Genomic DNA, 57671 nt, shown 5'->3' with positions numbered 1-57671 from the left:
CTCCATGCCGCAGTATCTGGTGGGACACAGGGAACGTGTGACCGGGTTAAAGGAGCATCTTAACTCCAGCTGGCCCGGCGTTTACGTAGCCGGCGCCTCCTTTGAAGGAATCGGCCTCCCCGACTGTATCGATCAGGGAACCAGGGCAGCAGAAGAAGCCCTGTCTGTCATAGATGCTGAATAATAAGTAAACGGAAGCCTCTCCGGTCATTGCCGGAGAGGCTGCGTTGTTTTAATGGGGGAGCGAGTGCCATCGTAATCAGGTGGAGGGAGGGGAATTTATACGAGCCGCGTAGAGTCGTATCATAACGCGGGAATGAGAAGTTGAAATAATACGATTCGGGCGAAATCGTATCAAAACGCGGGAATGAGAAGTTGAAATAATACGATTCGGGCGAAATCGCATCAAAACGCGGGAATGAGAAGTTGAAATAATACGATTCGGGCGAAATCGCATCAAAACGCGGGAATGAGAAGTTGAAATAATACGATTCGGGCGAAATCGCATCAAAACGCGGGAATGAGAAGTTGAAATAATACGATTCGGGCGAAATCGCATCAAAACGCGGGAATGAGAAGTTGAAATAATACGATTCGGGCGAAATCGCATCAAAACGCGGGAATGAGAAGTTGAAATAATACGATTCGGGCGAAATCGCATCAAACCGCGTGAATAAAAAGTTGAAATTATACGATTCGGGCGAAATCGCATCAAACCGCGTGAATAAAAAGTTGAAATAATACGATTCAGGCGAAATCGCATCAAAACGCGTGAATAAAAAGTTGAAATAATACGATTCAGGCGAAATCGTATCAAAACGCGGGAATGAGAAGTTGAAATAATACGATTCGGGCGAAATCGCATCAAAACGCGGGAATAAAAAGTTGAAATAATACGATTCGGGCGAAATCGCATCAAACCGCGTGAATAAAAAGTTGAAATAATACGATTCGGGCGAAATCGCATCATAACGCAGAAAAGAAAAGTTGAAATAATACGATATAGGCGAAGTCAGCTGATAACACCGGAAAAAGAAGGTGGAAATATGACTTACGCACGCGCAACACAGCATAACCCGGAAAAAAACAAAAAAAATACCGCGCGCGATCACTATGTATCACGCACGGCTCCTTACAGGGAGAGGAAATATGAGAAAGTGGGGGAGTTATATTTATTTAGTACCCGGCACGGACAATCCTAAACCACTTTATAAAAACTTTTTTAATTTTTTTTTACAGGTAAGCCGGCAACCCCAGAATCAGCCCGCTTTCCAGGAAAAAGAGCGGAAGGACGCCCTCCCGCTCTGTATAACAGGCCTGTTATTTTCCCCTTCTGACCGCTTCACCAGCGAGTCCATAGAGAATCACCCAGGAAGCAAAATGTGAGCTGAAGTCAGTCTGATCCTGCTGCGGATAAACTTCAACAAAATCCATTCCGCATACTCCGCGTTTGGCAGCTTCATGAACAATGGTGAGAAGTTCATACGAAGTCAGTCCGTTTCCATCTGCCGGTCCACCCGGATTGTAGGCGTGATCGAGTACGTCGGAACAGATACTCAGATAAACGGCATCCGTCTCCTTTGCGGCTATATCATAGACTTCATTGGCAAACTTCCGGAGATCCTCAGCTTCACGGACGTCATTGACTGTAAGGGTGGTGGCACCAACCTTTTTCGCAAGCCGCCCATTTTCCGGTTTGTTTCTCGGGCCATGAATACCGAGGTGAACGAGGCTTTCGTTTCTTACTCCCTCGGTTTCATACAGTCTTGCAAACGGAGATCCCCGCCCGTACGGGTCACCGCCGGAATGCTCGTTATTGTCGTAATGGGCGTCAAGATGAATAATTCCCACCCTTTTCCCGGTCTTTTTGGTGAAGGATTCAATAATCGGGTATGTGATCCCGTGATCGCCTCCGAGAGCGATTGGGAATTTACCGCTTTCCCATACCTTTCCCGCAAACTCGGAGATTTTCTGTTTCGTGTCCTCGGGTTCTGCCGGTGTAACCGCGACGTCTCCCATATCACCGAGCTTCAGATGCTCAAACACGTCAATATGATCAAGCTCCGGGATATAACCGCTGTAGCGGCCGGATGATAACCGCATTACTTTTGGACCAAGTTCGCATCCCGTGTAATCTCCCCAGGTAACAGCTCCTTCCCAGGGTACGCCGTAGATGATGGCGTCCACTTTGTCTGCTGCCTCAGGTGACTTTACAAGGTTTTCTGCACCGAGAAAGCAGGGGGTGTTCCCGTAAATCATATCATTTGCCATATGTAAAACCTCCTTCTTATACTCTGATTTTTACATATTCCCGAAGGTATGTGTTAAAAAACCATTAGTTCTCCGTACGTAATATTATGTTTTGGTAACATCATTCTCATCCCAGGCCTTCAAAAAGGCGTATTTTGTCGAGAGGGAACGAACTGTGTGTGGACAGCTTGGAATTTATCGAAGGTGTTCTTCATTTGTCGGGAAATTAGTCAGGACAAGGATGGTATTATCACTTATACTAAGTGAAGGTAAAAAAAATAAGGGGAATAGCGATGAACACAAACTGCAAAAAAACGAAAACGATTGTTTTGCTGCTTGCTCGTAAAAAGAGAGAAATAATAAATGCTGTGTTAACAAAATTACCCTATTACCGAAAAGAAACATCAAAATTACTGTCCGTGAATTTATCAGAACTTTTCGACTCCATGCTCGGGTACATGGATAATGGGGAAACAGCCAGCCTTCCTGCATTTGGGAAAGCGGTTGCCCGGTTCAGGGAGGAAGAAAATCTGAATCTGGAAGTACTCCTTGAATCTTTCGATGAGACCAGGCAGACTGTAGCAGGCTATATTAGTGAACTGCCGCAATCAGCGGAGGAAATAAACGAATCGCTGGCCAGTCTGAATGAATTTTTTCTTGAGATTCAGCGTTATACATGGATCCATGCTGCACGTTTCAGGGATATTGAAATTGAACGGAAAGATGAGCTTCTTCATTCCCTTGAGGAAAACAGAATGGAGATTCTCGGACGGATTTCCACAAGTTTTGCCCATGAATTCCGTAATCCCCTTACTTCCATAAAAGGGTTTGTCCAGCTGCTGGAACGGAGGATTCCGGAAAATATTCAGGAAAAAGCTTATATTGATTTTATCCATCAGGAAATTCAGGGTCTTGAGGAAAATGTAGACCAGTTCCTGATGCTTTCCAATACGAAAAATCATCAGGATGAATCTGCCGGGCCGATTATGCTTCATCACCTTCTTTTATCCGTAACCGAAGCGTTCAGGCCGATTTGCTCTGAAAATGATATTCACCTTACTCTGGAAATACGGGATACCCTCGTGACGAAAGGGGCCGAGGATCAGCTCCGGCTTGCTCTGATGAAGATCGTACATAATGCAGTCGATGCTCTTATGTATGTCTCTTACGAACGGAATATTTTCATTCAGGCAAAAAGTGAGGACGATCATAACAGAATTATTGTAGAAAATAACGGGCCGAGAATTCCGGAGTATCTTCTGGAAACGATTTTTGAACCTTTTGTCAGTACAAAGGAACTGGGAAAAGGACTTGGCCTTAGTGTATGCAAGCAGGTAATTGAAAAGCATGATGGACGGCTGAACTGCACCTCAAAAGACGGAATGACTGTTTTTGAAGTATGCCTTCCGGACTACTCCGGATCGACGGTATGTTAAAAAAATGTGCGTTTCATTTTCCTCTTATGCTATGATGGAATATAGTCTGCCTCGAGAACGGAAAAATGGGTAGCACGTGTATACTGGAGTGTTGTTTTCGTGACAAAAGAATGGGAGCCGGTCGACCTGCTGCGGCATTACCGTCATGACTGGCTGAATCAAATGCAGCTGATTAAAGGAAACCTTGCACTGGGGAAAACGGAAAGAGTGGAAGCTCTTCTGGATGATATTATTCTTCAGGCAAAAAACGAAGCGAAACTTTCGAACTTAAATGGAAACAGACTGGCAGAGAAGCTGCTTACATTTAACTGGGAACCACATAATTTCCGTCTTAATTTCGAAGTGATCTCGGAGCCGGAAGGTGTGCAGGCGAAAGAAAATGAGATTCTGACCGTTTCCGGACGTTTATTCGCGTGGTTTGACCGCCAGTGCCAATCTGGTGCGGACAACCACCTTCTTTATGTTATAAACTCAGATAACGGGAATCCTGTGATTGAGTTTGACTTTCAGGGTAAACTGAACATGGATGCTTTGGAGATTGAAGAGATCGAGCAGCTGGCAGAAGGACTGCCAGGTGTGAAAATGAATGAGATCGAGCTTAGACAGCAGGAGTGCTTTATCAGAATGCACTTTTCAGACTGAGCAGGTACAGGTAAAAACAGAGGTGAAGGAAAAATGTTTGTAGATAAAGTTAATATCTATGTAAAAGCCGGAGACGGCGGAAATGGGCTTGTGGCCTACCGGCGTGAAAAATATGTACCTGACGGAGGACCAGCCGGCGGCGATGGAGGCCGTGGTGCCGACGTAATTTTTGTTGTGGACGAGGGTTTGAGAACGCTGATGGATTTTCGCTACCAGCGTCACTTTAAAGCTGAACGCGGTGAAAACGGCCGTCCTAAAAATCAGCACGGCCGCGGTGGAAAGGAAATGGTTGTACGGGTTCCGCCGGGTACCACCATCGTGGATCAGGATACAGGTAAAGTTGTAGCCGATCTGACTGATGAAGGACAGCGCCACGTTGTTGTTAAAGGCGGACGAGGCGGGCGCGGAAATTCGCGTTTTGCCACCCCTTCCAATCCTGCTCCGGAACACGCTGAAAACGGTCAGCCCGGTGAAGAGAGAAATCTGACTCTGGAGCTGAAGGTGCTTGCTGACGCAGGGCTTGTAGGTTTCCCGAGTGTGGGTAAAAGCACGCTTCTGAGCGTCGTATCTGCGGCGAGACCAAAGATCGCTGATTACCACTTTACAACCCTTGCGCCTAACCTTGGTGTGGTGGAAACGGAAGACAGCCGAAGTTTTGTTATGGCGGATCTGCCGGGGCTTATTGAGGGGGCGCACGAGGGCGTTGGTCTTGGTCATCAGTTCCTGCGCCACATTGAACGTACAAAGGTAATCGTACATGTAATTGACATGAGCGGTCTCGAAGGCCGGGATCCTGTCGAGGATTACCAGACAATCAATGAAGAGCTAAAGCAGTACAAAATGCGCCTGACCGAGCGGCCGCAGCTTGTGGTAGCCAACAAAATGGACATTCCCGAAGCGGAGGAAAACCTGAAGTTGTTCCGTGAAAAAGTCGGGGATGAAGTGGAGATCTTCCCGATTTCAGCCGTGACAAAGCAGGGTCTCCGTGACCTTCTTCATGCTGTAGCAGATAAAGTGGAGACAACTGATGAGTTTCCTCTTTACGATGAAGAAGAGAAGGAACAGCGTGTACTCTATAAGTTTGAAAAAGAGGAAGTTCCGTTTACCATTTCCCGTGATGATGACGGTGCATGGATTATTGAAGGTGCCGATATTGAGATGGCCTTTAAGATGACGGACTTCAACCGTGATGATTCGGTTCGCCGATTCGCCCGAAAAATGCGTCACATGGGTATTGATGAGGCACTTCGGGAGCGCGGAGCCGAGCATGGTGACACAGTGCGGATTATGCGTTATGAATTTGAATTTGTGGAATAAAACAGGACGAGGGCCGCTATGCTGCTGGCCCTTTTCTGTATATTTCAGGGAATTACAAAGGGCGGTGTAATATAATGAAGCGCAGAACCGATCAGTTTTATCTGGTAAGAGAGGATATGCTTCCTGAAGCGATGCTGAAGACGGTGGAAGCTAAGAAGCTTCTTGAGAGTGGCCGGGTGGAGAAGGTAAGCGAAGCGGCAAGTGAAGTAGACATGAGCCGGAGCGCTTTTTATAAATACAAGGACGGTATATTTCCTTTTCATACAATGGTGAAGGAAAAAATCATTACCCTGTCGATTCACCTTGAAGATCAGTCGGGAGCACTGTCGCGTCTTCTTGCCATCATAGCGGAAGAAGGAGGCAATGTGCTTACAATTAATCAGACGATTCCCCTACAGGGGCGTGCCACACTGACGATATCGATTGAAACAGCAGCTATGACAACAAACATTAACCGTCTCGTTCAGAAAGTGGAAGCACTTGATCCTGTGGAACGGGTGGAAGTTATCGGCTCAGGAACATAACGTAAACAAGAGGAATAGCAAAAAGGTGGCGTTTATAATCATGAAGGCTGGTTACCTCGGGCCTGCAGGCTCATTTACTCATACTGCGGTACGCTCACTCTATCCGGATGCGGCTCTGGAAGCGTACAAAACCATTCCGGATACGATTGACGGCGTGGGAAATATGAAGGTGGACGCAGCAGTCGTACCACTGGAAAATACAATTGAAGGATCGGTAAATCTGACGCTCGATTATCTGATCCATCACGAAAAGCTGCCGATTCTGAAGGAACTTACAATCCCGATCAGACAGCATCTGCTTGTACATCCTGATTCAGCTGATACCTGGCATGAGAAAGTGACAACAGTCTATTCCCATCCCCATGCCATTGCACAGTGTCATCTTTTTATCAGAAAAAATCTCCCGAACGTCCGGATTGAATATGCTCCGTCCACAGCTGCCGCTGCCGAATATGCGTCTGCCAATCCTGAAGTGGCCGCTATTGCCAATGAAGGAGCAGCCCGTCTTTACAGGCTGAGTACAGTGAGAACGGATATTAATGATTATGAAAATAACCATACACGGTTTGTTGCACTGGGTAAAAATGAAGATGTAGAAAAAATGTCCCTGCAACCAGGGGGAGAACTTAAAGTAACCGGGGCAAAGACTACCCTGGTCGTCAAACTTCCGGAAGATCACTCCGGTGCCCTTCACCAGGTACTTTCCGCATTTGCCTGGAGACGTCTGAACTTAACCAAAATAGAATCACGCCCGATGAAAACCGGGCTGGGCAATTATCTGTTTATTATCGATATCAGCAGGGAGATGGATGACATCCTGATCCCCGGTGCCATAAAAGAAATCGAAGCCCTCGGGTGCGGTGTTTCCGTGCTGGGGAGCTATCCATGTTTTTTACTTCATAGGTCCGAAGCCGCTCCCGAATAAGGAGGGGCTTTTTTGTTTACGTTCTTTTCGTAAAAATTGTTGCTATTGGTATTACTAATTTCGGAGCGGAAGGGCGCGACTCCGGCGGGGAAAGCAACAGCCGAAGACCCCGCAGGGTGTTTTTCCCGAGGAGGCTGAGGTGTTGCCCGCGGAAAGCGTCGGTCTGTAGCGTAGAAAAATAACAATCTTTCCTAAAACAGCCTTTGTTTAAAAGAAAAGCTCTGTTAAAGCTTAACGTTGATTTTTAAACTGATGGGAGCGAACGTGCGACACTCCTGCGGAAAGGGAGCGCAGTGAGCGAGAATCAACAACGAACTTTAACAGAGCCTAAAAAAGGACTGTTATAGGGTAGGGGGGAGCTGCCTTGCGTGAACGGGCAGCAATCCTGTTTATTTCCTGTAGACGCAGGAGTGGATAAAGATTGAACTCGTCCCTGTTTTAAACAATAGTCTACAATCCGTCCCCAAAACATAAAATCAGATGAAAGGGTCTGTTCGGTTTTCCGCGGTGACCATTCGCCCATGGGTGCATAGGATGGTAAAGAATATGTTTGGGAGGGATCCGGGAAGTGAAAATACACATTGTACAGAAAGGCGACACGCTCTGGAATCTGGCTCAGAAATACGGAGTGAATTTCGAAGAGCTGAAAAAAGCCAACGGCCATTTGAGCAATCCTGATCTGATCATGCCGGGAATGAAGATCAAGGTACCTTCAAATGGCGTTCAGGCAAAAAAAGAACAGCCGGTGGCGGGAGCAGCAAAAGAGCAGCCTGTAGCAGGCGCGGTAAAAGAGCAGCCTGTGGCCAAGGAAATGCCTAAGGAAAAGCCAAAAGAGGAACCGGTGCAGCCTCTGGTGGAGGAACCAGCACCGGCACCGGTTAAAGAGCCTGCAAAACCGCCTGTTAAACTCCAGCAGAAACTTAATTTTAACTTTTATAAGCAGAAAGAGGAACCGAAAAAGGAACCTGCTAAAGCAGCCGCACCTCCAAAGATGCCAAAGCCGAAGCAGGAACCAAAAGCGGCTCCAAAACAGGAACCGAAAGCACCACCAAAGCAGCAGCCGAAACAGGAACCGAAAGCCGCACCAAAACAACAGCCTAAAATGCCGGCACAAGCTATGCAGCAGCCGAAAGCTGCACCAAAGCAGCAGATGCCGAAACAGCAGCCGAAAGCCGCACCCAAACAGCAAATGCCGAAACAGCAGCCCAAACAGCAGATGCCGAAACAGCAGCCCAAATCACAGGTTGCTGGTCAGCAGGCCAAACCGAACCAAATGATGGGTGCCCAGGCTCAGCCGAACCAGATGGGTGGCCAGGTAATGGGTGCTCAGGCAAACCAGATGATGGGTGCTGGTGCCGGAGCTGTTATGGGAGCGCAGATGCAGCCGAACCAGATGATGCCGCACCAGATAATGGGAGCGCAGATGCAGCCGAATCAGATGATGCCGCACCAGGTAATGGGAGCGCAGATGCAGCCGAACCAGATGATGCCACAGCAGGTAATGGGGACGCAGATGCAGCCGAATCAGATGATGCCGCAGCAGGTAATGGGGGCGCAGATGCAGCCGAACCAGATGATGCCGCAGCAGGTAATGGGTACGCAGATGCAGCCGAACCAGATGATGCCTCAGCAGCAGGTGATGGGTCAGCAGATGCACCATGGATATTATCCAATCAGTCCTGTTATGCCGGGCTGTGCCTGTCAGCAGCCGTACTACGGAATGAATGGGCAGGTAATGGGAGCACAAATGCAGCCGAACCAGATGATGCCACAGCAGGTAATGGGAGCACAGATGGATCCGAACATGATGATGCCGCAGGTGATGGGCGCGCAGATGGATCCGAACATGATGATGCCTAATGTCATGGGTGCACAGATGCAGCCGAATATGATGATGGATGAAAGTATGCTTACTAATCACGACGAACTGATGATGGATGATGATTTCGATAACGATTTTGACGTGGAACAGCTGCAAGGCATGTATCAGCCGGGTGATATGGCTCACATGTATGGAGACCTTACCGATCACCAGTTTCAGCCTGGACAGATGGAGCAGTTTATGCATACACCGGCAGGGTTTGGTTCCTATGGCCAGGGCATGATGCGCGGAGGACACCCGGCATGGCCGATGTACTATCCTTACCAGACGCCTCAGACCAACGGAGAAAATGAAGAAAACTGATAAATACCGGAACCGGGTGCAAAGGTGCATCCGGTTTTCGGGTTACATAAAGAACTGTTGATTGCCGGTGACGGTATGTTTTTAGTCGTAAAAAAGGATGAGCTTCCTTTAAGTAACAGTCATCATTTTCCCTTCCTAACCGCATCCTAAAGGGTGAAAGGAGGGAAAAACAAATGAAAAAATGGCTATTGGGTATTTCAGCTGCTATGATGCTTACTGCAGGTCTTGCAGGGTGCGGTGGTCAAGCGGACGACCAGGAAGGCGCTCAGGGTGGTTTCTTCGCAAACCAGTCCCGTAATTATGATAATTACGGACGGGAAGATGCCGGATTCCTGAATCGCCGTCCTGGAGCCGGAGCTACCGGAAGTTTCTATGGTCAGGGTTATGGACAAAACCGTGGTCGTGAGACAGAAATGTACGGTGCAAGAGGAGCCAACTACGGCAATCCGATGACTGGATACCAGACCCGTGCCCGCGGTGGACACAAAGGAGCTGAATTCCGCAGAAAGACAACTGGATTCGGCGACCGTGCCCGCATGCTGGAACCGAATGCACAGAGACAAAACCGTGCAATGGGAACAAACGGATTTGGTGCCGGACGTGGAATTACCGGGGACAACCGTCCTGGAATGGTTGACGACAATGGTATTCTTAACCGTTTTGATCCACGGGGAAGCCGTCCTATGGGGTATGATAACCAGCAGCGCTACAACATGCGTGACAAGTCAGGCAGAATGTCCGGCCAGAACTATACCGGTTATTACAACGGAGAAGACGGACACCGTGCCCGCCGACTGTCCAACCGCATTGAGCGTATGGACGGTGTTGAAGAATGCCGTGTAATCATGAACGGCAATGATGTTATTGTTGGTCTTGAAGCAACCGGTGACAGTAAACGCACAGAGCATAACGTCAAAAAGATGATTCATCAGATGAACGATGATTATGATGTTTATGTAGCAACAGACCGTCAACACCTTGATCAGCTTCGTGCCATGGACGGCCGTCTGCGTGCAGGCGAACCGTTCGAGGAAATCGGTGCCACCTTTAACGATATGGCCCAGGACCTTGGACGTGCTGTTCAGCGCCCGTTCACACGATCCCGTTAATCACTGAATATTATGGATTGAGGCAGGTTACTCCGGTAATCTGCCTCAGCTGTTTTCCTGAAGTCCTGTAATTACGGTATGTTATAGTAAACGTAAAAAGACAGGAGGGATTAATGTGGCCGGACATTCCAAGTGGTCCAACATTAAACACCGGAAAGGGAGACAGGACGCAAAAAAAGGGAAAGTTTTTACACGCATCTCCAAGGAGATTTTTTCAGCAGTCAGGGAAGGGGGAGAGGACCCGAAAACGAATGCCAGACTGAAAGCGGCACTTATAAAAGCGAAAGAAGCGAACATGCCGAGTGAAAATGTAGACCGGACAATAAAAAAAGCAACAGGAAACCTCGAAGGAGTTACCTACGAAACAGTTACATACGAAGGCTACGGTCCACATGGTACGGCGGTATTCATTGAGGCACTGACGGATAACAGAAACCGGACTGCAGCCGAAATCAGACTGGCATTTAATAAAAACGGGGGAAACCTTGGAGAAAACGGGTGTGTCGCTTATATGTTCAAACGCATGGGCATTCTCGTTTTCGAAGATGTAAACGAACAGGCTGAGGAGCTCACTTTTGCTGCAATAGAAGCAGGCGCCGAAGACGTACACGAAACAGAAGCATCTGTTGAAGTATTCACTTCACCTGGCGAGTTTGAGAATGTCAGGCAGTTTCTTGCGGATCAGGGATTTAAGACAGATGATGCGGAAGTGGGTATGGTGCCTGACATTAAAACAGATCTCACTGAGGACCAGTCAGAAGAGGTCCTGGAACTTATTGATGTGCTGGAGGAGAATGAGGACATTCAGTCGGTATACCACAATCTATCCTGATGAACAGATCGGCGGTTAAAATTGTCCTGAATTGGCAACAATGAGTTTGACCGGACGATACCGGGGTCCGGCAGCTGACTGCATCCCGCAGCCGGCGCTCATTTTGGTTTACAGGGGGGCATTAAGATGTCTGCAACCTCAATTTATTTATTAAGACGAAAAAAACCGGGTATTCTTCCGGTCATTCTTATCGTTTTGCTGTTTGTAACTGCCGGCGTTTCTTATGCAGAAGCGGAGGAAGAAAGAACACAGAGAACGGATAACGGAGCATGGGAGGTTAACGGTCCGCAGACGGTTGATGTCGTACTGCAGAGGGTTTACCTCGATGGTGAAGTGAGCGAAGAGATCGTGGAGGAAGTCATCTGGTCCATGGAGGATTTCTGGTCTTATTACGATGAATGGCAGCTCATCGACCATGATTACGATCAGGTGATTTTCAGACAGGATGTAAATGATATTTCGCCACTTTTAAAGCTGAACGGTTATTTTGGCCTGTCACCCGACGGGATGCTGAATATCTATAACGGTAAACCGGAGGATAATGAAGTTATTCAGTCTTTCTGGCAGATTAATACAAAAGAACTCAAAAGTCACGCCCATACGGAATTAAAAAAAGGAATTCCCGTTTTTTCGAGAGACCAGTATCTGGATGTCCTTCAGATTTATGAAAAGTATGCGCTGGAGTTATGATTATAATACGAATGGGAGGGTCCCTCCAAAGGCTGATTAATACTGCCTTTCCGGGGACCTCTTTTTTCTTTGTTTCACTTTGCGGGCATACCCCAAACCGGCTGAATATGCTAAGATAGAAATATATGTTCGCATAACAGCAGGGGAGAGATACAGTGATTGAATTTGTTACCGGTAAATTAAATGATATCGATACAGAATATATTGTCATTGATGTGAACGGAATTGGCTACCTCGTTTTCTGTGCCAATCCGTTCAGTTTTCAAAAGCAGCAGGGGGAAACACTGACTGTTTATACATACCAGCACGTGAGAGAGGATGCGATCAAACTATTTGGGTTCCATAACCGGAGTGAACGCCGACTTTTTGAAAAGCTGCTCCAGGTATCCGGGATTGGGCCGAAAGGGGCACTTGCGATTCTGGCATCCGGTGCACCTGAGCGGGTTGTGCAGGCAATTGAAGAAGAAGACGAGCGTTTCCTAGTCCAGTTTCCGGGCGTGGGGAAAAAAACAGCCCGTCAGATTATTCTCGATCTGAAAGGAAAACTGCCTGAGTGGATGCCATCCCTACTGGATAAAAACGGCGATCCGGTGCCTGAGTCCGCCTATCAGAAGGAAGACAGCAGTAAAGAGCTTGATGAAGCGGTGGAAGCGCTCAAAGCTCTCGGCTATGTGGACCGTGAGATCAAGAGGGCACTGCCTAAGCTTCAGGAAAAGGATCTTACTACCGATGGATATATCAAAGAAGCGCTAAGACTGATGCTTAAAGTTTAGGATACGACCACCTTATTAAAAGGCTTCAGCAAGCTTTGTAAAGCTTACATTCAGAAAAGCAGGAGCCCTGTAAAAGAAGGGAGGAACGATTAATGGAAGAACGAATCGTCAGCGGGGAAACGCAGCGTGAAGAAGAGTGGCAGGAACTGTCCCTTCGTCCCCAGCGTCTTTCCCAGTACATCGGTCAGCAGACTGTAAAAGAAAACCTTAAAGTCTTTATCGAGGCTGCAAAAATGCGGGAAGAGTGCCTTGACCACGTCCTTCTTTACGGACCGCCGGGTCTCGGTAAAACAACGCTTGCTTCCATTATCGCCAATGAAATGGGTGTTAATCTAAGAACCACAGCTGGTCCCGCCATTGAACGCCCCGGAGACCTTGCAGCGATCCTGACAGCACTTGAACCCGGTGACGTCCTGTTTATTGATGAAATTCACCGGCTGAACCGGTCGGTTGAGGAAGTGCTCTATCCTGCAATGGAGGATTTCTGTCTCGACATTGTAATCGGAAAAGGACCATCAGCACGTTCGGTGCGGCTGGACCTGCCTCCGTTCACCCTTGTCGGGGCAACCACACGGGCCGGGATGCTGTCTGCGCCTCTGAGAGACCGGTTCGGTGTGATGAGCAGGCTTGAGTTCTATACTCAAGGGGAATTGTCCGAAATTGTTACCCGTACAGCAGATGTAATGAATGTGTCTATCGAACGCTCAGCAGGCGGTGAAATTGCCCGCAGATCACGCGGTACACCGAGAATTGCCAATCGCCTTCTCAGAAGGGTGAGGGATTTTGCCCAGGTAAGAGCCGAGGGTGAAGTGACAAAGGCCATTACTGATGAAGCACTCGAGCTGCTGCAGGTTGATCAGGAAGGGCTCGATCATATTGATCATAAACTTCTAAAAGGGATGATTGAAAAATTTAAAGGCGGCCCGGTTGGTCTTGATACGATCGCAGCAACGATTGGAGAGGAATCACATACAATCGAGGATGTGTACGAACCTTACCTGCTTCAAATCGGCTTTCTTCAGAGAACACCAAGGGGCAGGATGGTAACCCATCGTGTTTACGATCACTTTAATCTGGAGGTGCCGGGCACGTGAGCACCATACCGAAGCTTCTGATTACACTGGGTGTGATTCTGGTTATTGCAGGACTTGTATGGCAGGTAGGCGGACGGTATATTAACCTCGGCAGGCTGCCCGGAGATTTTCTGTTCAAAAACGGAAATACGACGGTTTATTTTCCTCTCATGACGTCGATTATCATCAGTATTGTCCTTTCACTTATTCTGTTTTTGTTCGGTCGTTTCAGATAGGAGAACTGAATCCGGCTGCTGCCGGGTTCAGTTTTTCCATTTCCATTGGCGCTTTGCAGCATTTTTTACTATACTGGACAGGTATGTATTTCAGCAGGTAACCAGCCTGTGCTTAACGAAAGAAAGAGGGACATAAGCGATGGATGTATCACAATTTGATTTTTCACTTCCGGAAGAACTGATCGCCCAGACACCGCTCAGGGACCGTACACAGTCCCGGCTTTTAGTGCTGGACAGGAAGACCGGCGAAATGGATCACCGGAATTTTACGGATATGCTTTCATATTTAGAGGCGGGGGACGCCCTTGTCATTAACAATACCCGTGTGATTCCGGCGCGCCTTTTAGGTGTAAAGGAAGAAACAGGGGCGAAAATTGAAGTACTTCTTCTTAAGGAAAAAGGGGAGCATACGTGGGAAGCCCTGGTGAAGCCTGCCAGGCGGCTGAAAAAAGGAACGCGTGTAAGCTTTGGTGACGGCAGACTGGTCGGTACCTGTACTGGTGAGCTTGAAGAAGGACGGCGTGATTTACAGTTCAGCTTTGACGGTATTTTTCATGAAGTACTGGACGAGCTTGGCCAGATGCCGCTTCCGCCCTACATTCAGACGCAGCTTGAGGAGAAGGAACGCTATCAGACCGTTTATGCAAAACATCGCGGTTCCGCAGCTGCGCCGACAGCCGGACTCCATTTTACTGATGAACTTCTTGAAAAAGCAGAGGAGAAAGGTGTGGAGATTGTTAACATTACCCTTCACGTTGGCCTGGGTACGTTCCGGCCGGTTTCGGTTGACGACGTTGAATCACATAAAATGCATGCGGAGTTTTACCAGATGGATGAAGGCGCAGCCGAGACACTGAACCGGGTAAAAGCAGGCGGGGGACGAATTCTGGCGGTAGGCACTACTTCTGCCAGGACCCTTGAAACGATTGCCCGTGACCACGATGGAAAACTGACAGCCTCCTCCGGCTGGACGGATATATTTATCTATCCTGGTTTTGAGTTCAGGGCGCTGGACGGACTGCTTACAAATTTCCATCTTCCGAAGTCCACGCTCGTCATGCTGGTGAGCGCGTTTGCGGGAAGAGAGAACGTACTCAGCGCCTACCGCGAAGCAGTGGAAGAGCGATACCGCTTTTTCAGTTTCGGAGATGCAATGCTGATCATCTAGTTAAACTGCAGGCAGGGAATTTGCGTGCAGTGACTGTAAAGAAGTTAAAAGGATTTACAGCCCGGGCCACGGCAGGGTCCGGACAGGAAAAACAGAGGGAAGTGACACACAATGCCAGCAGTAACGTATGAACATATAAAAACGTGCCGCCAGTCCGGTGCCCGGCTTGGCCGCGTTCACACACCACACGGGTCTTTTGAAACCCCCGTGTTTATGCCCGTGGGTACTCTTGCCACAGTTAAAACAATGAGTCCGGAGGAACTGAAGGAGCTGGGCTCCGAAATTATCCTCAGCAATACGTATCATCTCTGGCTCCGGCCCGGCCATGAAATTATTGAGGAGGCGGGCGGCCTTCATTCCTTTATGAACTGGGACCGGCCAATCCTCACTGATTCCGGCGGGTTCCAGGTTTTCAGCCTGAGCGACATGCGTAAGATTACCGAAGAAGGCGTCGAGTTCAGAAACCACCTTAGTGGGGAAAAACTGTTTCTTTCTCCTGAAGGATCCATGGATATTCAGAACGCACTCGGTCCCGATATTATGATGGCCTTTGATGAATGCCCGCCGTATCCGGCAGAGCACGACTATATGAAGGCGTCCGTGGAGCGTACGACCCGGTGGGCAGAGCGCTGCCTTAAAGCACACAAACGCCCTGAAGACCAGGGGCTGTTCGGCATCGTACAGGGCGGGGAATATGAGGATCTGCGCCGCCAGAGTGCAGAAGATCTTGTCAGTATGGACTTTCCTGGCTACGCCATCGGAGGCCTCAGTGTAGGAGAGCCGAAAGATGTCATGAACCGTGCTCTCGAGTTCACGACTCCCCTTCTCCCTGAAAACAAACCCCGCTATCTTATGGGCGTCGGTTCACCCGATTCCCTTATTGACGGAGCAATCCGCGGGGTCGACATGTTTGACTGTGTGCTGCCGACTCGAATTGCAAGAAACGGCACCCTCATGACAAGTGAGGGACGACTCGTTGTCCGTAACGCCAAATATGCACGGGACCTCAGGCCCCTTGATGAAAACTGTGACTGCCATGTATGCCGCAACTATACTCGCGCCTACATCCGCCACCTTGTCAAGTGCAACGAGACTTTCGGATTCAGGCTGACTTCCTATCATAACCTTCATTTTCTGGTAAAGCTGATGGAAAATGTTCGTCAGGCAATCCGGGAAGACCGTCTGCTTGACTTTAAAGAGGATTTTTTCGAGCAGTACGGCTTCAATAAAAAGGATGCGAAGAACTTCTAGGAACGGCAGTGAAGGGGAACAACTTTTGGGTTTCAGTGGATGGTAATTTACTTAAAAAATTCCTGAAACTGGATCACCCTGCAGTTTTATTTACAAACTTTCTGCAGGTTTTCAATTTTTAATTGATTTTCAGTCAAAACATTGTCTACAATAGTACCGGAGAGTCAACACTTGTTAACAGAGGAAATTTGTACGTATTCCTTACAGACAGAGAAAGTGAACGGATGGTATTCGTTGAAAGGGGTGAAAAACAGATGGACATGTTAGGGGCACTCGTACCTTTACTATTAATGTTTGCGATCTTTTACTTTCTTCTGATCCGCCCGCAGCAGAAGCGGCAGAAGAAGATTCAGCAGATGCATTCCTCTCTTGAAAAGGGAGATAAAATCATCACGATTGGCGGACTTCACGGCACAATCGATGCGATTGATGACGACCGCATCATCGTAGCGGTGGACAACGGCAACAAGCTGACGTTCGACCGCCAGGCGGTTCGTGACGTTACAAACCGTGACTGATAAACACAAAGAGAATGGCCCTCACTTTGAGTGAGAGCCATTTTTTTATGGGATTTTAATTGTCGCTGCTGTGGGCAGAGCTTCAGCTGACCCGGAGAGCAGTCATTTGTTTCCACCGACCATATTCACCCCGAGAATACCACCGAGTACCGAAGCGCCTGTGTATCCGGCATGCATGAGTGTCTGCTGCATATCAAAGAGCTGATTGTAACCCAGGAACTGGACGAGAAATATAACAGCTGTGTAAAGAACTGCTGTGGCAGCACCTGCGATCCATCCTTTGTGTTTTGCCTTTCCGCCGGAAATAAATCCGCCGATAAACATTGCCAGAAATGAAAAGAGTATCAGGAACCAGGCAAAAGACCCCTCATCCATCGACGTGAACCTCAATATAAATGAAACGATGAGACTGGCTGAAAGGACGAGGATGAGGATGGCTAAAATGCCATATAGTGCGCTTGAAAATAATTGCCGCTGAGCCATTATACGGATGACCTCCCTGTTTAAAAACGTGGTTTTAGTAATGCGTATTCAGCTCGTACAGAAAATAGACGGGCATTTTTAAGCCTGGCATGTTTGTCCCCTTCACCTCATAGAGATGTACGGAGGAAAAGGAGGGCTGTCCGTATGGCGCTGGTGTTGACAATCCTGATTTTTGTAGTCAGCTATATGTTTATTATCAGTGAAAAATACAATCGTGCGCTCGTTGCCTGCCTCGGTGGCGTGGCGATGCTTTTTGCCGGCGTACTGGATCTGAATACAGCTTTTATTGAGCATATCGACTGGCATACGATTGTGCTCCTTTTATCCATGATGATTCTCGTTTCCATCACGAGTCAGAGCGGGTTTTTTGAATATGTTGCGATTTCACTGGCCCGCACTGTGAAAGGAAAACCGCTTCCGCTTCTTCTTGTAATCTCAACCCTGACAGCAGCAGGATCGGCCTTTCTGAACAACGTTACAACCGTACTTCTTATCGTTCCAATTGTTTTTACTCTCACAAAACTTCTGCAGATTTCAGCAATTCCTTATCTGCTGGCGACCATTCTTGCTTCCAACATTGGAGGTACAGCGACGCTCATAGGTGATCCACCGAACCTGATGATCGGCCAGGCAGTGGAGCATCTTACATTCAATGCGTTTCTTGTGCATCTGGGACCGGTAGTGCTTTTCATCTTTTTTGTCATTATGGCCTGGGTAACATTTTTGTACCGGGGGCAGCTTCACGTCTCTACAGAACAGCGTAGAGCCCTGATGGATCTCAATCCAAAAGACTATCTGAGGAACAGGGACCTTCTCGTTAAATCTGTACTCGTTCTGATCCTGACAACCACCGGTTTTCTTCTCCAGCCGCTGCTGAACGTTGAACTGACGAGTATTGCCATGGCCGGTGCGCTTCTGCTCATGTTTCTGACCCACGAGGAACAGCAGACAGAAGAAGTTTTCCAGGCGATTGAATGGGTGACGCTCTTTTTCTTTGTCGGTCTGTTTATGCTCGTTGGCGGTCTGAAAGAGGTGGGGATCATCGACCAGATTGCTGTCAGCATTTTTGCCTATACAGAAGGGGACCTGCCTAAAACGGCGATGCTCATTCTGTGGGTATCAGGTGTTCTTTCGGGATTTGTGGACAATATACCGTTTGTGGCAGCTATGATTCCGGTGATCCTCGAGTTCCAGGAGCTTGGTATGACCAATCTTGACCCTCTATGGTGGGCCCTTGCACTTGGTGCCTGTCTCGGCGGGAATGGTACCCTCATTGGAGCAAGCTCAAATGTCATTGTGGCCGGGATGGCTGTAAAAGCAAGACAGCCGTTCAGTTACGTGGACTTCCTGAAAATCGGCGGTCCGGCAGCAATCATATCGTTTGTGATTTCAAGCTTTTACATCTATTTCAGGTATCTGATTCATATGTAGCGCCAGGCCGCCTCTTCCGGGAGGGCGGCCTTTTCCAGTTGCCGGGACTTAAGAAGGTGATGAAGACAGCTGGATCGTCCGTTCGGCAGCGAGGGATGCTTTTCAGTTTCCAACTATTACAACGGGAAAAAGGCCCTGCTCAGGCAACACTAGGACAAAGGACATCAGCGAGGAGTGAGGGATGTGGAACTGGGAACAATCGCATTCAGGACGATCGTTATTTACTTTGTCGTCATTCTCGTTCTGCGCTTGATGGGGAAAAAGGAGCTCAGCCAGCTCTCGATTGTGGACTTTGTTGTTGCCATCATGATTGCAGAACTGGCTGCAGTCTCCATTTGGAATGCATCGGTGCCCATGGCGGGCCAGATCCTCCCCATGGTCATTCTTATGATCATACAGATTACACTCGCTTTTATTTCCCTTAAAAGCAGCAGAATCCGGAAATTGATAGATGGAAAACCTTCCGTACTTATCAACAGAGGGGAAATCGATGCAGAAGAAATGAGAAAGCAGCGATACAGTATTGACGATCTCCTTGTACAGCTCAGGCAGAAAAACGTGGAGACGCCGTCGGATGTGGAATTTGCCTTTCTGGAGCCATCAGGAAACCTGTCAATTATTAAAAAGCGAAGACACGAAAAGAAGACGACGCCCCTGCCGCTGCCTCTTGTAATGAATGGAAAAGTGCAGGAAGAGCACCTGCAAAAAATGAACCGGACCCCGCTCTGGCTCAGACAGCAGCTCAGGAAACTCGGTTACAGGGATATTAGAAAAATCTCCTGCTGTATGATGACGGGGGAAAACCAGTTTTATATCGACGAAAAAAAAGAACACTGATCCCCTCTGCTGCTAGAGCGGGATACAGTGTTCTTCTTATCTGTTTTAAGCAGGGTTTCTCTTTCGATTACTGAGAGAGGGCAGATCACCAATACCCGTTTAAAAGTACTTTCCGATCAGCGGCAGGCGCTTAGCTTCCTCCCGCTTGATCAGCCCGAGTATAAACAGGGCAATCACGTAAACCACAAGGGTAATTGTAATCTGCAGAAGCGTCGTCCACACAAGTCCTGCCGGAATGTGGACATATTCCAGAGAGAGCCAGGCGGCAGCGGCCGCGGCCGCAATGGCAGCGGCTGTCCTGATCCACGCTTTTACGTCAATCGTAAAACTGATCGTTTTTACCAGTGTTGCAAAATGCAGAAGTGTGACGAGAATAAATCCCGTAACGATGGCAAGCGCCGCTCCCATGATCCCGAGTTCGGGGCGGGAGGCGAGAACGAAGATAAGGACGATTTTTACTACTGCACCAACAAGACTGTTAACCATTGCCGCCTTCGCCAGATTGAGAGCCTGGAGAGCAGCCTGGAGAGGCCCCTGAAAGTAGAGGAAAATACTGAATGGAGCCATTATAACGACATACACCGCAACTTCCGGCGCGTTGTACATGAGAGTCATGATCGGTTCGGCAAACATATAGAGAAGAACAGCGGAGCCGGCACCCGACACAAGGGCGAGCCGGAGAGCCTGACCCAGACGGTGATGAATAATCCCGTACTGCTTCCTCGATGCTGCTTCGCTTATGGCAGGCACAAGGGAGACGCTGAGGGAGTACGTAATAAAAGTCGGAAGCAGCAGCAGAGGAATTACGAACCCGGCAAGCTCACCGTACTGGGCGGTGGCAACTGCAGTTGCCACACCGGCAATCGCAAGACTCTGCGCGACGACGATCGGTTCAAAGAAAAACGAAACGCTGCCGATCAGACGGCTTCCGGTTGTCGGAAGGGCAATTCCCATAAGACTGTTAAATGTTTCGCGTCCATTACGTACATAACTGAAAAACTGCCTGCGGACTTTGAATTTTTTCCTGCGCTTAAACTGAAATATCATGTAGATTAGTGAAGCCAGTTCACCGATCACCACGCTGATCATTGCTCCTGCCGCTGCATACTCAATGCCGTAGGGAAGAAATGCCATAGTAAACGTTGCGACAAGGGTAATCCTGACAACCTGCTCAATCACCTGTGAGTAGGCTGTAGGTTTCATATTCTGCAGCCCCTGGAAGTAGCCGCGCAGCACGGAGGAAACAGCAACAACAGGGACGATAGGCGCGATGGCCACAAGGGGATAGAACGCTCTGGCATCGGTGAGAAGCGTGCGTGAAATCAGTGGTGCCCCGATAATCATTGCTGTTGTAAAGATAACGCTCAGAACGGCTGTTACACTTATTGAAACCACCAGAATTTTTTTGATACGGGCCCGGTCTCCGTCGGCATCCGCTTCTGCAACCAGTTTGGAGATCGCCACAGGAAGCCCGAGCTGGGTGAGTGTGATCACGAGCAGCAGAGTCGGGACAGCCATCATGTAGAGCCCCACACCTTCCGCCCCCATGATTCTGGCTACAACGATCTTATTTACAAATCCGAGAATGCGGGTAATGAGCCCGGCGATGATCAGGATAAATGCTCCTTTTAAAAATGACTGCTTTGTCATGAAAAGCCCCTGCCTTTTTAGAAGACTTGTGACTGCCCGCCAAAGAGAAAGCTTGTCTGTTCGGCTGAAATAGACAGTCATTTTTTAAAGCTTTTTTTCCGTGTGTTATAGATTTTTTTCTTAAAGATGTATATGCTGAATGGGGGGCCGGGCATGACAAGTTACGGGGATTGTCCGGTTCAGGAGTGAGTTACATAAAAGGAGCGACAGGCATTGAAAGAAAGACTACAGGAATTTTTTCTAGAGAATTTTTCATTTTTACCACCGGAACTTCTTGTCGTACTCGTATCGGCAATGCCGATCCTCGAGCTTCGCGGCGGGATTCCAATGGCGCTTTTACTGGGCCTTGCCTGGTATGAAGCGATGATTTACGCCATGATCGGCAACCTGCTTCCGATTCTGCCGATTCTGATTTTATTCAGGCCGATCAGTCAGTTCATGATGCGGTTTGCCTTTTATAAGCGGTTTTACGACTGGCTCTATAAACGGACGATGAGCAAGAGTGAAAAAGTGGAGAAATACGGGGCCCTCGGCCTTATTTTATTTACAGCGGTTCCCCTTCCGACGACAGGAGCCTACTCGGCGTCACTTGCGGCTATCCTGTTTTTCATTCCGACGAAGCTGGCGTTTGCCGCCATCAGTTTCGGGGTGCTTATTGCAGGGGTTGGCGTGACGCTGTTTACCTACGGATTCTTTGGATAACAATGGAAAGGAGAGAGGTTCATGGCAAATACGAACTTTGACGCGTGGAAAGAAGAGCTTATGCCGGCACTCGAGAGCAAGGCGGAGGAGTGGCAGATGCTCGGGTATGAAAGAGTGACGGTAGAGGATGTCTGGCAGTGTGTCACCGTAAAGTGGCAGAAGGACATCAAGCGGGGCGATCTTGAAGAGCCGTTCCGCATCCACAGGTTACTCGGGGATGTGATGAGTCTCAATTCTTCGGAGTACATGAATTTCCTGACCGTGGAAGCATACAAGGAGCCGGATTATTTCAGAGGTGACGAAGATGCACCGCAGAGTCTGGATGAGATGAACCTGGACGGACTTACGAAAAAGTAACACGGATTGACTGGTTTTTTTCAGCTGGCTATAATGGGAATATTGGGTAAATGCCGGATGTTACAGGGTTAATGTTCCGTTAAGCAGCAATTAGGGCAGCGGGCCCCGCAGAGGAATTCTCCCGGGGAGCTGACATCCCGCCTGCAGCGGATTTAATTTTGTACATGTGACAGCAGCGGCTTGGCACATAAGGAGGATGTGGGGTCATGAAAAATAAAAAAAGAGGCGTTAAGAAGTGGCGGATTGCGGTTTTCTTCCTCATCGTTTCGTTTTTTGCCGGACTCATCGCAGTCAATGTAACAGATCACGCAGAAGACATCAGTCTGGGACTTGACTTGCAGGGCGGTTTTGAAGTTCTGTATGAAGTTACGCCGATTGATGAGAGTCAGGAAGTGGACCGGGATCTGTTGACCGACACAGTTGCGGCGATTAACGCCCGGATTGACGTGCTCGGGGTATCCGAGCCGAACGTAAGAATTGAAGGGGAGGACAGAATTCGCGTCCAGCTGGCAGGTGTAACGGATCAGCAGACTGCACGTGAACTTCTTTCCACTGAAGCAAGGCTCAGTCTCCGGGATGTAGAGGACAACCTGCTCCTTGATGGATCGGATTTTGTTGAAGGAGGGGCGAGTCCGAATTTCCACGCAGAGACAAACCGTCCAATTGTAAGTATCACCCTTCGCGATGCAAACCAGATGGCGGAAGTCTCCCAGCAGGTTATGGAGTACGATCCTCCTGATAATGTTATGGCAATCTGGCTTGACTATGAGGAAGGCGATACGTTTGCGGAGGAGATAAACAAAGAAGATTCCAAGATCGTTTCCGCTCCCAGTGTCAACCGGACACTCAGAACAACGGATATTATGATTGAAAGCCAGACGTTTACGGTGGAGGAAACCCGGCATCTTGCGGGGATTCTGAATGCAGGTGCCCTGCCGGTGCAGCTGGATGAAGTTTATTCCAACTCCGTTGGGGCTTCACTTGGGGAACGGGCGATGGACCTTGCTGTTACGGCAGGCTTTATCGGGGTAGCCCTGATTTTTGCATACATGCTCCTCTACTATAGGTTTATGGGGATCATGGCCGTTATTACGCTCAGCGTCTACATCTATTTTGTGCTTGTGGTGTTTAACTGGATGAATGCCGTTCTGACGCTGCCGGGAATTGCCGCCCTGATTCTCGGGGTTGGTATGGCGGTTGACGCAAACATCATTACCTATGAACGGATCAAGGACGAGCTGCGCTCCGGAAAGTCAATGATGAGTGCCTTTAAATCAGGAAGCCGACGCTCTTTGTCCACGATTCTGGATGCGAACATTACTACGATTCTTGCAGCAGGAGTGCTGTTCTACTACGGTAACAGTGCCGTACAGGGCTTTGCGGTCATGCTGATCACAAGTATTCTTGTAAGCTTTATTACGGCAGTATACGGCTCAAGACTGCTGCTCGGTCTGTGGGTGAACAGCCGGATTCTGAATAAGAAGCCGAAGCTGTTCGGTGTGAAGGAGAGTGAAATCAGTGAACTTTAATCATGAGACAACAAAACTGGATTTTGTTAGACATCGAAAGAAGTTTTTCACCTTTTCAGCAGTACTGATTTCAGTGGGAATCATCCTTCTTTCTACACTTGGACTTAACCTTGGTATTGACTTCAGCAGTGGAACGACAATGGACGTTCTCGCCGATGAAACGGTGACCGAGGAAGAAATTGCAGACCAATTTGCAGCTATCGGACTGGAACCGGATGATATCACACTTGCCGGTGATGAAAACGACGTGGGGCGTGCAGTCTTTATCGGGGTTCTTTCCCAGGAGGAGACGCTCGAAGCCCAGCGCCATTTTGAAGAAGTGTACGGCAATGTGCCGACGGTCAGCAGTGTTACGCCCATTGTCGGCCAGGAACTTGCCATGAACGCTTTGATCAGTGTATTGATTGCAGCAGTCGGGATCATTATTTATGTAACCATCCGCTTTCAGCTGCTTTACGGGCTTGCAGCGATTATTGCTCTTTTCCACGACGCCCTGTTTATCCTGGCGATCTTCAGTATCATCCAGTGGGAGGTTAATATCCCGTTCATTGCGGCGGTTCTGACGATTATCGGTTATTCGATTAACGATACGATCGTCACGTTTGACCGTATTCGGGAAAACATGAAGCTGGAAGAGCGAGTTAAAACGTTTGAAGATGTGGCGCGCGTAGTAAACAAGAGTCTTATTCAGACGCTGGCCCGCTCAATAAATACAGTGCTGACAGTTGTATTTGCGGCAGGTGCTCTTCTCATCTTCGGTGGAGAAGCGATCCGCACATTCTCCCTTGCTCTTGTGATCGGGCTCGTGGCCGGAACGTATTCTTCTCTCTTCATTGCAGCGCAGCTCTGGGCTGTTATGAAAGGACGCCAGCTTAAGAAAGCGAAGTTTAACTCCAAAGATGTTCAGGAAAGTGAAGCATAGTTTTTATCGAAAGCCTGTCCGGTCCGCATACCCGGCAGGCTTTCTGCATGAGTTGCCGGGTCAGGGAGAAGGATATAGAAATGGATAGTAACACTACAATACCGCTGTTGGCCAATAAAGATCCAGCGGAGTCAATAGCACTATCCAATCATTATAAATTAGGCCGATTCTTTTCCCGTTCGGATTGTGTACACTAATAAGATGACTTACATAAAGGAGTGACCGGCGTGACAGAAGCAGATCAGGATATCAGGTATAAAAAAGTCAGGCTGGGCGCCTGGGTCGGAATTATAGGCAACGTCGTCCTCGCCGTGATTAAAGCCGTCACGGGGATTATGGCAAACAGCCGGGCGCTCGTGGCAGACGCCGTGCACTCTGCGTCCGATGTAGTGGGATCTGTAGCCGTACTGGTGGGCGTAAGGGCTGCCAGAATGCCGCCGGATGAAGATCACCCATACGGTCACGGTAAAGCGGAAACCGTGACGGCGATAATTGTTGCTGTCCTGCTTTTTATTGTCGGTTTTGAAATTGCACTCAACGCCGTGCAGGCACTTTTCGAACCAATTGCCATGCCTGGTATGGCTGCTATTTACGCGATCATTTTTTCCATCATCGTGAAAGAACTGATGTTTCGATATAAGATCCATTTGGGTAAAAAATACAGAAGTGATGCTCTCATCACAGATGCCTGGCACCACCGGTCCGATGTGTTCTCCTCGGCAGCTGCTCTGCTCGGGGTCGGGGCTTCCATTATTGGCGGGAATACCGGAATCGACTGGCTCGTCTACGCCGATCCGGTTGCCGGTTTCTTTGTGGCGATTCTGATCGGTAAAATGGCGTGGAAGCTGGGCAGTGAAGCGATTCACAACACCCTTGACCATGTCCTTCATGAAGAGGACACCGAAGAAATGTACAAAACAGCGCAGGAAGTGGAAGGTGTCCTGGAAATTAACGAACTTCTCGCACGTGAACATGGGCATTACGTCATTGTGGACATTAAAGTAGCGGTCGATCCCCACATTACGGTCGAAGAAGGGCATAGAATAGGAAAAAGAGTGAAAGACCGTCTGATGAAGGACGAATACGTTCAGGATGTCCGCGTTCATATCAACCCCTTTTCAGAGGACTGAACATCATTGAAGCAGTACGGATGAAAGCTGTCGCACTGCGCAGGAAGCGGGGCTTCAGATAAACTTACGATCATCAAATAATCGAGGAGAGAGGAGATGCTGCTGTTGAGAGGACAATGGGGACTGATTACCGGGATTATTGTGGCGCTGCTTATTTCTGTTTTTGCAGTAATCAATGTGGAGCCGGTGGAAGTGAACTATCTTGTAGGCCAGGCTGAATGGCCCCTCGTACTCGTTATTATCGGTTCGGTGCTGATGGGTGGCCTGATTGTTGGCGGGGTTGGGATATATAAAATCTACAGCCTCCAGAAACGGATCAGAAAGCTTGAACAGGAAAATGCAAAACTGGAGCCGGATCCTGCCAAACGTTCACGGGTTAAGGAACGAAGCGGCCACACGGGTTCAGAAGAGGCGGAAAAAAAGGAAATAACAAATCACAAACAATAGTCACGAGTGCGTTGTCACCCCTGACCCCCTCTTGTATAATAAACGGGTCAGGGGTGTTTTTTCATGCTGAAATCAAAAACGAGATGGAAAATAGAAACCGCAGACAAGGAGCTTGCCGAATCGATTGCAGCCGAAACAGGTCTTTCGGTTCTGGCGGCAAGACTGCTTGTACAGCGGGGATTTACTGATACAGAAGAAGCGAAACGTTTTATAAATATGGATGAATCGATCCTTCATGATCCGTTTCTTTTTAAAGGAATGAAGGAAGGAACCGAACGGATTAAACGTGCCATCGAAAACGGAGAAAGAATTCTGGTGTTCGGCGACTATGATGCCGATGGAGTGACGAGTACGAGTGTCATGTTCCAGACACTCCAGAAGCTCGGTGCCCAGGCCGGATACTACGTGCCGAACCGGTTTACGGAAGGATACGGGCCTAATGAAAATGCCTTCCGCCAGGCAAAAGAAGAGGGTGTCGGCGTAATCGTCACCGTCGATACGGGAATTTCCGCTGTGCATGAGGCTGAAGTGGCAAAAGAGCTCGGTATCGACCTTGTGATAACGGATCACCATGAGCCGCCGCCACAGATTCCGGATGCCTATGCCGTCATCAACCATAAACAGGAAGACTGCCCGTACCCGTTTAAGGATCTTGCTGGAGTTGGGGTGGCTTTTAAAACAGCCCAGGCACTCCTTGAACGTTTTCCAGAGGAGTTTCTCGACCTGTTTACCCTTGGCACTGTAGCAGATCTTGTACCTCTTACCGGAGAGAACCGCTACCTCGTCAAGAAGGGTCTGCAGGCGATTGCCGGTACTTCGCGCCCGGGGCTCCGCGCACTCATGGATCTTGCGGGCGTGGACGGGGACGAAGTTACAGAAGAACACGTCGGGTTTGCGCTCGGCCCCCGTCTGAATGCGGCAGGACGACTGGATTCCGCCCAGCCTGCCGTGGCTCTTTTACTGACCGAAGATCCGGCTGAAGGAGATGATATTGCCCGGCAGGTGGATGATCTGAATAAAGAACGGCAGAAAATCGTCAACGATATGACGAAGGAAGCTGTGGCACAGGTCGAAAAGGATGGTCCGGGGCCTGTCATCATTGTGGGACAGGAGGGCTGGAATGCCGGGGTCATCGGAATTGTCGCTTCCCGCCTTGTTGAAAAGTATTACCGTCCGACCATTGTGCTCAGCCTTGATTCGGAGACCGGCCTTGCAAAAGGGTCTGCCAGAAGTATTGAAGGCTTTGATATGTTCAGGAATCTTTCGGAATGCCGGGAGTGGCTTCCTCACTTTGGGGGGCACCCGATGGCTGCCGGTCTGACAATGGAAATGACGAACATAGACCAACTGCGCGTAAAGCTCGGTCAGCTGGCAGAAGCCGTCCTTACAGAGGACGATTACGTCCCGACACGGAGAATCGATCTGACTGCCGAAGTCAGTGAAATCACCGTCCAGGCGATAAACGATCTCAAAAGGCTTGCTCCTTTTGGAGTCGGGCATCCATCACCGAAAGTCCTTATTCCTGAAACGGGTATCGGCCAGTACAAAAAGATCGGTTCAAATAAGGATCATCTCAAGCTGACCTTTGAGCAGGACGGGGCAAAACTTGACGGCATCGGGTTTCGGGTCGGGGATCTGTACGAGCAGCTTACCCCGCTGGACCGCGTTGCTGTAATCGGTGATGTTTCCATAAACGAATGGAACGGCCATGTGAAACCGCAGCTCATTATTGACGATCTGAAAGTGGAAGACTGGCAGCTTTTTGATTACCGCGGCAAGTACGTGAACTGGACATCAATTCTTGAGCAGAACGAAAACGAAAAGCTGGTGTACGTGAAGTTCCGTCCGGAAACCGCTGTTCCTGCTGTGCTTGAAAATGCAGAAACGGAAGTGGTGGATGTGACTTCCGACAGAGATAACATCCTGCTTCCCGAAGGTGCCTCGGTTATTCTCGGTGACATTCCACCATCGGCAGAAGCGATGGAAACCCTCTTTCACGGATCGTTGCCGGGAAGAATTTATGCTGTATTTACCCAGGACGATGATACCTTTTTCCAAACGCTTCCTACTCGGGAGCATTTCAAATGGTATTATGCTTTTCTTGCAAAAAGGAAAACATTTAACCTTGAAAAACAGGCCAGGGATCTTGCAAAATATAAAGGCTGGACAAAAGATACGGTTGATTTTATGAGTCAGGTGTTTTTTGAACTGAACTTTGTTACAATAAACAATGGATTTGTGACGCTTCAGGATCAGCCGTCCCGGAAATCCCTGGAGGAATCTGCCCTGTACCAGAGCAGGGTCAGACAGAGCGAACTGGAAAACCAGCTCGTCTATTCATCCTACCGGGCTCTGAAACAGTGGTTTTCACCCCTGTTTGACCGTGAACCGGCAGGAAGCGTTCAGTAGCATAGAAGAATGTTCCCGCTTCCGGCCATCACGCCGATGCCCGGTACAGCGGGGCTTTCACTGTTACAGGGATACTCATACTTATTTGCAGTGATATTTAGGAGGAGACTGACATGGATTTTAAGGACTATATTACGGTTGTTTCCGATTTTCCAAAAGAGGGAATCCGTTTTAAGGATATTACGACACTGATGGAGAACGGTGAAGCCTACAAAAAAGCCATTGATGAAATGGCCGGTTTTGCCAAGGAGAAGGATATCGATGTGATTGTAGGGCCTGAAGCACGAGGCTTTGTTGTAGGATGCCCGATTGCCTACTCTCTCGGAATCGGTTTCGTACCGGTACGTAAAGCAGGAAAGCTCCCACGTGAGGTGCTGGAAGTGGACTACGGTCTGGAGTATGGTAAAGACAGCCTTAACATCCACAAAGATGCCATTAAACCGGGACAGAAAGTCATGATCACCGATGATCTGCTTGCTACAGGCGGAACAATTGAAGCGACGATTAAAATGGTGGAGGAGCTCGGCGGGATCGTAGCCGGAATTGCTTTCATGATTGAACTGACCTACCTTGACGGCCGTGACAAATTGAAAAATTACGACGTTTATACCCTGGTTTCATATTAAGGGACCGGGGAAAAAAGGAGTGCTCTGAAGGCACTCCTTTCATTTATCCCCCATGGTCAAAAATAAAATGACACGTCTTTAAAGGTTATGTTAAGATAATGTCAACTTATCATTTGCTCAAGAATTACCGCGTAAGAGAGTGGAGGGGCAAACGTGTGCATACACAGCGGCTCGGCTATGGCCGGGTTTTCTTTCAATGTTTATTCGACAAAATTCTCGTTTCATGGGCCTGTGTCAGGCGAAAGGCTGGCTGCACGTGTCAGCTCATCTGACAGAGTCTCAATGAACCGAAATCTTTGGAGTAAGGTGATTCCATGACAAGCGAACAAGTGCTTCAGATCGCAAGTGAATACCTGAGTGAGCAGGACGTGGCATACCTGCGCAGGGCGTATGAGCTGGCAGAACGTGCCCATGCAGAGCAGTTCCGTAAATCCGGTGAGCCCTATATTGCCCACCCGGTGCAGGTGGCGGGGATTTTGGCTGAACTGGGAATGGATCCGAAAACAATCGCCGCTGCGTTTCTGCATGATGTAGTGGAGGATACGGATGTTCCCCTGAAGGAAATTGCAGACGAATTTGATGAAGAAGTCGCCATGCTTGTCGACGGAGTCACGAAACTGGGGAAAATCAAGTACAAATCCAAGGAAGAACAGCAGGCGGAAAACCACCGTAAAATGTTTGTGGCCATGGCCAAAGACATCCGGGTAATCCTCATCAAACTTGCAGACCGCCTTCATAACATGCGGACGCTGAAACACCTTCCTCCCGAAAAACAGCGGCGGATCGCAAACGAGACACTGGAAATTTTTGCACCGCTCGCTCATCGGCTCGGTATTTCCACCATCAAATGGGAGCTCGAGGACACGTCGCTGCGCTATCTCAATCCCCAGCAGTATTACCGGATTGTGAACCTGATGAAGAAAAAGCGGGCCGAGCGGGAGACGTATGTGGATGAAGTAAAATCCAGGATTCAGGAACGGCTGGCGAGTGTAAACGTGGAAGCGGAAATTCACGGACGTGCCAAGCATATTTACAGCATTTACCGCAAAATGGCGCTTCAGAACAAGCAGTTTAACGAAATCTACGACCTGCTTGCTGTGCGTATCGTTGTAAAAAACATTAAGGACTGTTATGCAGTACTTGGAATCATTCATACACACTGGAAGCCGATGCCTGGGCGTTTCAAGGATTATATTGCCATGCCCAAAGCGAATATGTACCAGTCACTTCATACGACTGTGATCGGTCCCAAAGGCGATCCCCTTGAAGTGCAGATCCGTTCAGAGGATATGCATAAAGTTGCAGAGTACGGTGTGGCAGCCCACTGGGCCTACAAAGAGCAGAAAACAGTGGATGACAGTGAAAGCCTTGAGACGAAACTGTCATGGTTCCGAGAAATTATTGAGTGGCAGAACGATACAAACGACGCGCAGGAATTTATGGAATCCCTTAAAATAGACCTTTTCTCGGATATGGTCTTCGTATTTACACCCAAGGGAGATGTGATTGAGCTTCCGAAAGGATCCGTGCCGCTTGATTTTGCCTACCGGATTCATACAGAGATCGGCAACCGCTGTATCGGTGCAAAAATAAATGGGAAAATGGTGCCGCTTGACCACGAGCTGAAGACAGGCGACATTGTGGATATTCTTACGTCCAAGCATTCGTATGGTCCAAGTCAGGACTGGCTCAAGCTCACCCAGAGTTCCCATGCGAAGAACAAAATCCGCCAGTGGTTCAAAAAAGAGCGCCGGGAAGAAAACGTGGAAAAAGGCCGCGAAATGGTGGAACGGGAAATCGACCGTAAAGGCTATGAACAGAAGGAAGTGCTCACCGAGGAGAACCTTAATCGAGTGGCAAACAAGTTCAACTTTACGTCAGAGGAAGATATGTACGCAGCGGTGGGCTATAACGGCATTACTGCCGCCCAGATCGTCACCCGTCTTACCGATAACATTCGGAAGCAGCAGGAAGACGAGCTCGATCAGCAGACAATCACAGAAGCCGTTGAGGATCTTAAAACCTATGGTACACCGAAAAAAGGCAGTGTCGGAGTCAGAGTTAAGGGAATTGATAACCTCCTTATCCGTCTGAGCCGCTGCTGCAACCCGGTGCCGGGCGATGATATCGTCGGCTATATTACCAAGGGGCGCGGTGTAAGTATTCACAGGAGCGACTGTCCAAACGTAGATAACAGTGAAGCCCAGACCCGACTTCTCCCGGTTGAATGGGAGGGCGGCCAGCAGAAATCGAAAAACTATAATGTGGACATTGAAATTTCCGGATTTGACCGCAGAGGTCTCCTGAACGAAGTGCTTCAGGCTGTAGCGGAAACGAAAACAAACATCAACGCTGTTTCAGGAAAATCGGATAAGAATAAAATGGCTACGATAGATATGACGATTTCGATTCAGAACATTTCCCACCTTCACAAAGTTGTGGAGCGGGTTAAGCAGATCCCGGACATCTATGCGGTCCGCAGGATTATGCATTAACGTTTTCCGTATGGACTAAATCGGTATGGTATGGACTAAATTTGAGTGCCGGGCGCCCGCTGTGGTGCCCGGTTCTGAATTTAGGAGAAAGGGTGAAGCAGCGATGAAAGTAGTTGTACAGCGGGCCAAAAACGGCCGTGTAATTGCAGATGGAGAAGTTACCGGCGAAATATCCGCAGGTCTTATGCTCCTCGTCGGTGTCACACATGAAGACGGGGAAGAGGACGTGCGCTTTTGTGCGGACAAAATAGCACACCTTCGTATTTTCGAAGATGAAAACAGAAAAATGAATAACAGTGTGCTTGATGCAGGGGGACAGATTCTGTCTGTATCCCAGTTCACCCTTTACGGGGACTGCCGGAAGGGACGCAGACCGAACTTCATGAACGCCGCAAAACCCGAACAGGCAAACGAACTTTACGAGCAGTTTAACGACCGGCTGAGAGAAAACGGTCTTGAGGTGGAAACCGGCCGTTTCGGCGCCATGATGGATGTGGAATTTACGAATGACGGCCCAGTGACACTGATCGTGGACAGCAAGGAATAATTTCAGCATTGCTGTCATTCTGCAGGAGATCTGTCCGTCTAAAATTTCCCCGATCTGGGTAACCTATGAGAAAGGTTGCCGGAAAAGGGGCTGATGTAATGCGAAGCGGACACTCGCAAAATGATAAAACAAGACGGACGGACCACCTGATGAACGTGGATCTGCACCGTTTTTCAGTACAGGAGGAAACACAGACAAACTTTGAACTGGCAAGTGAATTCGGTTTGTCCCTGCACGATGTGAAAACGCTGAAAAAGAAAATGGGACGAAATTAGTTTCAACATCTTCTTGACATCCCCACACTCAGTTCGTATGATAGATTCATCCTTATTAACGGAATACATAAAACCGATGACAGAGCACAGTAACCGGGATTCCCTTTAGCCCAGAGAGAAGGTGCCGCAGGCTGCAAGCACCATCCGAAGGCCCTGGTGAATGAACACTCTGTAGGTGTTTTTTTGAACGGACATACACCCGTGGAGGTGTCCCGGTCCCATTAGAGAAAACCGCCAGTTGACGGCGTTATCCAATGAGCGGACCAGGCACGGCTATGCCTGCACGGTCAACTGGGGTGGTACCACGGGAGAAAGACTCTCGTCCCTGTAAATCTTTACAGGGGCGGGAGTTTTTTGTGTTTTAAAAAGGAAGGATCGAACCGGTATAACGGCGATCTGACCTGAAGGTATCACAGAAAAGATCCTGCCTCTGCAGATCCCAATAACAAAGGGTGCAAGGCACCCGAGAAGGAGGAACCAGTATGAAATATAAAATTCCCCGCGGAACACAGGACATTCTTCCGGCAACCTCGCCACTCTGGCGAATTGTTGAGGAAAAAGCACACGACCTCTGCCGGAGATACAATTACAAGGAAATCCGTACACCGATGTTTGAACAGACAGAGCTGTTTGCAAGAGGTGTAGGGGATACAACCGATATTGTTCAGAAGGAAATGTATACATTCGAAGACCGGGGCGGAAGAAGTCTTACACTTCGTCCTGAAGGAACAGCTTCTGTTGCCCGTTCTTATGCGGAAAACAAAATGCACGGGTGGGCGGACCAGCCGGTGAAGCTTTATTACATCGGACCGATGTTCCGTTACGAACGTCCGCAGTCAGGCCGGATGCGGCAGTTCGTTCAGTTCGGAGTTGAGGCGATGGGGAGCGACGATCCGGCGATCGATGCAGAAGTAATCGCCCTTGCCATGAACTTTTATCAGGAGCTGGGTCTCAAAGGCCTCAAGCTCGTCATTAACAGCCTGGGAGACAAAGAGAGCCGGAATGCACACAGGTCGGCGCTTGTGAATCACTTTGAACCGAGAATCAGTGAATTCTGCGGAGACTGCCAGCAGCGGCTGGAAACAAACCCGCTCCGCATTCTTGACTGTAAAAAAGACCGGGATCATGAGCTGATGGCAACAGCACCTTCGATTCTTGACTATCTCAGTGATGAATCGTCAGCCTACTTTAAAAACGTCCAGCGTTACCTTGAATCCATGAACATTCCCTATACTGTTGATTCCGGGCTGGTCAGAGGGCTTGATTACTACAACAGCACGGCTTTTGAAATTATGCTCGAAGGAGACGGGTTCGGCGCAATCACTACCCTCATGGGCGGGGGGCGCTACAACGGTCTTGTGGAAGATCTTGGCGGACCTGAAACCCCGGGAATCGGCTTTGCACTAAGCCTCGAACGTCTTCTTATGGCACTGGAAACACAGGGAATTGAACTTCCGGTGGAAGAGGGCATCGATGCCTATCTTGTTACAATGGGTGATAACGCGAAACAGCATGCACCGGCACTGCTTCACCGCCTTCGCGCAGCCGGTATTGCAGCGGAAGCGGATTACATGAATAAAAAAATGAAAGGCCAGTTCAAGGCTGCGGATCGTCAGAAAGCGGCATTCACTCTTGTAATAGGGGACGACGAACTTGAAAACGGAACTGTCGTGCTGAAAAACACTGAAACCGGAGAGCAGGAAAACATTCCTGAGGAAAAGGCTATTGAGAAAATAAAGGAAGAGAGAGGGGCATAAACAATGGCAGCACGTACACATAAATGCGGCGAAGTACTTGAAGAACTTATCGGACAGCGCGTCCGTCTGAAAGGGTGGGTCAAAAAAAGACGTGATCTCGGACAGGTCATTTTCGTAGATCTTCGTGACCGTTCCGGGTTCGTTCAGATTGTCTTCAATGGCGAGAAAGAGCCGCAGGCCTTCGCAGCAGGAGAAAAAGTCCGAAACGAATACGTTATCGAAATTGAGGGTGAAGTTCTAAAGCGTGATGCCGAAAACGTTAACGAAAAGATCGCTACAGGGAAAGTGGAGGTCATGGTTGACGAGGTGAAGATTCTTAACGCTGCGAAAGGACTTCCGTTTGTGATTGAGGATAACGTTGACGTTTCGGAGGATGTGCGCCTGAAATACCGTTATCTCGACCTTCGCCGTCCGAAAATGCAGGAAACAATGTACCTGCGTCACAAAACGACGAAGTTTATCCGTGACTACCTTGACGAAGAGGCGTTCATGGAAATCGAAACACCGATGCTCACAAAGAGCACCCCTGAAGGTGCCCGTGACTATCTCGTGCCCTCCCGAGTCCATCATGGTGAATTTTACGCACTGCCGCAGTCACCGCAGCTGTTCAAGCAGCTTCTGATGGTATCCGGTTTTGAGCGCTACTACCAGGTAGCCCGCTGTTTCCGCGATGAAGATCTCCGTGCAGACCGCCAGCCGGAATTTACCCAGGTGGATATCGAAGCAAGCTTCATGGAAAAAGAAGACCTGCTTGCGATGATGGAAGACATGATGGTGAGACTTGTTGAAAAAGTAAAAGGTGTTAAAGTGGAGACTCCTTTTGCCCGCCTTACCTACGACGAGGCGATGAACCGCTATGGTTCCGATAAACCTGACACGCGCTACGGAATGGAACTGGTTGATGTGTCCGAAGTGGTAAAAGACAGCGGATTTAAAGTGTTCGCCTCCACCGTCCAAAAAGGCGGAGTCGTAAAAGGAATCTGTGTCAAAGGTGTGGCTGATCAGTACTCCCGCAAGGATCTTGACGGGCTCGGATCGTTTGTGGAAGTATACGGCGCAAAAGGCCTTGCGTGGCTCAAAGTGGAAGAAGGCGGCGACCTGAAAGGGCCGATTGCGAAATTCTTTGGTGACGCTGAAAAGAAAGCAGTTATCGATGCGTTTGGCGCGGAAGCAGGGGACGTCCTGTTTTTCGTAGCCGATAAAATCCGCGTTGCGTGGGACAGCCTCGGTGCTCTGCGTCAGAAGTTTGCCCGCGACCATGAGCTGATTGACCACTCCCGATACAACTTCCTCTGGGTAACGGAATTCCCGCTTCTGGGATACGATGAGGAAGAAGACCGTTATGTGGCGGAACACCATCCGTTTACACGACCGGTAGCCGAAGACGAGGAGAAGCTCACGAGCGAACCGGAAAATGTCCGGGCTGAAGCCTATGACCTCGTACTGAACGGTTATGAGCTCGGAGGCGGTTCCCAGCGTATTTTTGAGCGTGAACTGCAGGAGAAAATGTTCACAGCTCTTGGCTTCTCGGATGAAGAGGCGAAAAGCCAGTTCGGGTTTCTGCTGGATGCATTTGAATACGGCACACCGCCCCACGGCGGAATCGCACTGGGCCTTGACCGCCTTGTCATGATCCTCGCCGGCCGCACCAACCTCCGGGAAACAATTGCCTTCCCGAAAACAGCAAGTGCAAGCTGTCTTCTGACAAAAGCACCGTCCGAAGTGAGCGGTGCTCAGCTTGAGGAACTGAACCTGAGCATCATGCCGAAAAAGAAAAGCGAAGAAGAGTAATCAGCCGATAAAACAGCGGCCGGGAAGGAAACTGCTTCCCGGCCGTTTTATATTCAGGGGAGATCTGCGTAATTAATTGATAAAAAATTTAATTTTTCAGGTTTATTCATGAAATTATGGGGTACACATATACTAAGACAAAGATTAAGTCTCTTATTTCGGAGGTTTGATCATAAGGGTCCTAGATTGCTCGTGAACACTCTACTGCTTGAGCCAACACATCAACATTGGGAGCCCCTGAAGTTCTTACTTGGAGTACAGGCCTCAACTGCAACCGGAGGAAGTGTGAAGAGAAAGACCGGGCACCCACCTGCCAGCGCAGGTTCAAAGCAAGAGGATTAAGCAACGGCACTACCGGGATCCTTATCCATACTTAATTTTAAGCTGTCTCTTTAACTGAGACAGCTTTTTTGCTGTTAAGCTGCATTGATGGTGGGTGGGGTGGGAGCTCTATGAGTCGTATTAAAACGCGGCGCTGGTGGAGGAGATGTGATGTGAAAAGCGGCGAATCGTATTAAAACGCGCCGCTGGTGGAGGAGATGTGATGTGAAAAGCGGCGAATCGTATTAAAACGCGCCGCTGGTGGAGGAGATATGATGTGAAAAGCGGCGAATCGTATTAAAACGCGCCGCTGGTGGAGGAGATATGATGTGAAAAGCGGCGAATCGTATTAAAACGCGCTGCTGGTGGAGGAGATATGATGTGAAACGCGGCGAATCGTATTAAAACGCGCTGCTGGTGGAGGAGATATGATGTGAAAAGCGGCGAATCGTATTAAAACGCGCTGCTGGTAAAAGAGTTATCATATGAAAACCCGCAAGTCCTATCAGAACGCACACAAAAAAGCACACCACCGAACAACGGCAGCGTGCTTATTCCTATTTGGCAATCTTCTCCAGGTTTCCGTTTTTGTCCATTTTAAACGCCGGTGCAGCGCGGTCTTCGCTGTCTTCTTCTTCGAGAAGAGCCATACGTCGTGCGCGGTTCATAATCTGGATGATCGACTGATAGTCTTCTTCTACTACTTTATGTTCCTGCTCAAGTTCCTTCAGTTTCTCCTCAAGTTCAGCTACTTTACGGTTAAGTCTGTCATTTTCCCTGACCAGACGGTCATTTTCCACTTTGGCAGTAGCAGACATGTAATTATTCTGGGCCAGACGTTCCAGGAAGTCGATGACGTCTGTCAGGTTCAGTTCCCGTTTGCGTGGAAGCTGCGAAGTCATTACGGGAGCCACGGCCATTTCCTCTGAAGCTTCTGTCTGAACCACAGTTCCAGTTTCCTGTCCTGTCGACTGCAGTTCACTTGAAGTCTCTGCTTCAAAAACAGGTTCCTGATGATAATCCGGAGATGGCGGAGGGGAGGCAATCCGGTTTCCTGAAGCGGAAGGGCGGGCTTCGTTTGCCTGACGGCGCTTGCGTTCCTTGCGATGTTTCTTTGCTAGTTTGATTGCATCATCGTATTTATTCCGAACGACAGCATTCCAGCGGAACCCGCATGCTGCCGAGGTTCTGTTCAGAGCATCACCGACTTCGTCGAACGCGTTGAGCTGGGTGCTTCCTTCCCTGATATGTCTGAGTACCGTTTCTGCCAGGAGGAGATCATCTTCCTGTGACCATGCATCTTGTCTTACTTTCATCATTGCACAATCCTTTCTCTGTTAAGAATGGTAACGTATTCCTAACATGGACACAAAGACGGTGAAATATACCAGACTTCCGGAAAAATACTAGCTTCAGCAGCGGGATGAGACTGTTAACTAGTTTGCGGGATTTAAAATAAATTTCATATGCGTACCATTAAAAAAGCTGTGGCGGTAAAGTGTTCTGTAACCGAATAAGGCTCCCATTATCACTTTTTTGATAACGGGAGCCTTATAATGGTTCAGTTATGATTACAGTACTCATCATAATAGCGGGACGTCTTCGGGAAAGCAGGAGCTTGAGACCGACGGGGCGGTTTACCGGCGGGCTGGCCTATTTACCTTTACTTTTACGGTCTTCAAAGTAATCAAGACGTTTCCGGACCGTTTTTTCGTAGCCATTATCAGACGGGGAGTAAAAAGATTTTTTCAGCAGATGGTCCGGTAGATACTGCTGGGGTACATAATGGTTTTCGTAATTATGGGGGTATTTGTAACCTTCCCCATGCCCCAGTTTCGCTGCACCTTTGTAGTGTGCGTCCCTCAGGTGGACAGGTACATCACCTTTCTTTTCTTTTTCGACGGCGGCAAGGGCAGCATCTATACCTGTAATAACAGCGTTACTCTTTGGTGCGGTGGCGAGGTAGAGGGTCGCTTCCGCAAGAGGGATCCGTGCCTCTGGGAGACCGACAAATTCCACAGCATTCGCTGCTGCCTGTGCAATAAGCAGGGCGTTCGGGTCTGCCAGTCCCACATCCTCAGCCGCATGAACATATAGTCTGCGGGCAATAAATTTTGCATCTTCACCTGCATAGATCATTTTAGCCAGCCAGTACAGGGCTGCATCGGGATCGGAACCGCGGATACTTTTTATAAATGCAGAAACCGTATCGTAATGGTTGTCCCCCTGTTTGTCGTAATGGACCACCCGTTTCTGAATGGATGCCTCGGCTGCGGGAAGGTCAATGACGATCCGGCCGTTCTCATCCGGGTCAGTTGTAAGTACGGCAAGTTCCAGTGCGTTCAGGACTGTACGTGCATCACCGGCTGCCACATGGATAAGATGGTTACGGGCATCTTTCTTCAGATCGATGTCATACTCGCCGAAACCTCTTTCCTTATCTGTAAGGGCCCGGTCGATGACGCTGCCTACCTGTTTATCATCGAGGGAGGACAGGCGGAACAGTCTTGAACGGGAAATCAGGGCCGGATTTACTTCAAACATGGGGTTTTCCGTAGTGGCACCGATGAGGATTACCGTGCCGTCTTCCACGAAGGGTAAAAGAGCGTCCTGCTGTCCTTTGTTGAAACGGTGAATCTCATCAATAAAGAGAATGGTTTTCTCCGAGTCGTATTTCAGTCTCTGCCTGGCACGTTCGACGATTTCACGGACATCCTTAATACCGGCACTCACTGCGTTGAGCTGTTCGAAACGTGCGGACGTCGTATTGGCAATTACTTTGGCAAGCGTTGTTTTCCCGGTACCGGGAGGGCCGTGAAAGATCATGGCACTCAGCCGGTCAGCTTCTATCGCTCTCCTGAGAAGTGTACCTTTGCCGATAATGTCTTCCTGTCCGGCTACTTCATCGATCGTCCGTGGCCTCATTCGGGAGGCAAGAGGGCCTTTCGGGCGATCATCTTTAGGATAATCAAATAAGTCCACTGTAAAGTTCCTCCTTAATACAGGGATATATGGGATAAAAAGGAAAAGCGCACCCGTTGCAAATTGGCTGCTTCCCCGTTAAAATGCTAGTGGCTGACATGTATAAATAGAGAACATCATGATCATATCACGAATGAGATGTGCTGAACATTCTGTGCTATAATAATGGAAGAATGCACGAACGTGCACAGAAAATATAAAAAAACAATCATAAGCAGAGGAGACTGCCCGTGACAACTTTTTACCCCAGAGAGCAGTTCTTTTTCAGATGGGCAGTTTATATATTTGGTCTCGTTGTGATGAGCCTTGGTGTAGCCCTCATCATCCGTGCCGATCTCGGTGCCTCCCCCTGGGATGTACTTCATATCGGGCTGACGATGCAGTTTGGACTTACAATCGGAACCTGGACGGTTATCATGGGATTTTTTATGCTTATTACGGCAACGATGATGACAAAGGAATGGCCAAGGGCCGGTGCCTACCTGAATATGGTTCTGGTCGGATTATTTGTGGATATTCACCTGCTCTTAATCAGTACACCGGCTGTACTCGCTTTACAGACTGCTTTCCTTGCAGGAGGAATACTCCTGATGGGACTCGGTATTGGTATCTATATTTCACCCCGATGCGGGGCAGGGCCCAGAGACAGCTTCATGATTGCCGTTTCGGAAAGAACAGGCATGGGTGTATCGCGCGTTAGAGGGCTGATGGAGCTTACAGTTCTTGCAGGAGGATGGATGCTGGGTGGGCCGGTATTTTTGGGGACCATTGTGTTCAGCCTGACGATCGGTCATGTGACCGGGAAATGTCTCCCACTCTGCCAGAGCTGGATGGACCGAAGAATGGAAAGAGGGATCAGCGTTGAAAATATCAACTAAAGGAAGATACGGCCTTACAATTATGATGGCACTTGCCAGGAAATTCGGGGAAGGCCCGGTTTCGCTTAAATCTATTGCAAAGGATCACAAACTGTCCGAACACTACCTTGAACAGCTCATAGCACCGCTTAGAAATGCACAGCTCGTCAAAAGTGTCAGGGGAGCGTACGGCGGATATATGCTGTCAAAGGAACCTAAGGACATAACGGCAGGTGACATTATCCGGGTGCTGGAAGGGCCGATCAGTCCTGTGGAAGTTGTGGATGATGAAGAACCGGCCAAGCGGGATCTCTGGATAAAAATCCGGGATGCCGTTAAGGATGTACTGGACAGTACCACACTCGAGGATCTTGCAAACTACGAGGATCAGGGTGATCAGGAATATTACATGTTTTACATCTGATAAACGCATGGCGGACACCAGCAAGTGAGGCGGGGAGGATCAACACGCACTCACTTTTGTTCTGTCCGGACAAAATACTGTCTGAGGACGTTTTTTACTGAAGAGGTGAACAATAATGAAACGGATTTATCTGGATCACGCAGCCACTTCCCCTGTGGCAGCCGAAGTGGTGGAAGCGATGCGTCCTTTTTATGAGGGGGTATTCGGCAATCCTTCGAGCATCCATCATTTCGGCCGGGAAGCAAGACGGGGCCTTGATGAGGCCAGGGATACGATTGCCGGGGCAGTGAACGCCGGCTTTGATGAGATTATTTTCACAAGCGGCGGGACGGAATCGGACAACCTGGCCGTCATCGGTTATTCAATGGCAAACCGTGAAAAAGGCAGACACGTAATAACCACACAGGTGGAGCACCATGGGATTCTGCACGCATTTGAACATCTGGAAACGCTGGGGTTTGAGGTGACTTATCTTCAGGTGGACGAGTCAGGCAGGGTATCCGAAGATCAGGTGAGAGATGCTCTGCGCGAGGATACGATCCTCATATCCATTATGTACGGCAACAATGAAGTGGGAACCGTTCAGCCGGTGGAGGAAATCGGGGCAATCCTGACCGATCATCAGGCTGTTTTTCATACCGATGCCGTGCAGGCTTTCGGTCTGGCAGAAATAGATGTAAAAAAGCTTAATGTGGATATGCTGAGCGTCTCCGCCCACAAAATCAACGGGCCCAAAGGCACCGGATTTCTTTACCTTAAGAGCGGTCTTACGGTAAGTCCAGGTCTTTACGGCGGGGAACAGGAACGGAAACGCCGGGCGGGTACCGAAAATGTGGCCGGTGCAGCCGGTCTGAAAAAAGCAGTTGAGCTTGCCATTGAAAAACGGGAGGAACGTCTGGCGCTGTATGACAGTTTCCGTACGGCGATGATTCAGGTGTTTGATGAAGAGGGGCTCGATTTTCAGGTGAACGGCAGTTCCATGTATTATCTGCCACACATACTGAATGTCAGTTTTCCCGGAGCAAACGTAGAGTTAATGCTTACAAATCTTGATATATCAGGTATCGCGGCTTCAAGCGGATCCGCCTGCACAGCCGGCTCCATAGAGCCGTCCCATGTGCTGAGTGCCATGTTCCCGGAACAACCGGAACGGAGCCGGTCAGCGATCCGCTTCAGTTTTGGAGACGGCCTTACAGAAGAGGATATCCGCACTGCGGCCGAAAAGACAGCCAAAATCGTTACACGACTCACGGACTGACAGGAGGTGGAAATTGTGAGTATGAATAAAAAAGCACCGGAAGACACCCGTGTTATTGTCGGAATGTCCGGAGGCGTCGATTCTTCAGTAGCAGCCTATCTGCTCAAACAGCAGGGTTATGATGTAATCGGAATCTTTATGAAAAACTGGGATGACACGGATGAAAGCGGCGTATGTACAGCCACTACCGATTATGAAGACGTGATCCGCGTATGCAATCAGCTTGAGATCCCGTATTACGCCGTAAATTTTGAAAAGCAGTACTGGGACAAAGTATTTACGTATTTCCTTGAGGAATATAAAGCCGGCCGGACGCCGAACCCGGACGTGATGTGCAACAAGGAAATCAAGTTCAGAGCGTTTCTGGATCACGCGCTTTCACTCGGGGCGGATTATCTGGCTACCGGCCATTACGCCCGGGTAGAGCGTGATGAAGACGGCGTAAAAATGCTTCGGGGAGTCGACTATAACAAGGATCAGACGTATTTCCTCAACGCCCTCACCCAGGAGCAGCTTCAGCACGTCATGTTCCCTCTTGGGGAAATTGAAAAACCGCGTGTGCGCGAAATTGCCCTTGAAGCCGGTCTTGCCACAGCAAAGAAAAAAGATTCCACCGGGATCTGCTTTATCGGTGAGCGCAATTTCAAGGAATTCCTCAGTGAATTTCTCCCGGCCCAGCCCGGTAACATGGAAACAACGGATGGTGAAGTGAAGGGACGTCACGATGGTCTCATGTACTACACTCTTGGTCAGCGCCAGGGACTCGGCATTGGCGGAGCAGGGGAGCCGTGGTTTGTAGTGGGCAAAGACCTTGACCGAAACGTTCTGCTCGTAGGACAGGGCTATGATCATCCGGAGCTTTATTCGAATGGTCTCACTGCAGTGGGACTGAACTGGATTGACGTTCCTAAAGAAAACCGGTTTACGTGCACGGCGAAGTTCCGTTACCGTCAGGAGGACCAGCCTGTCACAGTTGAGCTTGACGGCAACGGTGAAGCCCGGGTCATGTTCGATGAGCCGCAGCGGGCAATTACGCCTGGCCAGGCAGTTGTCTTTTATGACGGCGATGTATGTCTTGGCGGCGGTACGATTGAAGAAGTCATTAAATAAGTCCGCTTTTCAGGGGAGACTCAACGCGGGACTTGCCGGCATCGCCGTGGAAAGCGAGCGTAAGGCATAAAGCGGAACTTTAAAGATTACAAAAAAACAACACAGAGGCTGGGACACAAAGAAAGTATTTAGATTAGAATCCGAACAAAAAGCTGACAAGCGGATGAAATATTCGCCGACTCCTGCGGGAAGAAAAGCGCAGGTGAGACCCCTTAAGTAGCGAAGCACGCGGAGGCTCAGCCGCTTCCCGCGGAAAGCGGCGTATATTTCAGGAGCGATTTTCAGCATCGCATATTAATTGTTCGGATTTGCGTCTGTAAAAATACTTCTGTCCCAGCCTCGCATTACTTTACTTAACACGTACTTCAAGTACGAAGATATATTTTTTCAGGGAGAGTGCATCACAATGGATAAAAACCAGCAGGCTGTTAAAGAAATGCAGGAAGGGGATCTTGAAGCGGCAGCGAAACTGTTAAACGAAGCCATAGAAGAAAACCCGGATGATCCTGTAGCCTACACAAACTTCGGAAACCTGCTCGCGGCAGTAAAAGAAGACGACAAGGCGATCCGATTTTTTGACAAAGCGATAACACTTGAAGGGGAAACCGCTGCTGCCCACTACGGAAAAGGAAATATCTTTTTTAACCGTGACGATTTCGACAATGCCATAGATGCCTATCAGACTGCCCTTTCTTACGGACTTAAGCAGGCAGACGTCTATTACATGCTCGGATTCAGTCACTACCAGAAAGGGGATATGTCCCGGGCACTGCCAAGCCTTCAGCGGTCTGCGGAACTGAACCCCCAGGACGTGGATGCACTGTTTTACTATGCTTTGACCCTTGCGCAGCTTGAACTGGTTGATCAGGCTATGGAAGCTTTTGAGGATGTAATTAAACTCGATCCGAAGCATGCAGACAGTTACTTTAACCTTGGTGTGGCCTACGCCTACAAGGAAGAAGGAGAGAAAGCGGTGGAGATGTTCGATAAGGCAATTCAAATCCAGCCCGATCACGTTCTGAGTCAGAACGGTAAGCGCCAGATTGAAGAACAGCTCAGACAGCAGTAAGGAAAGTCGGACGAGAAAGCAGGCGGATTGCCATGATCGGAACAGAGGAGACATTTCAGACCAATCATGTAAAAGGGGAACTCCTTCATCTTATTTATCATAATGAAGAAAGTCTTTATACCGTTGCGAAGGTCAAGGTGATTGAAACAAGCCTTGATCTTTCGGAGCGGGAATTGACGGTTGTCGGCGTTCTGCCAAAGCCTGAACACGATGTTACATACCTCTACCACGGTGAGATGAAGGATCATCCACGGTTTGGCCGGCAGTTTAAAGCCGAACAGGTGAGAAAAGAAGTTCCTCAGACAAAGCACGGGATCGTCCATTACCTTTCAAGCGAACGATTCCCGGGAGTGGGTCAGAAGACAGCTGAAAAAATTGTGGATGAACTGGGTGAAAATGCCCTGAGTGCTATTCTTGCCGATAAGGGAATTCTTGAACGGGTGAACGGTCTGAAGCAGGATAAGGCTGATCAGATATATAAGGTGCTTGTAGAGGAACAGGGTGTCGAACAGGTGCTTCTTACCCTTTACGATTACGGTTTCGGCCTTCAGCTTGCCATGAAAGTGTTCCAGGCCTACAAGCTCGACGCCATGCGAATCATCGAGGAAAACCCTTATCAGATGATTGAGGACGTGGAAGGAATCGGCTTTGCCAAAGCGGATGCCATCGGTCAGAAGCAGGGGCTTACGGGCAACCACCCGGACCGGATTAAGGCTGCCATCTTTTATGTTCTGACTGAACAGTCCATGAATAACGGTCACGTGTACACACCGACAAGGGATGTCCTCCTTGAGGCACAGCGTCTTTTAAGCGGAACGGAGCGTGTGAGTGAAGACGACATTGCCCGGCAGATTATTGAAATGGGCGAGGAGGACAAAGTCAAAGTTGAAGAAGACAGGATGTACCTGAATACGCTCTACTTTGCCGAGAAAGGAATTGTCACCAACCTTCACCGTCTCATCACCAGAGGAAAATCAGTGGAGGAATTTCCGGAGTCCGAATTTCTGAAGGCTCTTGGGAAAACAGAGGAGTCACTTGGGATTGAGTATGCTGATTCCCAGAAAGAAGCGATCCGGACCGCACTTACGTCCGGCGTAACGGTCCTTACCGGAGGGCCTGGAACCGGAAAAACGACAGTGATTAACGGACTGGTGGAAGTTTACGGCAGGTTAAAAGGTCTTTCGGTGAATCCGGATGACTATAAAAAGGATGATCAGTTTCCTGTAATTCTCGCTGCACCGACCGGACGTGCGGCCAAACGGATGAGTGAATCCACCGGTCTGCCTGCATCCACGATTCACCGTCTTCTCGGATACAAAGGAAATCAGGACGACCTGGAATACGGCGATCATCAGCAGCTGGAAGGAAACCTGATCATTCTCGATGAAATGTCGATGGTGGATACATGGCTGTGCAATCAGCTCCTCCGGGCCGTTCCCGATGAAATGCAGGTGCTCTTTGTAGGTGATGAGGATCAGTTGCCGTCAGTCGGACCGGGTCAGGTACTGAGCGATATTCTGAAGGCGCAAATTGTCCCTTCTGTCCAGCTGACCGCGATCTTCAGGCAGGCGGAAGGGTCGAGCATTATTACGTTTTCCCATGACATAAAAGACGGGAACAGGATTTCCGCAGAAAGTTCAGCCGGGAATGATCTGCGTTTTATCCCGTGTGGACCGCCGCAGGTGCCGGATGCGGTCAGGCAGATCTGTGAAAAAGCGGTGGCCCGGGGGTATTCCGCCCGCGATATCCAGGTGCTTGCTCCCATGTACCGGGGAGATGCAGGGGTAACAGCGCTCAATCAGATGCTCCAGGAGCTTTTTAACCCTCCAAAAGAACAGAAGCGGGAAGTGGCTTTTGGAGATGTCGTTTACCGGCACGGCGACATGGTTCTTCAGCTGGTTAATAACCCGGAGGAGAACGTTTATAACGGGGACCGCGGTGAAATCGTAGCCATATTTCTGCCAAAGGAAACAGAGCAGAATGAAACGATGATTGTAATCTCATTTGACGGTATTGAGGTGGCGTACTCGAAAAGCGATCTGAACCAGATTACTCACGCATACTGCTGCTCGATTCATAAATCCCAGGGAAGTGAATTTCCGATCGTGGTCATGCCTGTGATCCGCAATTATGCACGAATGCTCCGTAAAAACCTGATTTATACCGGGGTTACGCGGGCCAAGGATTTTCTGCTCCTTTGCGGGGACTGGGGTGCTGTCGAGCTTGCTGTGGGCCGGGACGACGATCTTGTAAGGAACACAACGCTCCGAAAAAAACTTAAAGAGGCATTTATGGAAGCCACTAACCAGCATGAGAAGACGGGTGCTGCCAAAGACTAAGAGTGTTCGAAAGGTGTGATGCCCTTTGCGGACATTTCAAAAGGTCAAGGGAACATCCGTCTTTTCCCTTGAGAACGGCCGCTGTATCGGACAGGTAACGGATATCTTTGTAAACCGTGACGGGGCAGTCGCAGGTTATCGGGTAACGGGCCGCCACTGGTGGAGCCGCCGTACGTTTTTAGCTCTCTCAGCTATTGAACGGGGCGATATGTCAGGCTTTTTTGTAAAAAAAGAGGGGGACCTGACATTAGTACCCAGTGAGGGGTACCACCGCTTCCACGACGGCGGCAGGCATTTATTCGGCATGTTCCTTACAGCCGGAGACGGCAGCGTCGCAGGACTGCTGGAGGATGTATATTTTCTCGATGAATCGGGCACGATTGTAGGGTATGAAGTGACCAGGGGGTTCTTTTCAGACCTTTTTGAAGGGCGGCATGTAGTAAAAACATCTGCTCCTCTAAGGACCGAAAAAGACCGTCTGGTGCTGCGGACCTGACAATTTTGTGTCTGGAGGAGAGCAGAATGATGCGTTGCCCGAACTGTAAAAGCAAAGATATTGGAAAGATTGGAGCAAACCAGTACTACTGCTGGAACTGCTTCATCGAACTGACCCTGACGAACGGCCGGCTGTCACTCCATCAAGTGGAGTCTGACGGAACACTGAGTTCCCTCGATGACCTTTTCGCAGAAGAAGAACGTCGTGTCAATACAGACTTCTGACTGGTGGTGACAGACGAATGAGGACTTTCGGACTTTTGGCCATCGGTGCAGGGGTAGCTTACTACACCATGACGATGGACCAGAAAAGCAGAAAACGCTGGAAAAAGCGGATCGATAACGCGAACTTTCTTGAAGAGTTTGCTCTCGATGACATTATGCCGAGCAAACGTCAGATGAAGCGTTACCGGAGAAGAGTAATGAGAGCGATCTCATAACAGCACTGGTATACCCGGGACTGCTCCCGGGATGCCGGATTTCTGCCGGCCGGACCCTTTAGTGGGAACGGCCGGTTTTTTTGTGTTCCGGATGAGGGGGTTTTTATCCGACTCCCTCCCGGAACTCCCGCGTTCCACCCAATCCCTCCGGTTAAAAATCCCATCCTGGGCGCACTCTAAGACAGAGGGGGTGTGGAATGTGAGAGAAGGGCCTTTACGCCGGCTTATGCAGCTCGGTATTATTCTGCTGGCACTGATTATTGCCGCAGTTCTCTATATGATGATGGATGCCCTTAGCGGACTATGGGTAAAGGCAGGCAGGATTCTGCTCCCTTTTGCCGCAGCCGTATTTCTCACCTATCTTCTTCATCCGGCTGTAGAGTGGCTCGACAGGAAAGGCATTCACCGTCCTTACTCCATTCTTCTTATTTTCGGTATTTTTACAGCTCTTTTCGTTACTGCTGTTATTAAAGCCACACCGTATCTCATTGCAGAAGGAAAGGATCTTCTCAATCAGCTGCCTGTACTGGCGGGCACCTACAGAGACTGGGTAGCGGAATTTCATGAACAGACAGCGTGGCTGCCGGACAATTTCCAGGCAAAAGCGGACGCCTGGCTGGAAAGAGGCGAAGCGGTCACAGCAGACCTCGTGCTTGGAATTGTCAATATCCTCCGCACCGTCTGGGATCTTATGTTTCTTCTGATCGTGATTCCGTTCATCGTTTTTTACCTCCTGAAGGATATCCGTCTGATCTATAAAACAGTCTGGTACTTTACTCCTGAAAGGTGGCGCGGGGAAGGGAAACAGCTGATGCACGATGTGGATGAATCCCTTGGCAACTACATCCGCGGGCAGATTCTCGTCTGTATAGGAGTTGGGATCGTATCTTTCGCCGGATTCTGGCTGATCGGTCTGCCGTATGCATCCCTGATCGCAACCTTTATTGCCATTACGAATATCATTCCGTATTTCGGTCCCTTTATCGGCGCAGTGCCTGCCCTGGCGGTTGCCCTGACAGTCAATCTCCAGACGGCCCTGCTCGTTATCGGTGTCGTGCTGGTCGTTCAGGTCATCGAAGGTAACATCCTCGGCCCGCTGATTGTCGGCAGGTCGCTTCATATGCATCCGGTGCTGATTATTTTTGCCCTGGTGGTCGGTGGGGAACTTGCCGGTGTGATCGGCCTGATCGCAGCTGTCCCCCTTCTCGCTGTAGTAAAAGTCTTTTTGATCCATATAAGAAAGCTTATACGGGACAGAAGGGTGCCGATTGACCATGACCGTTATTGACAACGTCCGTCCCGCTTTCTATAATGAGAGCAGACAGACATTCATAAGTGAAATTGGTGAAGGAACGGAAACGTCAAAGCCCACCTCCCAGAGAGGATTCCCCAGGCTGAAAGGAATCCGGTGAAGATTGACGTTCGGCTACTCCGGAGAGCAGGCTAATCCCTGCCGGCTGACACACTGTTACTGTGTTGCGAGGTGACGTCCCCGAAAACGGGTACGTAACCAGGGTGGTACCGCGTGAGTATACATACTCTCGTCCCTGATTTTCAGGGGCGGGATTTTTTTATGCCCTGAATTTCCGGACAGCGCACCAGTACACGGAAAAGCCAGCACCATTTAAAAAAGGAGGAAAAACTGATGAAACGATTAACATCAGCAGAAGTAAGACAGATGTATCTCGATTTCTTTAAGGAAAAAGGACACGACGTGGAACCGAGTGCTTCACTGGTCCCTCATGAGGATCCGTCCCTGCTCTGGATCAATAGTGGTGTTGCCACTCTGAAAAAGTATTTTGACGGCCGCGTAATCCCAAATAACCCTCGGATCGTAAATGCACAGAAATCGATCCGCACAAATGATATTGAAAACGTGGGGAAAACAGCCCGTCACCATACGTTCTTTGAAATGCTGGGGAACTTCTCCATCGGTGATTATTTCAAAAAAGAATCCATTCACTGGGCGTGGGAATTTCTCACAAGTGAAAAGTGGATCGGTTTCGATCCTGAAAAGCTTGCCGTAACCATTTATCCGGATGACGACGAGGCATTTCAGATCTGGCACGAGGAAGTCGGACTGCCGAAAGAGCGGATTATCCGGCTGGAGGAAAACTTCTGGGATATCGGTGAAGGCCCGTGTGGTCCAAATACCGAGATTTTCTACGACAGAGGACCGGAATACGGCGACGACCCGAGCGATCCGGAAATGTTCCCGGGTGGGGAAAACGAGCGTCATCTTGAAATCTGGAACCTTGTGTTTTCCCAGTTTAATCACAATCAGGACGGGAGCTATACGCCGCTTCCAAAGAAGAACATTGATACCGGTATGGGCCTTGAGCGGATGGTAAGCGTGATTCAGGATGCCCGTACGAACTTTGATACAGACCTGTTTATGCCGATTATACGTGCCACCGAAGCAATGGCGGATACAAAATACGGCGCATCGCCGGAGACCGACACGGCGTTCAAAGTGGTGGCCGACCATATCCGGACTGTGACGTTTGCCGTATCCGACGGTGCACTTCCATCCAATGAAGGCCGCGGTTACGTTTTAAGAAGACTTCTTCGCAGGGCTGTGCGCTATGCCAAGCAGATCGGAATTGACCGTCCGTTTATGCATGAACTCGTACCGGTCACAGGAGAAATTATGGAAGCCTTCTATCCTGAAGTAAAAGAGAAGGAAGAATTTATCCGCAAAGTGGTGAAAAACGAGGAAGACCGCTTTCATGAAACGCTGAATGAAGGTCTTGCCATGCTGAATAAAGTAATGGAAGCTGCGAAAAAAGAAGGAAAGACGGAGATTTCCGGTGCCGATGTATTCAAACTGTACGACACGTACGGCTTCCCGGTTGACCTTACAGAAGAGTATGTAACGGATGCCGGCTACACGGTCGATACGGAAGGTTTCGAAACAGAAATGAAAAAGCAGCGTGACCGCGCCCGGGCAGCACGGCAGTCTTCAGGCTCCATGCAGACCCAGGACGAGGTGCTCGGAAACATTAAGGAACCGAGCCAGTTCATCGGCTACGATGTACTTGAAATTCCGTCAGTCGTAAACGTGATTGTAAAGGACAAGGCACTGGCTGAGCGGGCTGAAGCCGGAGAAACCGCCCAGATTATCGTGGATCGCACACCGTTTTATGCAGAAAGCGGAGGGCAGATTGCTGATACGGGAACGATGGAAACTGAGGGCGTAAAACTCCGTGTCCTGGATGTACAGAAAGCACCGAACGGCCAGAACCTCCACACAGTGGAAGTCACAGAAGGCGTCCTGGAAAAAGGAATGGGGCTAAGCGCCAGGGTCGATCAGTCGAACCGGACCGGTGTCGTCAAAAATCATACGGCAACTCATCTTCTTCACCAGGCACTTAAAGATGTTCTGGGAGATCATGTCAACCAGGCCGGGTCACTTGTACAGAACGAACGCCTTCGCTTTGACTTTTCCCATTTCGGTCAGGTAAGCGAAGAAGAGATGGAGAGAATTGAACAGGCTGTCAATGAAAAAGTATGGCAGGGCATCCCGGTACAGACGATGTATAAATCGCTTGCCGAAGCAAAAGAAATGGGCGCCATGGCCCTTTTCGGAGAGAAATACGGTGATGAAGTACGCGTTGTAAAAGTCGGGGATTACAGCCTTGAACTCTGCGGCGGCTGCCATGTAAACAACAGTGCGGAAATCGGCCTGTTTAAAATTGTCTCCGAAGCAGGAATCGGAGCAGGGGTACGGCGAATAGAAGCCGTAACCGGAGAAGGGGCCTACCGCCATATGAACAGTCAGGTTGGAATGCTCAAAGAAGCGGCAGGCCTGCTTAAAGCGAATCTTCATGATGTTCCCCAGCGCGTGGAACAGCTGCAGAAACAGCTAAAGGATAAGCAGAAGGAAAACGAATCCCTCGCTGCAAAACTCGGTAATATGGAAGCAGGCAGCGTTCTCGATCAGGTCGAAGAAGTTGATGGTGTCAAAGTGCTGAGCACGAAAGTGAGTGCCTCGGACATGAATGGTCTCCGGCAGATGGCAGATTCTTTGAAAGACAAGCTCGGCTCAGGTATCCTCGTATTAGGAGCTGCACAGGGGGAAAAGGTAAGCATTGTTGCTTCCGTATCCAAAGATCTTGTTAAAGAAGGCTACCATGCGGGTAAACTGGTTAAAGAAGTAGCCAGCCGCTGCGGCGGAGGTGGCGGTGGACGCCCTGATATGGCCCAGGCAGGCGGGAAAGACCCGTCACGTCTCCAGGAGGCCCTCGCATCAGTGACAGATCTTGTGAAAAGAGATTCCTGATTCCTTCCGGAGTGTGTCAAGGAAAAAGGTCCCTTCTGACAGGAACAGGATGAAACGGTCCACGGAGAACGTGAGACACAGACAGGAGAGGTGTTTTGTTATGAGTTCGATGGATAACACGATGAAGTTCAACTTCCACGATGATTCAATGGATGCAGACGCAAAAGAAGTACTGATGAAAGTTTATGCAGCCCTTGAAGAAAAAGGGTACAACCCGATTAATCAGATTGTCGGCTATCTGCTGTCCGGAGACCCGGCCTACATTCCAAGACACAATGACGCCCGTTCCATGATCCGTAAAATTGAGCGGGACGAGCTGATCGAAGAGCTTGTGAAGTCCTATCTTACGCAGCACAGCAAAGAGGGGTAACGGTAAACAATGAAATCACTTGGACTTGACGTCGGCACCAGAACCATCGGTGTCGCCGTCAGTGATGCTTTCGGCTGGACAGCCCAGGGTCTGGAGACAATCAGGTGGAACGACACCTACCAGGATCCTGCGATCGAGCGGATTCAGCACTGGATTAAAGAACATGACGTTACAACCATTGTCGTTGGCCTTCCGAAACATATGAACGGTGATATCGGTGAACGGGGCCAGGCCTGTATAGATTTTGCGGACATTCTCCGTGAAAGAACGGGACTGAAGGTGGTAATGGAAGATGAACGGCTCACCACAGCGGCGGCAGAACGTATGCTTGTTTCTGCTGATGTCAGCAGGAAAAAACGGAAAAACGTCATTGATAAAATGGCAGCCGTTATGATTCTTCAGAATTACCTGGACAGAAATCAATCCGGCGGACTGAAGTAGGAAAAGCGGGAAATACTGTTTATTAGGCGGACAGAAGCGGATGCAGGGCCATCCGGTGGAGAAGCTTTTAAACACCTAAAAATGAGAAGCGAGGGTTTAATATGAGCGAAGAAAACAAACTTGAAGGTGTACGCGTACTTGAACCTGCTGATGACGCAGAAAGATTTATCATTCCCGATCAGGAAACAGGAGAGGAATATGTGTTTGAGGAACTGTTCCGTTTTGAACTGGACACAAACAGCAATGCGTATATATTCCTCCAGCCTGAAGGCACGGACAATGATGACGAGGAAGAAGTGGAAGTTCAGGCTTTCCGCTATGAAGAACCGGACCGCCTTTTCATGATCGAAAGTGAAGAAGAGTGGGAAATGGTGACAGAAGTGTTCAACACCATCGTCAGTGATGAGGAAGAGTAAATAAAATGCGGCCGCTTCCGGGAAACGGAGGCGGTTCTTTTGTGCGAGCCCTGTGCATGGAGAAGACAGGCATTCCAAGGCGCGGGAGAGGACTACAGGACGGAATTTGTCGTTTTCGTATCGTAATTCTGTCGTTTTATAGTATAATAGTGGAAGTGAAAGGGGGAGCCGCTGTTGTCTGATGAAAACCGAACAGACCGGGACCAGTCCGGTATAGATGAGAAAAAAGAACAGGATAAAATTGTACATAAACTTGAAAACCGTGCGAAGGAAGCGAGTCTCGTACGAAAAATCGTACTCGTATGCTTCGTACTGATCGTGCTCACCGTCGGGGGAGTGATTGGCGGAACATACGTATTCATTACGAACGCCATAGGCCCGGTGGATGAGGATAACGATGAAGTCAGGGAAGTTGAAATTCCAATGGGTTCCTCCAGTGCAGGAATCGGTTCAATTCTTGAAGACGAAGGTATTGTAGATAACGGGACGATTTTCCGTTACTACGTCCGATACAGGAACGAAAGCGGTTTTCAGGCCGGAACCTATGAACTTTCGCCTTCCATGAACATGGACGAAATCATTGAATCCCTTAAGGACGGAAGAATTGATGAGGAGTATGAGCTCAATTTTACGGTGCCTGAAGGACTCTGGCTTGAAGAAGTCATGGCGGTTATCGCCGACAATACAGAACATGAACACGAAGAACTGATGGAGCTTATGGAGGATGATGAGTATCTTAAAGAGTTAGTTGGGCAATTCTCTATTCTTAATGGTTCCATTCTTGAAAACGAGAACATCCGTTATCCACTTGAAGGCTATCTGTTCCCGGCCCGGTATGATTTTACCGACGACAACCCTTCAAAGGAAGAGATTATTGAGCGGATGATTGCCAGAATGCAGGGTGTATACAACAACGTTAGTGAAGGTGCCCCGGATACGGATTACAGTATTCATGAACTTCTCACGGTTGCTTCCATCATTGAAGGGGAAGCTTCAGGCGATGATGAGCGCGGGATCATTTCCGGAATTATTGACAACCGTCTAAGCGCCGAGAACCCGATGCGGCTGCAGATGGACCCGACGGCGGTTTATGGGTATGGAGAGCGTGTATCCTCGCCTACCCAGGAGCAGACCAGGTACGAAAACCCCTATAACACATACGTTATAGACGGTCTCCCGCCAGGCCCGATCAATAACCCGGGAGCTGAGTCGATCAGAGCTGCGTTCGATCCTGAGGAGCACGACTACCGCTACTTCTATCACGACACGGAAGGTAATTTCCATCCGAGCGAAACGTATGAGGATCACCAGCAGATTCTCCGCGAATACCGGGATAATCAGTAACGAGGAACGCCCTGTCAGGGGCGTTTCTTTTTTGCGGTAATGGAAGCTGCCGATTATGATCAGGACAGGTAAATAAAAATAATTACAAGTTAACTTCGTATCTCTCTTCTTATGTAAATGGCTCTGTTAAATCTTAATGGTGATTTTTAAAAGTTGATTGGAACGCGCGACACTCCAGCGAAAAGGGAGCGCAGAGAGCGAAAATCAACAACGAACTTTAACAGAGCCATGTAAATAAAACGTCACAATTGGATTTAACACCGCATCCTCTTTGTGATAAAATTAACTGTTGTTTAGAACAGTAATAATCCAGTCGGAAATTAATCGAGGCCCTTGTGAAGGAGGCCCTTTTTTATGGAAAGCCATACATCAAAAACAGAACAGTATATTGAATCCCTGATCTCTCCCCGAACCGGTCTGCTTAAGGAAATGGAGCAGAAAGCCAATGAAGAACGGGTTCCGATTATGGAACCGGCGGGCATGGAGTCGCTGCTGCAGTTTCTCATGCTGCACAGGGCGCGGAAAGTACTCGAAATTGGCACAGCGATTGGTTACTCGTCCCTGCGGCTTGCGGACCGTCTGCCTGATGCGCAAATCGTCACGGTTGAACGCGATACGGAACGTGCAGCTCAGGCAGCGGTTTATCATGAACGTGCCCGAGCAGATGATCGCATCAGAATCATTGAAGGGGACGCCCTGGAAACAGAAGCGGAAGTCAGTAAACACGGCCCTTACGATGCCCTGTTTATCGACGCAGCGAAAGGCCAGTACGAGCGTTTTTTTGAACTGTATGAGCCGATGGTAAGACAGGGCGGTATCATTTTTTCCGATAACATCCTGTTTAAAGGCTACGTGGCAGGCGAGGAAGAGCCTGATAAGAAGCGGATCCGCACGATGGTGACCCGACTCCAGGAGTACAATGAGAGACGTATGCAGGATGAGCGATTTACAAGCATGATATATCCGGTCGGAGACGGCCTGATGGTGAGTATAAAAAAGTAAGGTGGTGCCTTCGAGCATGACAGTAAAACCGGAATTACTCGTAACGCCCCGATCAGCAGAAGATATCGTTCCCCTTATTGAAGCAGGGGCTGACGCGTTCCTCATCGGTGAGGAAACCTACGGACTGCGCCTGGCAGGAGAATTCAGCCGCGCCGATATTGAAACTGCAGTCAAAGAGGCGCAGGGTAAAGCGAAAGTGTACGTGGCAATGAACGCCTTATTTCATAACGAAAAACTGCCTCTTCTCCACGATTATCTGGCTTTTCTGGGGAACACCGGCGTGGACGGTGTTGTGTTTGGCGATCCTGCGGTGATTATGGCAGCAAGAGAAGCTGCACCTGATCTTCCTCTGCACTGGAGCACGGAAACGACCGGAACAAACTGGTATACCGTTAACTACTGGGGACGGAAAGGGGCAGCCCGTGCCGTACTGGCAAGAGAGTTGAATCTCGATGCGGTTGTGGAGATAAAGGAAAACGCTGATATTGCCGTGGAGATCCAGGTCCACGGAATGACATGCATGTTCCAGTCAAAGAGAACACTTCTTGGCAACTACATGGAATTTCAAGGCAAAAACCTGAAAGTGGAAGGCAGAAGCAAGGACCGCACACTTTTCCTGCATGATCCGGAGCGTGATTACGACTACCCTGTATGGGAGGATGAGAACGGTACACACATTATGAGCCCCAAGGATGTGTGCATGATTGACGAGCTGGACGAGCTGATGGACGCGGAAATAGACAGCTTTAAAATCGACGGAATCCTGAAAAGCAGTGAATATCTCACTCAAATGACCCGGCTCTACCGGGAAGCCGTCGATCTTTATGCACAGAACGAAGACAGCTATTTTGATAAAAAAGAAGAATTTCTCGAACGTGCTAAAGCCCTTCAGCCTGAAAGCCGAAGCGTGGATACAGGGTTCTTCTTCAAGGAAACGGTGTATTAAGGGGGAATGAGCAATGGGACAGCCTGCTGAACGTACGAGCGGGGAAAAACGTATCATTACGAAAAAGCCGGAGCTTCTTGCCCCGGCGGGGAATCTGGAGAAACTGAAGATTGCCGTCCATTACGGGGCCGATGCTGTATTTATCGGCGGAAGGGACTTCGGACTCCGATCAAACGCAGGTAATTTTTCCATCGATCAAATGGAAGAAGGAGTCAACTTTGCAAAGAAGTACGGCGCCTGCATTTATGTTACAACGAACATTTTCGCCCACAATGAAAACATGGACGGCCTGGAGGAATACCTTCAGGAACTTCAGCGCGTGGGAATTAAGGGGATTATCGTTGCCGACCCGCTTATTATTGAAACATGCAAGCGTGCAGCGCCGAAACTTGAGATCCACCTATCCACCCAGCAGTCACTGACAAACTGGCAGGCAGTGAAGTTCTGGAAGGAAGAAGGACTGGAGCGCGTTGTCCTTGCAAGAGAAGTGGGCCTTCAGGAAATGCTCGAAATGAAGAAGAACGTGGATATTGAAATCGAAACATTTATTCACGGAGCAATGTGCATCGCCTATTCCGGCCGCTGTGTGCTCAGTAATCACATGACAGCCCGGGATTCAAACCGGGGAGGCTGCTGCCAGTCATGCCGGTGGGATTACCATCTGTATGAAGGCAGTGAAGCTTCAAGCCGCGAAAACGCCCTGTTCGGCGAAGACGATTCCCCGTTTGCCATGAGTCCAAAAGACCTGAACCTGATTGAATCCATACCGAAGCTTGTAGAGGCCGGGATTGACAGCCTGAAGATCGAAGGGCGGATGAAATCAATTCATTACGTGGCAACAGTCGTGAGTGTGTACCGGAAAGTGATTGATGCCTACTGTGCAGATCCGGATAACTTTAAAATTAAGCAGGAATGGCTAACAGAGCTTGCCAAGTGTGCCAACCGGCCGGCAGCCCCTGCCTTCTTTGAAAATGTACCCGGATATAAGGAACAGCTGTTTGAAAATCACAGCCACCAGGCTTCCCATGATTTCTCGGGACTGGTTCTTGATTACGACAGGGAAACGAAAATGGTGACGCTCCAGCAGCGGAACTTTTTCCGTCCCGGTGATACGGTGGAGTTTTTCGGACCCGAAATTGATAATTTCAGCCAGAAAGTGGACAAAGTCTGGGATGAAAAAGGGAGAGAACTGGATGCAGCAAGGCATCCGCTTCAGATTGTCCGCTTTAAAGTGGACCGGCATCTTTACCCTGACAAC

The 57671-nt window shown here is 49.2% G+C and carries 55 protein-coding genes, 1 other RNA gene and 1 other annotated feature (2 of these 57 cut by a window edge); of the genes, 50 read left to right on the top strand and 6 right to left on the bottom strand.

Features of this window, described 5'->3' with window-relative positions:
- Positions 1 to 184, top strand: the end of a protein-coding gene (gene hemY, locus FGB90_RS06905; protein ID WP_138809807.1) for a protoporphyrinogen oxidase. The gene continues 1232 nt to the left of window position 1, outside the view; only the last 184 of its 1416 coding nucleotides appear in the window; its start codon lies off the left edge, out of view; the stop codon is at positions 182 to 184.
- Here the strand turns inward: hemY and FGB90_RS06900 are convergent.
- Both FGB90_RS06900 and FGB90_RS06895 read right to left on the bottom strand, forming a co-directional pair.
- Positions 168 to 1073: a hypothetical protein gene (locus tag FGB90_RS06900; protein WP_138809805.1), complete on the bottom strand. Its 906-nt coding sequence runs from the start codon at positions 1071 to 1073 to the stop codon at positions 168 to 170. The two genes, hemY and FGB90_RS06900, sit on opposite strands and share 17 nt — an antisense overlap.
- A 247-nt stretch (positions 1074 to 1320) precedes the next feature.
- Complete coding sequence (locus FGB90_RS06895) at positions 1321 to 2271, bottom strand: agmatinase family protein (RefSeq protein WP_138809803.1); 951 nt, start codon at positions 2269 to 2271, stop codon at positions 1321 to 1323.
- A 398-nt stretch (positions 2272 to 2669) separates the two neighbouring features.
- On the opposite strand from FGB90_RS06895, the gene FGB90_RS06890 reads away from it, so the two are divergent.
- From FGB90_RS06890 to yajC, 15 genes are all read left to right on the top strand, one after another.
- On the top strand, positions 2670 to 3686 hold the full coding sequence (locus tag FGB90_RS06890; protein ID WP_171051729.1) for an ATP-binding protein: 1017 nt from the start codon (positions 2670 to 2672) through the stop codon (positions 3684 to 3686).
- A 99-nt stretch (positions 3687 to 3785) separates the two neighbouring features.
- Positions 3786 to 4328 (top strand): Spo0B C-terminal domain-containing protein, encoded by a 543-nt coding sequence (locus FGB90_RS06885; protein ID WP_138809799.1) that lies wholly within the window; start codon positions 3786 to 3788, stop codon positions 4326 to 4328.
- A gap of 33 nt (positions 4329 to 4361) precedes the next feature.
- On the top strand, positions 4362 to 5645 hold the full coding sequence (obgE, locus tag FGB90_RS06880; RefSeq protein WP_138809797.1) for a GTPase ObgE: 1284 nt from the start codon (positions 4362 to 4364) through the stop codon (positions 5643 to 5645).
- Between the two features lie 74 nt (positions 5646 to 5719).
- Positions 5720 to 6169, top strand: a complete 450-nt coding sequence (locus FGB90_RS06875; protein ID WP_138809795.1) for an ACT domain-containing protein — start codon at positions 5720 to 5722, stop codon at positions 6167 to 6169.
- Between the two features lie 40 nt (positions 6170 to 6209).
- Positions 6210 to 7094 (top strand): prephenate dehydratase, encoded by an 885-nt coding sequence (pheA, locus tag FGB90_RS06870; RefSeq protein ID WP_138809793.1) that lies wholly within the window; start codon positions 6210 to 6212, stop codon positions 7092 to 7094.
- A 568-nt stretch (positions 7095 to 7662) separates the two neighbouring features.
- The gene (locus tag FGB90_RS20205) at positions 7663 to 9279 is read left to right on the top strand and encodes a LysM peptidoglycan-binding domain-containing protein (protein ID WP_210237227.1); all 1617 of its coding nucleotides are present in this window, start codon (positions 7663 to 7665) and stop codon (positions 9277 to 9279) included.
- Between the two features lie 173 nt (positions 9280 to 9452).
- Positions 9453 to 10388 (top strand): YhcN/YlaJ family sporulation lipoprotein, encoded by a 936-nt coding sequence (locus FGB90_RS06860; protein ID WP_138809791.1) that lies wholly within the window; start codon positions 9453 to 9455, stop codon positions 10386 to 10388.
- Between the two features lie 115 nt (positions 10389 to 10503).
- Positions 10504 to 11220, top strand: a complete 717-nt coding sequence (locus FGB90_RS06855; protein ID WP_138809790.1) for a YebC/PmpR family DNA-binding transcriptional regulator — start codon at positions 10504 to 10506, stop codon at positions 11218 to 11220.
- A 126-nt stretch (positions 11221 to 11346) separates the two neighbouring features.
- Complete coding sequence (locus tag FGB90_RS06850) at positions 11347 to 11910, top strand: BofC C-terminal domain-containing protein (RefSeq protein ID WP_138809789.1); 564 nt, start codon at positions 11347 to 11349, stop codon at positions 11908 to 11910.
- Between the two features lie 155 nt (positions 11911 to 12065).
- Positions 12066 to 12683, top strand: coding sequence for a Holliday junction branch migration protein RuvA (ruvA, locus tag FGB90_RS06845; protein ID WP_138809787.1), 618 nt, complete (start codon positions 12066 to 12068; stop codon positions 12681 to 12683).
- Positions 12684 to 12775: 92 nt separating this feature from the next.
- Complete coding sequence (ruvB, locus tag FGB90_RS06840; protein WP_138809785.1) at positions 12776 to 13777, top strand: Holliday junction branch migration DNA helicase RuvB; 1002 nt, start codon at positions 12776 to 12778, stop codon at positions 13775 to 13777.
- Positions 13774 to 13992: a DUF2905 domain-containing protein gene (locus tag FGB90_RS06835; RefSeq protein WP_138809783.1), complete on the top strand. Its 219-nt coding sequence runs from the start codon at positions 13774 to 13776 to the stop codon at positions 13990 to 13992. Before ruvB ends, FGB90_RS06835 begins: the two co-directional genes overlap by 4 nt.
- 139 nt (positions 13993 to 14131) lie before the next feature.
- Entirely contained in the window at positions 14132 to 15160 is a 1029-nt protein-coding gene (gene queA / locus FGB90_RS06830) for a tRNA preQ1(34) S-adenosylmethionine ribosyltransferase-isomerase QueA (protein WP_138809781.1), read from the top strand.
- A gap of 111 nt (positions 15161 to 15271) precedes the next feature.
- Complete coding sequence (gene tgt / locus FGB90_RS06825; RefSeq protein ID WP_138809779.1) at positions 15272 to 16411, top strand: tRNA guanosine(34) transglycosylase Tgt; 1140 nt, start codon at positions 15272 to 15274, stop codon at positions 16409 to 16411.
- A gap of 254 nt (positions 16412 to 16665) precedes the next feature.
- The gene (gene yajC / locus FGB90_RS06820) at positions 16666 to 16929 is read left to right on the top strand and encodes a preprotein translocase subunit YajC (protein WP_138809777.1); all 264 of its coding nucleotides are present in this window, start codon (positions 16666 to 16668) and stop codon (positions 16927 to 16929) included.
- 102 nt (positions 16930 to 17031) lie between these two features.
- On the opposite strand, the gene FGB90_RS06815 is transcribed toward yajC, so the two are convergent.
- Positions 17032 to 17412, bottom strand: coding sequence for a TIGR04086 family membrane protein (locus FGB90_RS06815; protein ID WP_138809775.1), 381 nt, complete (start codon positions 17410 to 17412; stop codon positions 17032 to 17034).
- A gap of 144 nt (positions 17413 to 17556) precedes the next feature.
- Here FGB90_RS06815 and FGB90_RS06810 point away from each other — a divergent pair, with 144 nt between their 5' ends.
- Positions 17557 to 18843: an ArsB/NhaD family transporter gene (locus tag FGB90_RS06810; protein WP_138809773.1), complete on the top strand. Its 1287-nt coding sequence runs from the start codon at positions 17557 to 17559 to the stop codon at positions 18841 to 18843.
- Between the two features lie 183 nt (positions 18844 to 19026).
- The gene (locus tag FGB90_RS06805; RefSeq protein WP_246056071.1) at positions 19027 to 19680 is read left to right on the top strand and encodes a DUF421 domain-containing protein; all 654 of its coding nucleotides are present in this window, start codon (positions 19027 to 19029) and stop codon (positions 19678 to 19680) included.
- Between the two features lie 99 nt (positions 19681 to 19779).
- Here the strand turns inward: FGB90_RS06805 and spoVB are convergent, their stop codons facing one another.
- Complete coding sequence (gene spoVB / locus FGB90_RS06800) at positions 19780 to 21330, bottom strand: stage V sporulation protein B (RefSeq protein ID WP_138809771.1); 1551 nt, start codon at positions 21328 to 21330, stop codon at positions 19780 to 19782.
- 213 nt (positions 21331 to 21543) lie between these two features.
- On the opposite strand from spoVB, the gene FGB90_RS06795 reads away from it, so the two are divergent.
- From FGB90_RS06795 to ssrS, 14 genes are all read left to right on the top strand, one after another.
- Positions 21544 to 22032 carry a COG2426 family protein gene (locus FGB90_RS06795; RefSeq protein WP_246056070.1) on the top strand — a complete coding sequence of 163 codons (489 nt, stop codon included), beginning with the start codon at positions 21544 to 21546 and terminating at the stop codon, positions 22030 to 22032.
- 21 nt (positions 22033 to 22053) lie between these two features.
- On the top strand, positions 22054 to 22389 hold the full coding sequence (locus tag FGB90_RS06790) for a post-transcriptional regulator (RefSeq protein ID WP_138809769.1): 336 nt from the start codon (positions 22054 to 22056) through the stop codon (positions 22387 to 22389).
- Positions 22390 to 22595: 206 nt separating this feature from the next.
- Positions 22596 to 23918, top strand: coding sequence for a protein translocase subunit SecD (gene secD / locus FGB90_RS06785; RefSeq protein WP_138809767.1), 1323 nt, complete (start codon positions 22596 to 22598; stop codon positions 23916 to 23918).
- The gene (secF, locus tag FGB90_RS06780) at positions 23908 to 24840 is read left to right on the top strand and encodes a protein translocase subunit SecF (protein WP_138809765.1); all 933 of its coding nucleotides are present in this window, start codon (positions 23908 to 23910) and stop codon (positions 24838 to 24840) included. The genes secD and secF overlap by 11 nt, the downstream gene beginning before the upstream one ends.
- A gap of 227 nt (positions 24841 to 25067) precedes the next feature.
- Positions 25068 to 25970 (top strand): cation diffusion facilitator family transporter, encoded by a 903-nt coding sequence (locus tag FGB90_RS06775; RefSeq protein WP_138809763.1) that lies wholly within the window; start codon positions 25068 to 25070, stop codon positions 25968 to 25970.
- Positions 25971 to 26075: 105 nt separating this feature from the next.
- Positions 26076 to 26417: a LapA family protein gene (locus tag FGB90_RS06770; RefSeq protein WP_138809761.1), complete on the top strand. Its 342-nt coding sequence runs from the start codon at positions 26076 to 26078 to the stop codon at positions 26415 to 26417.
- Between the two features lie 63 nt (positions 26418 to 26480).
- A complete protein-coding gene (gene recJ / locus FGB90_RS06765) occupies positions 26481 to 28826 on the top strand; it encodes a single-stranded-DNA-specific exonuclease RecJ (RefSeq protein WP_138809760.1) in 2346 nt (781 codons plus the stop codon).
- 113 nt (positions 28827 to 28939) lie between these two features.
- On the top strand, positions 28940 to 29452 hold the full coding sequence (locus FGB90_RS06760) for an adenine phosphoribosyltransferase (protein ID WP_138809758.1): 513 nt from the start codon (positions 28940 to 28942) through the stop codon (positions 29450 to 29452).
- 314 nt (positions 29453 to 29766) lie between these two features.
- Positions 29767 to 31947: a RelA/SpoT family protein gene (locus tag FGB90_RS06755; RefSeq protein ID WP_138809756.1), complete on the top strand. Its 2181-nt coding sequence runs from the start codon at positions 29767 to 29769 to the stop codon at positions 31945 to 31947.
- 103 nt (positions 31948 to 32050) lie between these two features.
- Complete coding sequence (gene dtd / locus FGB90_RS06750; protein ID WP_138809754.1) at positions 32051 to 32494, top strand: D-aminoacyl-tRNA deacylase; 444 nt, start codon at positions 32051 to 32053, stop codon at positions 32492 to 32494.
- Positions 32495 to 32592: 98 nt separating this feature from the next.
- Positions 32593 to 32769 carry a hypothetical protein gene (locus FGB90_RS19630; protein ID WP_171051727.1) on the top strand — a complete coding sequence of 59 codons (177 nt, stop codon included), beginning with the start codon at positions 32593 to 32595 and terminating at the stop codon, positions 32767 to 32769.
- 67 nt (positions 32770 to 32836) lie between these two features.
- Positions 32837 to 33099, top strand: a binding site (T-box leader).
- Between the two features lie 152 nt (positions 33100 to 33251).
- The gene (gene hisS / locus FGB90_RS06745) at positions 33252 to 34526 is read left to right on the top strand and encodes a histidine--tRNA ligase (protein ID WP_138809752.1); all 1275 of its coding nucleotides are present in this window, start codon (positions 33252 to 33254) and stop codon (positions 34524 to 34526) included.
- A 3-nt stretch (positions 34527 to 34529) separates the two neighbouring features.
- Positions 34530 to 36317, top strand: a complete 1788-nt coding sequence (gene aspS, locus FGB90_RS06740; protein WP_138809750.1) for an aspartate--tRNA ligase — start codon at positions 34530 to 34532, stop codon at positions 36315 to 36317.
- Positions 36318 to 36492: 175 nt separating this feature from the next.
- Positions 36493 to 36682, top strand: a non-coding RNA gene (gene ssrS / locus FGB90_RS06735) — 6S RNA.
- A gap of 513 nt (positions 36683 to 37195) precedes the next feature.
- Here ssrS and FGB90_RS20095 read toward each other — a convergent pair.
- Entirely contained in the window at positions 37196 to 37957 is a 762-nt protein-coding gene (locus tag FGB90_RS20095; RefSeq protein WP_138809747.1) for an RsfA family transcriptional regulator, read from the bottom strand.
- 334 nt (positions 37958 to 38291) lie between these two features.
- A complete protein-coding gene (locus FGB90_RS06725; RefSeq protein ID WP_138809745.1) occupies positions 38292 to 39620 on the bottom strand; it encodes an AAA family ATPase in 1329 nt (442 codons plus the stop codon).
- Positions 39621 to 39850: 230 nt separating this feature from the next.
- Here FGB90_RS06725 and FGB90_RS06720 point away from each other — a divergent pair, with 230 nt between their 5' ends.
- The 18 genes from FGB90_RS06720 to FGB90_RS06635 form a co-directional block, all read left to right on the top strand.
- Positions 39851 to 40498, top strand: a complete 648-nt coding sequence (locus FGB90_RS06720) for a YczE/YyaS/YitT family protein (protein ID WP_138809744.1) — start codon at positions 39851 to 39853, stop codon at positions 40496 to 40498.
- A complete protein-coding gene (gene cymR / locus FGB90_RS06715) occupies positions 40482 to 40901 on the top strand; it encodes a cysteine metabolism transcriptional regulator CymR (protein ID WP_138809742.1) in 420 nt (139 codons plus the stop codon). Before FGB90_RS06720 ends, cymR begins: the two co-directional genes overlap by 17 nt.
- A gap of 115 nt (positions 40902 to 41016) precedes the next feature.
- Positions 41017 to 42159 carry a cysteine desulfurase family protein gene (locus FGB90_RS06710; protein WP_138809740.1) on the top strand — a complete coding sequence of 381 codons (1143 nt, stop codon included), beginning with the start codon at positions 41017 to 41019 and terminating at the stop codon, positions 42157 to 42159.
- 21 nt (positions 42160 to 42180) lie between these two features.
- Positions 42181 to 43269, top strand: a complete 1089-nt coding sequence (mnmA, locus tag FGB90_RS06705) for a tRNA 2-thiouridine(34) synthase MnmA (protein ID WP_138810084.1) — start codon at positions 42181 to 42183, stop codon at positions 43267 to 43269.
- Positions 43270 to 43675: 406 nt separating this feature from the next.
- Complete coding sequence (locus tag FGB90_RS06700) at positions 43676 to 44338, top strand: tetratricopeptide repeat protein (RefSeq protein ID WP_138809738.1); 663 nt, start codon at positions 43676 to 43678, stop codon at positions 44336 to 44338.
- Positions 44339 to 44370: 32 nt separating this feature from the next.
- Positions 44371 to 46677, top strand: a complete 2307-nt coding sequence (recD2, locus tag FGB90_RS06695) for an SF1B family DNA helicase RecD2 (RefSeq protein WP_138809736.1) — start codon at positions 44371 to 44373, stop codon at positions 46675 to 46677.
- Between the two features lie 25 nt (positions 46678 to 46702).
- On the top strand, positions 46703 to 47173 hold the full coding sequence (locus FGB90_RS06690; RefSeq protein ID WP_138809735.1) for a PRC-barrel domain-containing protein: 471 nt from the start codon (positions 46703 to 46705) through the stop codon (positions 47171 to 47173).
- Between the two features lie 26 nt (positions 47174 to 47199).
- On the top strand, positions 47200 to 47397 hold the full coding sequence (locus FGB90_RS06685; protein WP_138809734.1) for a YrzR-like zinc ribbon domain: 198 nt from the start codon (positions 47200 to 47202) through the stop codon (positions 47395 to 47397).
- 17 nt (positions 47398 to 47414) lie between these two features.
- Positions 47415 to 47612, top strand: coding sequence for a DUF3918 family protein (locus tag FGB90_RS06680; protein ID WP_138809733.1), 198 nt, complete (start codon positions 47415 to 47417; stop codon positions 47610 to 47612).
- Positions 47613 to 47811: 199 nt separating this feature from the next.
- Positions 47812 to 48900 (top strand): AI-2E family transporter, encoded by a 1089-nt coding sequence (locus tag FGB90_RS06675; RefSeq protein ID WP_171051726.1) that lies wholly within the window; start codon positions 47812 to 47814, stop codon positions 48898 to 48900.
- A gap of 357 nt (positions 48901 to 49257) precedes the next feature.
- Entirely contained in the window at positions 49258 to 51894 is a 2637-nt protein-coding gene (gene alaS, locus FGB90_RS06670) for an alanine--tRNA ligase (RefSeq protein WP_138809731.1), read from the top strand.
- A 100-nt stretch (positions 51895 to 51994) separates the two neighbouring features.
- Positions 51995 to 52264, top strand: coding sequence for an IreB family regulatory phosphoprotein (locus FGB90_RS06665; protein ID WP_138809730.1), 270 nt, complete (start codon positions 51995 to 51997; stop codon positions 52262 to 52264).
- A gap of 9 nt (positions 52265 to 52273) precedes the next feature.
- Positions 52274 to 52705 carry a Holliday junction resolvase RuvX gene (ruvX, locus tag FGB90_RS06660; protein WP_138809729.1) on the top strand — a complete coding sequence of 144 codons (432 nt, stop codon included), beginning with the start codon at positions 52274 to 52276 and terminating at the stop codon, positions 52703 to 52705.
- A gap of 101 nt (positions 52706 to 52806) precedes the next feature.
- A complete protein-coding gene (locus tag FGB90_RS06655) occupies positions 52807 to 53121 on the top strand; it encodes a DUF1292 domain-containing protein (RefSeq protein WP_138809728.1) in 315 nt (104 codons plus the stop codon).
- Positions 53122 to 53295: 174 nt separating this feature from the next.
- Positions 53296 to 54465, top strand: coding sequence for an endolytic transglycosylase MltG (mltG, locus tag FGB90_RS06650; RefSeq protein ID WP_246056069.1), 1170 nt, complete (start codon positions 53296 to 53298; stop codon positions 54463 to 54465).
- Between the two features lie 354 nt (positions 54466 to 54819).
- Positions 54820 to 55467, top strand: a complete 648-nt coding sequence (locus FGB90_RS06645; RefSeq protein WP_138809727.1) for an O-methyltransferase — start codon at positions 54820 to 54822, stop codon at positions 55465 to 55467.
- 16 nt (positions 55468 to 55483) lie between these two features.
- Positions 55484 to 56413 (top strand): peptidase U32 family protein, encoded by a 930-nt coding sequence (locus tag FGB90_RS06640; protein WP_138809726.1) that lies wholly within the window; start codon positions 55484 to 55486, stop codon positions 56411 to 56413.
- Positions 56414 to 56426: 13 nt separating this feature from the next.
- Positions 56427 to 57671: the 5' portion of a peptidase U32 family protein gene (locus tag FGB90_RS06635; protein WP_138809725.1), read on the top strand. It continues 24 nt past the right edge of the window; 1245 of the gene's 1269 nt are visible here — the first part of the coding sequence; the start codon lies at positions 56427 to 56429; the stop codon falls past the right edge of the window.

This window comes from Alteribacter natronophilus (genome assembly GCF_006007885.1).
Lineage (GTDB): Bacteria > Bacillota > Bacilli > Bacillales > Salisediminibacteriaceae > Alteribacter > Alteribacter natronophilus.
The sequence above is the reverse complement of the archived record's forward strand: the minus strand, read 5'-3'. Positions and strand labels throughout refer to the sequence as shown.

What these genes read in the sequence shown, in the direction of transcription:
- FGB90_RS06900 (WP_138809805.1), bottom strand. Translation starts at nt 1,073, where the DNA reads ATGCTGTGTTGCGCGTGCGTAAGTCATATTTCCACCTTCTTTTTCCGG.
- FGB90_RS06895 (WP_138809803.1), bottom strand. Translation starts at nt 2,271, where the DNA reads ATGGCAAATGATATGATTTACGGGAACACCCCCTGCTTTCTCGGTGCA.
- obgE (WP_138809797.1), top strand. Translation starts at nt 4,362, where the DNA reads ATGTTTGTAGATAAAGTTAATATCTATGTAAAAGCCGGAGACGGCGGA.
- FGB90_RS06875 (WP_138809795.1), top strand. Translation starts at nt 5,720, where the DNA reads ATGAAGCGCAGAACCGATCAGTTTTATCTGGTAAGAGAGGATATGCTT.
- pheA (WP_138809793.1), top strand. Translation starts at nt 6,210, where the DNA reads ATGAAGGCTGGTTACCTCGGGCCTGCAGGCTCATTTACTCATACTGCG.
- FGB90_RS06860 (WP_138809791.1), top strand. Translation starts at nt 9,453, where the DNA reads ATGAAAAAATGGCTATTGGGTATTTCAGCTGCTATGATGCTTACTGCA.
- FGB90_RS06850 (WP_138809789.1), top strand. Translation starts at nt 11,347, where the DNA reads ATGTCTGCAACCTCAATTTATTTATTAAGACGAAAAAAACCGGGTATT.
- ruvB (WP_138809785.1), top strand. Translation starts at nt 12,776, where the DNA reads ATGGAAGAACGAATCGTCAGCGGGGAAACGCAGCGTGAAGAAGAGTGG.
- queA (WP_138809781.1), top strand. Translation starts at nt 14,132, where the DNA reads ATGGATGTATCACAATTTGATTTTTCACTTCCGGAAGAACTGATCGCC.
- tgt (WP_138809779.1), top strand. Translation starts at nt 15,272, where the DNA reads ATGCCAGCAGTAACGTATGAACATATAAAAACGTGCCGCCAGTCCGGT.
- yajC (WP_138809777.1), top strand. Translation starts at nt 16,666, where the DNA reads ATGGACATGTTAGGGGCACTCGTACCTTTACTATTAATGTTTGCGATC.
- FGB90_RS06815 (WP_138809775.1), bottom strand. Translation starts at nt 17,412, where the DNA reads ATGGCTCAGCGGCAATTATTTTCAAGCGCACTATATGGCATTTTAGCC.
- FGB90_RS06810 (WP_138809773.1), top strand. Translation starts at nt 17,557, where the DNA reads ATGGCGCTGGTGTTGACAATCCTGATTTTTGTAGTCAGCTATATGTTT.
- spoVB (WP_138809771.1), bottom strand. Translation starts at nt 21,330, where the DNA reads ATGACAAAGCAGTCATTTTTAAAAGGAGCATTTATCCTGATCATCGCC.
- FGB90_RS06790 (WP_138809769.1), top strand. Translation starts at nt 22,054, where the DNA reads ATGGCAAATACGAACTTTGACGCGTGGAAAGAAGAGCTTATGCCGGCA.
- secD (WP_138809767.1), top strand. Translation starts at nt 22,596, where the DNA reads ATGAAAAATAAAAAAAGAGGCGTTAAGAAGTGGCGGATTGCGGTTTTC.
- recJ (WP_138809760.1), top strand. Translation starts at nt 26,481, where the DNA reads ATGCTGAAATCAAAAACGAGATGGAAAATAGAAACCGCAGACAAGGAG.
- FGB90_RS06760 (WP_138809758.1), top strand. Translation starts at nt 28,940, where the DNA reads ATGGATTTTAAGGACTATATTACGGTTGTTTCCGATTTTCCAAAAGAG.
- FGB90_RS06755 (WP_138809756.1), top strand. Translation starts at nt 29,767, where the DNA reads ATGACAAGCGAACAAGTGCTTCAGATCGCAAGTGAATACCTGAGTGAG.
- dtd (WP_138809754.1), top strand. Translation starts at nt 32,051, where the DNA reads ATGAAAGTAGTTGTACAGCGGGCCAAAAACGGCCGTGTAATTGCAGAT.
- FGB90_RS19630 (WP_171051727.1), top strand. Translation starts at nt 32,593, where the DNA reads ATGCGAAGCGGACACTCGCAAAATGATAAAACAAGACGGACGGACCAC.
- hisS (WP_138809752.1), top strand. Translation starts at nt 33,252, where the DNA reads ATGAAATATAAAATTCCCCGCGGAACACAGGACATTCTTCCGGCAACC.
- aspS (WP_138809750.1), top strand. Translation starts at nt 34,530, where the DNA reads ATGGCAGCACGTACACATAAATGCGGCGAAGTACTTGAAGAACTTATC.
- FGB90_RS20095 (WP_138809747.1), bottom strand. Translation starts at nt 37,957, where the DNA reads ATGATGAAAGTAAGACAAGATGCATGGTCACAGGAAGATGATCTCCTC.
- FGB90_RS06710 (WP_138809740.1), top strand. Translation starts at nt 41,017, where the DNA reads ATGAAACGGATTTATCTGGATCACGCAGCCACTTCCCCTGTGGCAGCC.
- mnmA (WP_138810084.1), top strand. Translation starts at nt 42,181, where the DNA reads ATGAATAAAAAAGCACCGGAAGACACCCGTGTTATTGTCGGAATGTCC.
- FGB90_RS06700 (WP_138809738.1), top strand. Translation starts at nt 43,676, where the DNA reads ATGGATAAAAACCAGCAGGCTGTTAAAGAAATGCAGGAAGGGGATCTT.
- recD2 (WP_138809736.1), top strand. Translation starts at nt 44,371, where the DNA reads ATGATCGGAACAGAGGAGACATTTCAGACCAATCATGTAAAAGGGGAA.
- FGB90_RS06685 (WP_138809734.1), top strand. Translation starts at nt 47,200, where the DNA reads ATGATGCGTTGCCCGAACTGTAAAAGCAAAGATATTGGAAAGATTGGA.
- FGB90_RS06680 (WP_138809733.1), top strand. Translation starts at nt 47,415, where the DNA reads ATGAGGACTTTCGGACTTTTGGCCATCGGTGCAGGGGTAGCTTACTAC.
- alaS (WP_138809731.1), top strand. Translation starts at nt 49,258, where the DNA reads ATGAAACGATTAACATCAGCAGAAGTAAGACAGATGTATCTCGATTTC.
- FGB90_RS06665 (WP_138809730.1), top strand. Translation starts at nt 51,995, where the DNA reads ATGAGTTCGATGGATAACACGATGAAGTTCAACTTCCACGATGATTCA.
- ruvX (WP_138809729.1), top strand. Translation starts at nt 52,274, where the DNA reads ATGAAATCACTTGGACTTGACGTCGGCACCAGAACCATCGGTGTCGCC.
- FGB90_RS06655 (WP_138809728.1), top strand. Translation starts at nt 52,807, where the DNA reads ATGAGCGAAGAAAACAAACTTGAAGGTGTACGCGTACTTGAACCTGCT.
- FGB90_RS06645 (WP_138809727.1), top strand. Translation starts at nt 54,820, where the DNA reads ATGGAAAGCCATACATCAAAAACAGAACAGTATATTGAATCCCTGATC.
- FGB90_RS06640 (WP_138809726.1), top strand. Translation starts at nt 55,484, where the DNA reads ATGACAGTAAAACCGGAATTACTCGTAACGCCCCGATCAGCAGAAGAT.